Origin of the sequence: Enterococcus sp. JM9B (genome assembly GCF_009933265.1) — a bacterium.
GTDB classification, from domain to species: domain Bacteria; phylum Bacillota; class Bacilli; order Lactobacillales; family Enterococcaceae; genus Enterococcus_C; species Enterococcus_C songbeiensis.
In genome coordinates this window covers 1-57671 of record NZ_MAEK01000024.1, presented here as the reverse complement: position 1 = coordinate 57671, position 57671 = coordinate 1, and the positions used below count along the sequence as shown (strand labels likewise).

General features: G+C 41.0%; 56 protein-coding genes (1 of these 56 running past the window's edge). 5 read left to right on the top strand and 51 right to left on the bottom strand.

All coding sequences use genetic code 11. From position 1 onward, the window contains the following. From BAU16_RS06840 to BAU16_RS06740, 21 genes are all read right to left on the bottom strand, one after another. Positions 1-182, bottom strand: partial view of a phosphodiester glycosidase family protein gene (locus tag BAU16_RS06840; protein ID WP_137605212.1) — the 5' portion only. The gene continues 739 nt to the left of window position 1, outside the view; the window shows 182 of its 921 coding nt (coding positions 1-182); the start codon lies at positions 180-182; the stop codon falls past the left edge of the window. Continuing rightward, the gene (locus BAU16_RS06835; RefSeq protein WP_137605211.1) at positions 179-1225 is read right to left on the bottom strand and encodes a bifunctional glycosyltransferase family 2/GtrA family protein; all 1047 of its coding nucleotides are present in this window, start codon (positions 1223-1225) and stop codon (positions 179-181) included. Before BAU16_RS06835 ends, BAU16_RS06840 begins: the two co-directional genes overlap by 4 nt. A 116-nt stretch (positions 1226-1341) precedes the next feature. Then, entirely contained in the window at positions 1342-2529 is a 1188-nt protein-coding gene (gene iadA, locus BAU16_RS06830) for a beta-aspartyl-peptidase (protein WP_137605210.1), read from the bottom strand. An 18-nt stretch (positions 2530-2547) separates the two neighbouring features. Continuing rightward, positions 2548-3354, bottom strand: coding sequence for a pyrroline-5-carboxylate reductase (gene proC, locus BAU16_RS06825; protein WP_137605209.1), 807 nt, complete (start codon positions 3352-3354; stop codon positions 2548-2550). A gap of 45 nt (positions 3355-3399) precedes the next feature. After that, positions 3400-3996: a hypothetical protein gene (locus BAU16_RS06820; protein ID WP_137605208.1), complete on the bottom strand. Its 597-nt coding sequence runs from the start codon at positions 3994-3996 to the stop codon at positions 3400-3402. Between the two features lie 58 nt (positions 3997-4054). After that, on the bottom strand, positions 4055-6280 hold the full coding sequence (locus tag BAU16_RS06815) for an AAA family ATPase (protein WP_137605207.1): 2226 nt from the start codon (positions 6278-6280) through the stop codon (positions 4055-4057). Between the two features lie 12 nt (positions 6281-6292). Beyond that, entirely contained in the window at positions 6293-6772 is a 480-nt protein-coding gene (locus BAU16_RS06810; protein ID WP_048605257.1) for a DUF6530 family protein, read from the bottom strand. A 195-nt stretch (positions 6773-6967) separates the two neighbouring features. Further along, complete coding sequence (locus BAU16_RS06805; RefSeq protein ID WP_137605206.1) at positions 6968-7816, bottom strand: DegV family protein; 849 nt, start codon at positions 7814-7816, stop codon at positions 6968-6970. A gap of 82 nt (positions 7817-7898) precedes the next feature. Further along, on the bottom strand, positions 7899-9032 hold the full coding sequence (locus BAU16_RS06800) for an LCP family protein (protein WP_137605205.1): 1134 nt from the start codon (positions 9030-9032) through the stop codon (positions 7899-7901). A gap of 103 nt (positions 9033-9135) precedes the next feature. Beyond that, positions 9136-9966, bottom strand: coding sequence for a prephenate dehydratase (gene pheA / locus BAU16_RS06795; RefSeq protein ID WP_137605204.1), 831 nt, complete (start codon positions 9964-9966; stop codon positions 9136-9138). Further along, a complete protein-coding gene (locus tag BAU16_RS06790) occupies positions 9963-10472 on the bottom strand; it encodes a shikimate kinase (RefSeq protein ID WP_137605203.1) in 510 nt (169 codons plus the stop codon). The genes pheA and BAU16_RS06790 overlap by 4 nt, the downstream gene beginning before the upstream one ends. Before the next feature lies 1 nt (position 10473). After that, positions 10474-11760, bottom strand: coding sequence for a 3-phosphoshikimate 1-carboxyvinyltransferase (aroA, locus tag BAU16_RS06785; protein WP_137605202.1), 1287 nt, complete (start codon positions 11758-11760; stop codon positions 10474-10476). Positions 11761-11775: 15 nt separating this feature from the next. Continuing rightward, positions 11776-12867: a prephenate dehydrogenase gene (locus BAU16_RS06780; RefSeq protein WP_161526777.1), complete on the bottom strand. Its 1092-nt coding sequence runs from the start codon at positions 12865-12867 to the stop codon at positions 11776-11778. Positions 12868-12879: 12 nt separating this feature from the next. After that, a complete protein-coding gene (aroC, locus tag BAU16_RS06775; protein WP_161526776.1) occupies positions 12880-14046 on the bottom strand; it encodes a chorismate synthase in 1167 nt (388 codons plus the stop codon). Between the two features lies 1 nt (position 14047). Beyond that, on the bottom strand, positions 14048-15112 hold the full coding sequence (aroB, locus tag BAU16_RS06770; protein WP_161526775.1) for a 3-dehydroquinate synthase: 1065 nt from the start codon (positions 15110-15112) through the stop codon (positions 14048-14050). Positions 15113-15140: 28 nt separating this feature from the next. Then, entirely contained in the window at positions 15141-16166 is a 1026-nt protein-coding gene (aroF, locus tag BAU16_RS06765; RefSeq protein WP_137605200.1) for a 3-deoxy-7-phosphoheptulonate synthase, read from the bottom strand. 19 nt (positions 16167-16185) lie between these two features. Then, complete coding sequence (locus tag BAU16_RS06760) at positions 16186-17055, bottom strand: shikimate dehydrogenase (protein ID WP_202621256.1); 870 nt, start codon at positions 17053-17055, stop codon at positions 16186-16188. Positions 17056-17430: 375 nt separating this feature from the next. Then, positions 17431-18195, bottom strand: coding sequence for an ABC transporter ATP-binding protein (locus BAU16_RS06755; RefSeq protein ID WP_161526773.1), 765 nt, complete (start codon positions 18193-18195; stop codon positions 17431-17433). Further along, positions 18192-19079: an ABC transporter permease gene (locus tag BAU16_RS06750; protein ID WP_137605197.1), complete on the bottom strand. Its 888-nt coding sequence runs from the start codon at positions 19077-19079 to the stop codon at positions 18192-18194. The genes BAU16_RS06755 and BAU16_RS06750 overlap by 4 nt, the downstream gene beginning before the upstream one ends. Further along, positions 19080-20093, bottom strand: coding sequence for a tryptophan ABC transporter substrate-binding protein (trpX, locus tag BAU16_RS06745; protein ID WP_161526780.1), 1014 nt, complete (start codon positions 20091-20093; stop codon positions 19080-19082). It abuts the gene before it with no gap. A 335-nt stretch (positions 20094-20428) separates the two neighbouring features. Continuing rightward, positions 20429-21004, bottom strand: coding sequence for a hypothetical protein (locus BAU16_RS06740; protein WP_161526772.1), 576 nt, complete (start codon positions 21002-21004; stop codon positions 20429-20431). 217 nt (positions 21005-21221) lie between these two features. On the opposite strand from BAU16_RS06740, the gene BAU16_RS06735 reads away from it, so the two are divergent. Beyond that, positions 21222-21620 carry a DUF1622 domain-containing protein gene (locus tag BAU16_RS06735; RefSeq protein WP_048605244.1) on the top strand — a complete coding sequence of 133 codons (399 nt, stop codon included), beginning with the start codon at positions 21222-21224 and terminating at the stop codon, positions 21618-21620. Between the two features lie 48 nt (positions 21621-21668). After that, entirely contained in the window at positions 21669-23378 is a 1710-nt protein-coding gene (gene efbA / locus BAU16_RS06730; protein WP_161526771.1) for a fibronectin-binding protein EfbA, read from the top strand. Here the strand turns inward: efbA and BAU16_RS06725 are convergent. From BAU16_RS06725 to BAU16_RS06635, 19 genes are all read right to left on the bottom strand, one after another. Then, a complete protein-coding gene (locus BAU16_RS06725; protein WP_161526770.1) occupies positions 23375-24283 on the bottom strand; it encodes a LysR family transcriptional regulator in 909 nt (302 codons plus the stop codon). The genes efbA and BAU16_RS06725 overlap by 4 nt on opposite strands. Positions 24284-24289: 6 nt before the next feature. Beyond that, complete coding sequence (locus BAU16_RS06720; RefSeq protein WP_237579221.1) at positions 24290-24976, bottom strand: carbonic anhydrase family protein; 687 nt, start codon at positions 24974-24976, stop codon at positions 24290-24292. A gap of 17 nt (positions 24977-24993) precedes the next feature. Next, positions 24994-25626 (bottom strand): YfbR-like 5'-deoxynucleotidase, encoded by a 633-nt coding sequence (locus tag BAU16_RS06715; protein WP_161526769.1) that lies wholly within the window; start codon positions 25624-25626, stop codon positions 24994-24996. 100 nt (positions 25627-25726) lie between these two features. Next, complete coding sequence (pyrE, locus tag BAU16_RS06710; protein ID WP_161526768.1) at positions 25727-26356, bottom strand: orotate phosphoribosyltransferase; 630 nt, start codon at positions 26354-26356, stop codon at positions 25727-25729. Continuing rightward, complete coding sequence (pyrF, locus tag BAU16_RS06705) at positions 26353-27072, bottom strand: orotidine-5'-phosphate decarboxylase (protein ID WP_048605238.1); 720 nt, start codon at positions 27070-27072, stop codon at positions 26353-26355. The genes pyrE and pyrF overlap by 4 nt, the downstream gene beginning before the upstream one ends. After that, positions 27069-27989, bottom strand: coding sequence for a dihydroorotate dehydrogenase (locus BAU16_RS06700; protein ID WP_161526767.1), 921 nt, complete (start codon positions 27987-27989; stop codon positions 27069-27071). Before BAU16_RS06700 ends, pyrF begins: the two co-directional genes overlap by 4 nt. Next, positions 27989-28768 (bottom strand): dihydroorotate dehydrogenase electron transfer subunit, encoded by a 780-nt coding sequence (locus tag BAU16_RS06695; protein WP_161526766.1) that lies wholly within the window; start codon positions 28766-28768, stop codon positions 27989-27991. Before BAU16_RS06695 ends, BAU16_RS06700 begins: the two co-directional genes overlap by 1 nt. Positions 28769-28855: 87 nt before the next feature. After that, complete coding sequence (gene carB / locus BAU16_RS06690) at positions 28856-32008, bottom strand: carbamoyl-phosphate synthase large subunit (RefSeq protein WP_442896820.1); 3153 nt, start codon at positions 32006-32008, stop codon at positions 28856-28858. An 8-nt stretch (positions 32009-32016) separates the two neighbouring features. After that, the gene (locus BAU16_RS06685; RefSeq protein WP_161526764.1) at positions 32017-33114 is read right to left on the bottom strand and encodes a carbamoyl phosphate synthase small subunit; all 1098 of its coding nucleotides are present in this window, start codon (positions 33112-33114) and stop codon (positions 32017-32019) included. Next, positions 33111-34394, bottom strand: a complete 1284-nt coding sequence (locus BAU16_RS06680) for a dihydroorotase (RefSeq protein WP_161526763.1) — start codon at positions 34392-34394, stop codon at positions 33111-33113. The genes BAU16_RS06685 and BAU16_RS06680 overlap by 4 nt, the downstream gene beginning before the upstream one ends. 19 nt (positions 34395-34413) lie before the next feature. Further along, positions 34414-35340: an aspartate carbamoyltransferase catalytic subunit gene (locus BAU16_RS06675; protein ID WP_048605232.1), complete on the bottom strand. Its 927-nt coding sequence runs from the start codon at positions 35338-35340 to the stop codon at positions 34414-34416. Next, positions 35291-36625 (bottom strand): uracil permease, encoded by a 1335-nt coding sequence (uraA, locus tag BAU16_RS06670; protein ID WP_161526762.1) that lies wholly within the window; start codon positions 36623-36625, stop codon positions 35291-35293. Before uraA ends, BAU16_RS06675 begins: the two co-directional genes overlap by 50 nt. Positions 36626-36637: 12 nt before the next feature. After that, on the bottom strand, positions 36638-37177 hold the full coding sequence (gene pyrR, locus BAU16_RS06665) for a bifunctional pyr operon transcriptional regulator/uracil phosphoribosyltransferase PyrR (RefSeq protein WP_161526761.1): 540 nt from the start codon (positions 37175-37177) through the stop codon (positions 36638-36640). A 249-nt stretch (positions 37178-37426) separates the two neighbouring features. Continuing rightward, positions 37427-38344 (bottom strand): RluA family pseudouridine synthase, encoded by a 918-nt coding sequence (locus tag BAU16_RS06660; protein ID WP_048605229.1) that lies wholly within the window; start codon positions 38342-38344, stop codon positions 37427-37429. Next, positions 38337-38804 (bottom strand): signal peptidase II, encoded by a 468-nt coding sequence (gene lspA / locus BAU16_RS06655; RefSeq protein WP_048605228.1) that lies wholly within the window; start codon positions 38802-38804, stop codon positions 38337-38339. Before lspA ends, BAU16_RS06660 begins: the two co-directional genes overlap by 8 nt. 26 nt (positions 38805-38830) lie before the next feature. Then, positions 38831-39511 (bottom strand): CBS domain-containing protein, encoded by a 681-nt coding sequence (locus BAU16_RS06650; RefSeq protein WP_048605227.1) that lies wholly within the window; start codon positions 39509-39511, stop codon positions 38831-38833. Beyond that, the gene (locus tag BAU16_RS06645; RefSeq protein WP_048605226.1) at positions 39495-39917 is read right to left on the bottom strand and encodes a hypothetical protein; all 423 of its coding nucleotides are present in this window, start codon (positions 39915-39917) and stop codon (positions 39495-39497) included. Before BAU16_RS06645 ends, BAU16_RS06650 begins: the two co-directional genes overlap by 17 nt. A gap of 217 nt (positions 39918-40134) precedes the next feature. Next, positions 40135-41805 carry a formate--tetrahydrofolate ligase gene (locus BAU16_RS06640; protein WP_161526760.1) on the bottom strand — a complete coding sequence of 557 codons (1671 nt, stop codon included), beginning with the start codon at positions 41803-41805 and terminating at the stop codon, positions 40135-40137. A gap of 158 nt (positions 41806-41963) precedes the next feature. Next, on the bottom strand, positions 41964-42386 hold the full coding sequence (locus BAU16_RS06635; RefSeq protein WP_137605185.1) for an EbsA family protein: 423 nt from the start codon (positions 42384-42386) through the stop codon (positions 41964-41966). A gap of 63 nt (positions 42387-42449) precedes the next feature. Here BAU16_RS06635 and BAU16_RS06630 point away from each other — a divergent pair, with 63 nt between their 5' ends. Beyond that, positions 42450-42866 (top strand): ribonuclease HI family protein, encoded by a 417-nt coding sequence (locus tag BAU16_RS06630; protein ID WP_048605223.1) that lies wholly within the window; start codon positions 42450-42452, stop codon positions 42864-42866. Here the strand turns inward: BAU16_RS06630 and cls are convergent. From cls to BAU16_RS06610, 4 genes are all read right to left on the bottom strand, one after another. Then, positions 42846-44309, bottom strand: coding sequence for a cardiolipin synthase (gene cls / locus BAU16_RS06625; protein ID WP_048605222.1), 1464 nt, complete (start codon positions 44307-44309; stop codon positions 42846-42848). The genes BAU16_RS06630 and cls overlap by 21 nt on opposite strands. A gap of 20 nt (positions 44310-44329) precedes the next feature. Then, on the bottom strand, positions 44330-45478 hold the full coding sequence (locus BAU16_RS06620; RefSeq protein WP_137605184.1) for a cation diffusion facilitator family transporter: 1149 nt from the start codon (positions 45476-45478) through the stop codon (positions 44330-44332). A gap of 190 nt (positions 45479-45668) precedes the next feature. Further along, positions 45669-48308: an alanine--tRNA ligase gene (alaS, locus tag BAU16_RS06615; RefSeq protein WP_048605220.1), complete on the bottom strand. Its 2640-nt coding sequence runs from the start codon at positions 48306-48308 to the stop codon at positions 45669-45671. 310 nt (positions 48309-48618) lie between these two features. Next, positions 48619-49671, bottom strand: coding sequence for a DUF7278 family profilin-like fold-containing protein (locus BAU16_RS06610; protein WP_048605219.1), 1053 nt, complete (start codon positions 49669-49671; stop codon positions 48619-48621). 67 nt (positions 49672-49738) lie between these two features. Between BAU16_RS06610 and BAU16_RS06605 the strand changes: the two genes are divergently transcribed. Next, positions 49739-50167 carry a GNAT family N-acetyltransferase gene (locus BAU16_RS06605; protein WP_161526759.1) on the top strand — a complete coding sequence of 143 codons (429 nt, stop codon included), beginning with the start codon at positions 49739-49741 and terminating at the stop codon, positions 50165-50167. Positions 50168-50241: 74 nt separating this feature from the next. On the opposite strand, the gene BAU16_RS06600 is transcribed toward BAU16_RS06605, so the two are convergent. After that, positions 50242-51585: a DEAD/DEAH box helicase gene (locus BAU16_RS06600; protein WP_048605353.1), complete on the bottom strand. Its 1344-nt coding sequence runs from the start codon at positions 51583-51585 to the stop codon at positions 50242-50244. 60 nt (positions 51586-51645) lie between these two features. Beyond that, entirely contained in the window at positions 51646-52794 is a 1149-nt protein-coding gene (locus tag BAU16_RS06595) for a VanZ family protein (RefSeq protein ID WP_161526758.1), read from the bottom strand. 116 nt (positions 52795-52910) lie between these two features. Here BAU16_RS06595 and BAU16_RS06590 point away from each other — a divergent pair, with 116 nt between their 5' ends. Continuing rightward, positions 52911-53231 carry a hypothetical protein gene (locus BAU16_RS06590; protein ID WP_137605181.1) on the top strand — a complete coding sequence of 107 codons (321 nt, stop codon included), beginning with the start codon at positions 52911-52913 and terminating at the stop codon, positions 53229-53231. A gap of 65 nt (positions 53232-53296) precedes the next feature. On the opposite strand, the gene BAU16_RS06585 is transcribed toward BAU16_RS06590, so the two are convergent. The 5 genes from BAU16_RS06585 to BAU16_RS06565 all read right to left on the bottom strand — a co-directional run bounded on the left by BAU16_RS06585 (position 53297) and on the right by BAU16_RS06565 (position 57357). Beyond that, entirely contained in the window at positions 53297-53509 is a 213-nt protein-coding gene (locus tag BAU16_RS06585) for a hypothetical protein (protein ID WP_048605215.1), read from the bottom strand. A gap of 11 nt (positions 53510-53520) precedes the next feature. Then, a complete protein-coding gene (locus BAU16_RS06580; RefSeq protein WP_048605214.1) occupies positions 53521-53880 on the bottom strand; it encodes a hypothetical protein in 360 nt (119 codons plus the stop codon). 124 nt (positions 53881-54004) lie between these two features. Next, positions 54005-54643 (bottom strand): HD domain-containing protein, encoded by a 639-nt coding sequence (locus tag BAU16_RS06575; RefSeq protein ID WP_202621255.1) that lies wholly within the window; start codon positions 54641-54643, stop codon positions 54005-54007. A 33-nt stretch (positions 54644-54676) separates the two neighbouring features. Beyond that, a complete protein-coding gene (locus BAU16_RS06570; protein WP_137605178.1) occupies positions 54677-56176 on the bottom strand; it encodes a carboxypeptidase M32 in 1500 nt (499 codons plus the stop codon). Positions 56177-56181: 5 nt separating this feature from the next. Then, on the bottom strand, positions 56182-57357 hold the full coding sequence (locus tag BAU16_RS06565; protein ID WP_048605211.1) for a THUMP domain-containing class I SAM-dependent RNA methyltransferase: 1176 nt from the start codon (positions 57355-57357) through the stop codon (positions 56182-56184). Between the last annotated feature and the right edge of the window lie 314 nt (positions 57358-57671).

The following is a 57671-nucleotide window of genomic DNA, read 5'->3' as shown; positions in this document are numbered from 1 at the left end:
CGACTGGAGTCCGTTGTGCTTTCTGTGTTACTGGTGCTAGTACGGGAACTTTCAGTTGTGACGGTCACCGCAATGACTTCCGGTAAGACGAAAGTTTTTAATAAAATATAGGCGGCACTGCCGGAAAGAAGTAAGCCATAGATACTCGCCCACAAAAATGGTTTTTTGAAAAAATGCTTCATTCTCTCTCCCCTCCTTTAAAAACTAAGCGGCGTTGAATAGCAAAACTGGCAAAAAACAGGGTGATATCGACGATTAATTTGCAAAATAAAATTGATCCAATAAAAATCGACAAGGTGGATACCCCTAACCAGCTAAAAAAGAGCTGTGCGGTAAATAAAATTCCATATTTAAAGAAGGAATGCGTGTCTTTTTGTTTTTGGAAAACGAATTGTCGATTAATCCGATAGTTATACAGTCCTGATAATAAGCGGGCAATCAAGGTTGCAACTAACAGCGTTTGCGGATTCTCACTGCCAAACAGTAACACTAATCCGTAAAAGAGACTTAGGTCAACAAAAGATGACGTAACAGATGAAAAAAGAAACCTCAGTAAAGGTTGATAAACGAGAAACGAATCCTGCAACGGACGAAAATGAGATTGCTTGTTCTTGTCTTCATAAATCGTTTCGATGGACAGTGTTTTAATTTGGTAGTTTTCCATAGGTAATTCCAAAAGTTGGTTAATCTCATATTCAAACCGTTCACCGGAAATTCTTACGAGATCCGGAATACTGGCAAAAGAAAAGCCTCGTAAACCAGTTTGAGTGTCCTGCAGACGAATTCCGGATGCAAGAAAATAAAAGCCGCTGGTCAGCCGATTGCTGAAAAAACTACGAAAAGGTGTTTCCTTATATGAAAAATTGCGAACGCCCAATAAAATTTCGCGGGGTCTCAATTGAGGTACTTCTTTCAATAGGCGCTGAATGTCGGCAATACTGTGCTGTCCGTCTCCATCCGCTGTAACGATACCAACAGCCTCTGGAAAGGAATCAAAAATATAGCGTAAGCCGGTTTTAAGGGCGTGTCCTTTGCCCTTGTTGTAAGGATAACTGATAAAATGAATCCGCGGGTGACGCATTTGATCAAAAACCATCCTATATGCCCCGCCGCTACCATCGTCAACAATGACCAGCTCACTGGAAATTTCTCGAATCAATTCGTTGATAAAAAGGACGGTTTTTTTCGTCGGTTCATAGATTGGTATTAATAGAATCGGTTTCATGGTTCTTCACCTGCGCTTTTCTTAGATTGTCTTTTATTTTACGCAGCAACCTTAAGAAGCCCTTAAAAGCAAAAAAAGCCGCGGATTATTTCACCCGCGACCTTTTTGCTTTTTGTTTATCCAATCGTTTGTTCAAAGGTTCCCCAAACTTTGACCGTTTGGTTTTCTACCATTACTTGTCCTTTAGCGATAACCGTTTCAACGACTAATGTTTCTTCGTCCAACAGACAAATATCTCCGTCAAATCCTTCTTGAAGCTGTCCTTTATCAGTCAATTTCAATAGTTTTGCCGGATTGATGGTAATTGCTCTCAGTGCGGTTTCCAACGGAATATTTTCCACTTGCACCGCTTCTTTTATTCCTACCATAAGCGCCTTCGAACTGCCAATTCCCAAGCCAATCAATTCATTTTTTTCATTGAAATATGGCAAGCTTCCTTGACCGTCAGAGGTCATTGTAAAGTTGTCTAAAGAAATTCCTTCTGCCAGTAACCGTTTCAGACCTTTACTAAAACGAATCTCACCATCGGTTTTCTCCCAGAAATCAGGATCTTCACTGGCGGTAAAATCAATCACGCCACCTTTTTTGGCGAATTGCAGACAAGCTTCAAAGAGTTCCTCCGTCCGATTCGCATGGGTGGGTAAAAATTGAGTAATGGGAATTTCTGTTTCCGCAATTGTGCGTTCGATCAATTCCAATTTTCGTTTACCGCCTCCTAGATGAACATTGATGATTCCGGCTTTTCCTGATAACATGCCACCTACTCGGGCGTCCGCCACAGCACGGGTGAATTCCTCAAAGGAAGGTTGTGAGGAACGATGATCAGAAATGGCGATTTCACCAATCCCGATGACTTTATCAATAGTCAAAAAGTCACGAATGAGAGAATTACTGACAGTTTTGACCGGCAAACGATAGGAGCCTTCATAGACGAAGGTTGTGATACCTTCTGCTTCCAAGCCTCTTGCTTTACTGATCAAGGCTACCATGTCACGTCCTTCTCCATCGGTGCCTAAACACCCAACGACTGTCGTCACGCCGGCTGTTGTCAATTGACTGAGGGTAACTTCCGGTGTTCGGTTTTGAAAACCGCCTTCTCCGCCCCCGCCAAGAATATGGAAATGACAATCGATAAATCCGGGAACAGCGGCTTTTCCTCTTCCGTCGATTTCCGTGACAGCAAATTCTGATAAATCCGTTGTGATCTGGTCTGCAATTTTGATGATTTTTTGATTGCTGACCAAAAGATCTTTTTTACCGATAAAATCTGGGGTGTAAACATTTGCCTGACGTATTAATAACATATTTGACCTCCGTCTTAATTAATGATTGCTTAGCTCACGATCTTTTGCTGCGGCAATATGAACCGCATTGATGACTGCTGAACGCAGTTGTTTATCTTCTAATTCCTTGACCGCAGCAATCGTTGTTCCACCGGGAGAAGTAACCATATCTTTAAGTTCTCCAGGATGCTTGCGGGTATCCAGCAACATCTTTGCCGCCCCAAAAACTGCCTGTGCTGCTAATTCGTAGGCAACCGATCGAGGCAAGCCTTCTAGCACACCGCCGTCTGCCAAAGCCTCGATAAACATGTAGGTATAGGCTGGTGAAGAACCACTGACACCGATAACTGCTGGAATCAAAGATTCATCCAGTAATTCTGCGCGCCCAAAACTAGAAAATAGTGTCAAAACTGCCTGTGCATCTTGTTCTGTGACCAAACCGTTGACTGAAACGGAGGACATACCTGCTCCAACTAAAGCAGGTGTATTTGGCATGACCCGTACGATTTTTTGTTCCTTGCCGAGTACATCTTCCATTTGTTTAATGGTCACACCCGCCGCAATCGAAACAATAATTTTTTCTGCGACCTCTTTTTTGATGGCAGTTAATTGTTCCAAAATCAAATGTGGCTTAACTGCTAGTACTATGATTTCTGCCTGTTTTGCTAAATCTTCCCGCTGTTTTATCGGGGTAATTTGTAAATCTGTTACTAGCTTGGCTAAAGTCGGTTCATAGCGATGGTTATAGACTAAAATTTCATTTGCAGAATAAAGCTTCGCCTGAATCAAGCCTTCGATGATTGCTCGTGCCATATTTCCGGCGCCAATAAAACCGATTTTTTTCATAATGATCCACTCCTCTTCTCTATTAAAAGCCTACCATAAAATTTTCTACTTAATAATCAATGTCTGCGTCTTTTTTGATGGAAAAAACTGCATTTTTACTTCTCCGGTAAGTTCAGCCAAACCAACGGCAGCTAAAAGCAGCCAATCTGGAAAATTATTGAGGGGATAAGCCAGCACCGCATCTTTTAAATTGGTCAAATTTCCCAGATTGGTTAAGAATCGTTGCGTCAGAAGTTGTGCTAGAAAAATTGCCAATCCACCCAGCAACAATGAACGGATAAAAATAAAAAACAAGGAAAGATAGGGGAATTTTTGACTAACCTCGAAGAATTCCAGTCGTTGTTGCTGACGGAATAGGACGCGGTATCCTTCAAAAAACAAAATTCCAAGAAAAAAGGCAAACAATAAAATATATGCTCCTCCCCGCAGCAAATCAACAAAGAGCAAATAGGATGCTGCCCCAGTTTGGTTGGGACTAAATAAACCCAGCGTTTCTTCCAACCCTTGCCAAGTAGTGAGAAAGCCGGCACTGCGACGGAACAAAAACAACATAAGATACAAAAAACCAAGAGTTAGATCTCGTGTAAACCAAGTTTGTTCCAAAGAAAGCAGTTGTTTTACATCTACGAGAATCTTTTTCACAGGATTCAGCCTTTCTTAATTAGTAAACACGTTTTTAGTTTACATAAAATAAATATCGTTAAATATATCGAGCAATCAATTGAATCAACTGTTCAGGAAAAGACTTAAGATCAGAAATATCTAGGAAACGATGTTCACCATAAATTTCTTTGATTTTTTCTTTGTCTTCGCCGATTGCCGCTGCAAGATATCGGATTCCCTGCCGCTCATACTCTTTGACGACGTTTTGGATATCAAGAATTGCTTTTTTACCGGTATAATCCGGCAGAGCTTTGGGCTGCCCATCGCTGATGGAAATGACCAACTTGGTTGTCGCTGTTTGTTGGACCAGCTTGTCGCTCAACAATTTTAGTGGTACACCATCGCGATTGTTCTGGCGAGCCTTCATGCTAACTAATTTTCCTGCAACGCCATCAAAGGAATCCTCAAATTCTTTATAAGAATATATGGACGTTTTTTCTCGTGCAGAAAGATCCGCCGTATCACCATAAATCATTAATGGAAGGTTCAACTGCCGTGCGAATTCTGTTACTGCAATTGCAGCGGTCAGTGCAGTGGTTATTCGATCTTCGCGAATCATAGAACCGGACTCGTCAATACGCAGAGCTAAAGCTAATGAGGGAACCTCATGAGGGGGTTGCTTTTTGTCGAATGTCCGATAATCACCATAAGCAACACGGCTTGCATCAAACCGGGTACCCATATATTTCCCCTTTTGGTAAGTTGTAGTTTCTTCATTTTCCAGTATTTCTTGAATTTGTTTTACAAGGGGCTCTACAATCGACAACACGCTGCCGGTTAATTGGCGGGCTTTTTCTTGATTGTGGATTGAACTTTTAGGACGATGGATGATTAACCCTTCTTTTCCGTGGCTCGTTTCTTTTAAAAGACTCCGAGCTTCCTTGTTCAGTGTTTTTTGAAATTGCTTTTCATCAATTTTATCCACGGAACTGGTACTTTCGGAAAATGATTCTTCGCTACTTTCGCTTCCTGACTCACTTTTTCCATCGGTATCTGTTCGCTTCGTATCATCAGAAAGATTCGGTTGTTTTTCCGGAGTCGACAAAATTTTTTCGTCTTCTGTTTCTGTCAAAGGTGTTGAAGTAAGTTGAGACGCTGCTTCAGTTTCTTCAGATTCTGGAATATTTCGTTGATCGGCTTCTTCTTGAGAAATTTTCCGTCCCCGAACGGCTTCTTTTTTATACTTTATTAACGGTTGACTCGTGAGTAATTGTCTTAGCTGATCCAATAATTCGCTTTCTGCTAATGCATTTTGCAAAAGAGTCAACTCATTTGGGTCTGTCGTTACTTTATACAGTACTTTCGGATAAATGGTTTGTAAGGGATCTTGGTCTTGAACAAGGGTATGCACCCAGTAAAAATAAGAACGCATTCCGGCCACCCCTTTGATGGCATTCGCTTTTGCTGTCGTATCTAATAATCGGATGATTTCTGCCATTTTAGTTAATATCGCTTCATCTCCATATCCGGTTTTTGCTTTGCCGCGTTGAACCATAACCTCGATTGCTGGTAAATCCATTTTTTCAGCGTGCTGCATCCGATCTCGCAAAGATTCATTCAAAGGTCGATTTCCCTGATAATTGCGATTTGTAGTAATCACGATAACACAATCCCCATGGCGACGAACCATACCTGTTGGCAGATTCAGCATACCGTGGTGTTCCAATGCGGAATTTAAAGCGACCAAAACCGAAGCATCACGAATCACAGTCGGTTCTTGAATTTCCAGCAAATAGCCTTTTTCTAGGGCACGCACAATTTCTGAAGGATAGAATTTATAGTGAACCACTTCTTGGCTGTCTTGCTTATCTATTCGTTCAATCAATGCAGCCAACTTTTCTCGTGCAGCGCTGGGAGTTAATTGATAATAGGTTTGAATCAGCTGCAATAAATCTTCCAGACGTTCCGTTTGATAAATTGCTTCCAACAGTTCACCATCTAACGCATCATCTGTCGCCACAATCGGCAGTAAAGCCCCAAAAACATCGGATTTATCCATATCCGCAAAACAAGTGACCTTGGTATAGGGAAGTTGTAAATCAAAAGACAGAGCCTTTGCTAGTTGGGTTTTTCCAGAACCGGCATCGCCTTCCAACAATACGTTGAAAATTTTCATTTCGGGATCGTGCCAATTTTCTTTGATTTCAGAAGCAATCCGTAATTCCTCTTCGCTATCCTGATGACTTTCAGGTTTCTGCCAAATCATTTGTTTTTCTAACTTTGAAAAGAGCCGGTCCGCTGTTACTTCGTAGGGACTATTCATTTTTTTCACCCCTTAATAACCTAAATCATCTAATAACCGTTTTAAAATTTTGAAACGCTCACCGATTAATTCGCCGTCTTTTTGTAAAGTATCATAATATAAAAGAATATCTTCATCAATCATTGGATTGTCAGTATCCACCTCGACTGTCATTCGGTTGCCTTGCAGACCGATGATATCAATCAGTGGATTTTCGGGATCGTAAAATTTTTCATGACGATACGCATCTTGAAAATAAAGACTTGCTTGACTGACTAAAATCGCTAAATCCAGAATTCGCGTGATAGGCAATTCTTCGGATTGTCGCGACCATTTTTCACCGGTATGACGCCAAACTTTTCCAGAAATTTCGACCTTTCCTCTATCATTCCATTGTGCCAAGCCAAGAGAAAGACCTTTTGCATCGGTATTTAGGGCATTTTTTCCATCTACCTTATCGTAGTCTTCCACCACGATCACGGGTTTATGTTTTAAATTTGTTGGTATTTTCATTTTTTTCACTCCTTCTATCCTTCCACTAATTTTTTTGAAAACGAAGAAAGGACAGTTTTTAGTAATTTACTAAATTACTGCTTTACTAGAGTATAAAAGAAGCCTGTCCACCTTACAACTAATCTGTTCAAAAAAACAGCACCCCTCATTACGAGGCGGTGCTGCCGGTTACTTTCACTTCATAAATTAAAAAAATTATTGCGCAGAAATTGCGATTCCAATCGCTTTTTCACCTAGATGGGTGCCGATGACCGGACCAAAATGACCGATTTCAATCGTAGCTTCTGGATATTTTTCCTGTAGCCGTTTTTTCTCTTCTTCGGCAACCGTTAAATTGTTGGCATGAATCACGTAAAATTTAGTGGTGGCAGTGATTTCCTGATCTCGTTGTCCAATAATTTCTTCTGCCCGATTAAAAGCTTTTTTACTAGAACGGATTTTTTCAAACAAGACGATTTTTCCTTGATCAAAGGTCAGGACTGGTTTGATTTTTAAGAGTCCACCGATTAATGCCGCTCCGTTGGTTAAACGTCCCCCGCGAACGAGATTATTTAAATCATCAACGATCATGTAGGCATAGGTATTGTCACGAATCAAATCCAAATGCGCGACGATTTCTTCTAATGATTTTTCTTCCTCATTCATCTGCAAGGCAGATTCTACCATGTGACCCATCGGCATACTGGTAATTTTTGAATCATAAGGAAGGATCGTGACCCCTTCAATGTCTTCTTTGATTCCATGAAGAGTAGAAACAAAACCTGAGATTCCACCGGACAAATGAATACTTAAAATCGTATCATAGCCCTTGTTTTTCAGGGATTCATACAAACCCATCACCTCACCTAAAGCTGGCTGAGAGGTAGTGGGAAATTCTTTGCTGTTTTTCAATAAATCATAATAAGCATCTGCTTCAATATCGATTCCTTCGTTATAAATCTTACCATCGATGATTACGGGAATCGGAATGATGTACAGGTCTTGGTGACTACGGACCGGCTCAGGCAGATAGGCTGAGCTGTCAGTTACAATTGCTAACTTCATCTAACTTCCTCGTTTCAAGAATTTTCAAGCGACATAATAAATATAGCATAAATGAAAGTTCATTCAAACTAGAAATCGGTACTTATTTCGCTAAAAATTCTGTGATTGCTTTTTTATTCATGTCTTGGTCGATAACTAAGACACTGCCGGCTTCCCAAGTATTACCATAACTCCAAGAATCATCAACAGGAACGGTCAAACGATCGATCCCTCCGGCTCCTTTTGCCATGGATAACGTATTTTTTAGTAAAAAGCTCATCGGCAGATCAGTTGCCGCATACCCCATAACTTTTCCTGCGGCGTAAGGCAGTTTTGCAATCGCCAAAGGATTTTTCAATTCACTAAAGATGCCGTTCATCACCTGTTGTTGTCTGCGAACACGACCGAAATCTCCTTCTTCATCCATTCGGAAACGTGCGTATTGCAGCAAGGTCAGACCATCCATTTTTTGAGGTCCTTTTTTGATGGCAACTTCGATATTTTTGCTCATATCTTTTTCTGCATCGATTTGAACACCGCTAGGAAATAACGTATCGATTACTTTTTCAAAGGTTTTGAAATCGACCATCGTGTAATATTTACAGTCAATTCCAAAATTTTGAGAAAGTGTTTTACGCACGAGCTCTGCCCCGCCATAGGCATAGGCGGCATTCAATTTATTCTGCCCAACGCCGGGAATATCGACATAGGTATCCCGCATAAAGGAAAGGAGTTTTGGTTTTTTGCTGGGACCATCCAATTGCAGTACCATGATGGAGTCCGAACGAGCGTTTTCCCCCTCTCGGCTATCACTACCTAGCAGTAAAATATTATTTGATCCGTCAGAAGAAGCAAAACCGTTAAAGGTCTCGGTTTCTTGTGTAACAGAATCGTCATTGCTGGCAACCATCTTCCCCGCAGCAAAAGCAACCCCTGAATAAATGGCTAGAATTAAAATAAGTTTCAATAAAAAACTAAGAATGGGGTGCTTGCGCTTGCGTTTTGGTTTTTTACCCTGTTTTGGTGCTTTGGGTAATTTGGTTTTCTTTTTGTTTTTGTCTTTAGCAAAGGAAGGCTGGGTTTGAGGTCTTTCTTGGTAAACCGGCTCCTCCCATTCCTCTTGTTCAGGGGGGAATGCCTGCTCCGTTTCCTGATGATGAATCTCTTTTCGGGCAAAAATATTTTTCTTTTCTTCTGATTCTTCATGAATATGCTTGTAGCGGTCCATTCGACTCATAAACGATCCTCCAAATTTCTTCACTCTCGTTTTAAGGATACCTTAGCATAAAAATAAAGAAAGAACTTCCTAAAAAATTTAAGAAGTTCTTAGCCTTTTTAGCCTAATCAAAATATTTTACGGGATAGCCGCCCAGATTTTGGACTTTGCCCCCTAACAATTCGATTTCGGTGATGGCGTTGTCGATCAGTTCATAGGGGCGATCCAACAGTAAATCAATCACGAAGAAATATTCTCCCAAACTGGTTTTTAATGGTCGGGATTCGATTTTACTTAAATTGATTTCCCGCCAGCCGAAAGCCGCCAACATTTTATGGAGCATTCCCGGCTGATTCGCAGGCAAGGTTAAGATTAAACTCATTTTTGAAGGTGTTTCTTCTAAAAAGTGAGTGGTTGGTTTTCCCAACAGCCAAAATCGCGTTTGATTGAGATCGTTGTCTTGGATATTTCCATAAAGAATCTTCAAGTTAAAATAAGCGGCCGTTTCTTCCGAGGCGATTGCCGCAACGCTTTCTTTGGGATGATTTGCTACATATTCTGCTGCAGCCGTAGTGGAAGGCATGGGAACCAACTCAACCTCCGGATAGTTCTCTTCTAAAAAAAGTTGTGACTGAGCTAACGCTTGAGGATGAGACAAGATTTTTTTGATTTCTTTGCCATCAAGAAAAGGATGAATCAGAAATTGCTGCTTGATTGGCAAAACGACTTCATTTTTCACTTGCAGCTCTGGTTCATGGGAAAGCAGATCAATCGTATGATGGACCGAACCTTCCAAAGAATTTTCGATAGGAACAATGGCTAAATCTACTTCATCCTTCAACAAGGCCTTCAAACAAGCAGGAATTGAGGCATAGGCAAATAAATTCGTTGAAAATTGTTTTCTTGCGGCTTGATGTGTAAAGGAGCTTTCTGGTCCTAAATAACCGACTTTCATAGGTCACCCAGCCTTTCAATAATTTCTGAAACGATTTCCTCTGGTGTCTTATTTGTCGTATCTAGAATATGCCTGGCACTTTCTTCGTAAAAAGCAATCCGCTGGTCTAAAATTGCCGCGATTTCTGCAGGTTGTTTATTTTCTGCTAACGGTCGAATATTTTCTGTATCTTGTTGGATTCTTTCAATCAAGACCTGCGTGTCGGCGGTCAAGTAAATGACAGCGGGCTGCTGTTTTAGGAGTGTGCGATTTTCTGGACGTAAAACAATTCCGCCGCCGGTTGCTAAAATTCCATCTTTTGTGGCTAGCTCTGCTAAAATAGCAGTTTCCTGTTCTCGAAAGGCTGCTTCGCCAAATTGATCGAAATAATCTGCGATGGGCATGTGGATGGCTTCCACGATTTGCGCATCAAGATCAATCAATTCCTTTGATAGACGCCGAGCCAACTGCCGACCAATTGTTGATTTTCCCGCACCCATGAAGCCAATTAAAATAATACTAGACAATTTATTTCCCTCCTGTCACCAAGTCGGCTACATCTTGGAAAAATTGTGGATAAGAAATGGCTACCGCTTCTGCGTCTTCCAATTCACAAGGTTCATCTACTAATAACGCCGCAATCTGCAACATCATCCCGATTCGATGATCTCCGCGACTGGAAACACTGGCAGCGTGTAAAGGCGTGGGTCCATGGATAATCAAGCCGTCTTCTGTTGGCTGGATATCAGCACCCATTTTTTTCAATTCCTCGGCAGTTGCATCGATTCGGTTGGTTTCTTTGACCTTCAATTCTTCCGCATCCTTAATGATTGTGGTTCCTTTTGCCTGAGTAGCTAGTAATGCAATAATTGGTAATTCGTCAATCAATCTAGGAATAATCTCTCCTTCAATCGTTGTGGCAGTTAAAGAGCTGAAACGAACTGTTAAATCTGCTGCTTGATTGTGGGAATCTTCGTTGGTTTGTTCGATCACCGCACCCATTGCCTGTAAAACATCCAAAATTCCTGTTCGCGTGGGATTGATGCCAACATTTTTCAAAAGCAGCTGACTGTTTGGTACCAAAACACCAGCAGCCAAAAAGAAAGCGGCGGAAGAAATGTCACCTGGGACAGTGAGCGCTTGACCGGTAAACTGTTGTGGTCCGGTAATCATAATTTCTTTTCCTCTAACGGAGATGGAACCGCCAAATTGACGAATCATTTCTTCTGTATGGTTGCGGGAAAGTTCTTTTTCGAGAATCGTTGAGGTTCCTTTTGTCTGCATTGCTGCAAAAAGAATCGCTGATTTGACCTGAGCGCTGGCAACCGGCATTTCGTAATGAATCGGAGTCAAATCTACCACACCATCAATCGTAATGGGAGGAAATTCTGTTTCTTCATCCCCATGAAGGCGCCCACCCATTTCGCGCAAAGGAAGCATCACCCGATTCATTGGCCGTTTGTTTAAAGAACTATCCCCATAAAGCTGGGTCTTGAAAGGTTGACCGGCTAAAATCCCCATCATCAATCGGATCGTTGTGCCGGAATTTCCGATATTAATTGGCGCATCTGCAGCTTTTAATCCAGAAAAACCCTGTCCATGAACGGTGATGATTTCACCATCATCTTCGATTTCTACACCTAGTTGTCGAAAGGCATGGAGGGTGCTTAAACAGTCCTCCCCCCGCAAAAAATTTCTGATCGTTGTTGTTCCGTTTGCTAAAGCACCAAACATAATACTGCGGTGAGAGATTGACTTATCCGCCGGAATCGTCAACGTTCCTTTTAGACCGTGATTATTTTCCACTAATTTCATTTTTTTCCTCCCCGATTATTTGGTCCAACAATGATAATCCGTGTTGGTTTCGATACACTTTTGTGCAGCAAGCAAATCTTTTTGATTTTTAAAACTGATTTGCAATACACCGATAATATCTTCTCTTGTTTCCTGAATTTTCAGATTAATCAAGGACAACTTCGCAGCTCCCAAAAGTCCGGTAACCTCTGCGATGACTCCCGGCACATCCGGTACATCAATCAACAAGTCATAAAATGCCGGGATTGCTCCATGCTGATGAACGGGTAATTGATCCCGAGTATCCTTTGCCCGATTAAAAAAAGCAAAAATTTCTTGTTGATTATCTTCTTTGAGCCATCCCGCAATTTGTTCCATCTCCTGCTGCCATTGTGTCAGGCCTTCCAGCAAAAATTTCTTGTTGCTTAGAAGAATATCTGTCCACATGACTGGATCAGAAGAAGCAATTCGGGTAATATCCCGAAAACCGCCGGCAGCCAATTGTTTTGCCCGTGGATGTTCCTGATTAAAAAGATCTGCTTGATTCACTAAACCGGCGGCAATGATATGGGGCAGGTGACTCAACATTCCTGTAATGCGGTCGTGTTCTTCTGCTGAAAGCACTACATATTTTGCCCTTGTTCCTTGAAAAAGTTCCTGCAACAAAGCGACATCTGAGCTTTGTTCTTTGACCGGGGTAAAAATATAATAGGCATTTTCAAAAAGATCACTGTCTGCCGCCTGCACACCGGATTTGTGGGAACCTGCCATCGGATGTCCTCCGACAAACCGAAATTTTTTCGTTTGGGCAGCATGAACGATTTGTTGCTTGGTACTGCTGACATCGGTTACCAGCAAATTTTCTTTTACCGGTAATTGCTCCAATTGATCAAGAAAATTTCTAGCCGCATTGACGGGTACCGCAAGCAGAATAAGATCTGCCTGCGTGGCCCCCTCAGCGAAATCGGCTGGAATCAAATCCACGATTTTTTTTTCTTTTGCAATGTTGCGAGTAGTTTCAAGTTTGTCCCACCCTATCAGTACCGTTTGCGGATGTTGCTTCTTGATACATAATGACATCGAAGCGCCAATCAATCCCAGACCAACGATCAATATTCGTTGTTTCATTCTCAGCGCCTCCTAGTAATTTTTCAAGTACTCCCGATATTCTGCAACACTGGTTTTTAGTTCGGCGAAGGAATCGCTTGGAAATTTTTGTAAGAGTTCATTTGCCACGACAGTAGCGACGACGCTTTCAGCAACCACACTGGCAGCCGGAACAGCCGTACTATCAGATCGTTCAACACTTGCTTTATAGGGTTCTTTTGTATCGATATCGACACTTTGCAAGGGTTTATACAAAGTTGGGATTGGTTTCATCACTCCTCGAACAACGATCGGTTCTCCGTTTGTCATGCCCCCTTCAAATCCACCAAGGTTATTACTCCGGCGAGTGTAGCCATCTTGCTCATCCCAAAGAATCTCATCCATGACTTGTGATCCGGGCAATGAGCCGGCTTCAAAACCAACACCAAATTCCACACCTTTAAACGCGTTGATACTTACTACGGCTTGTGCGATTTTAGCATCTAATTTAGTATCCCATTGCACATAACTGCCCAATCCAGCGGGAACACCGCCGACAAGGACTTCGACGATGCCGCCGATTGTATCCCCTTTTTTCTTCGTTTCATCAATGAGATCCTTCATTTCTTGCTCTACATCGGGATCGATTACTCGAACATCAGAAGCATTGGAGATTTTTTGTATTTCTTGAATACTCAAGTTTTCCGGTAATTTCGCATGGATACCGCCAAGGCAAGTAACATGACCCGCAACGATGATTCCAAGTTCTGAAAGAATCTTTTTGGCGACAGCCCCGATTGCTACCCGCATCGTGGTTTCTCGTGCAGAGGAGCGTTCCAAAACATTCCGTAAATCGTCGTGATGGTATTTCATGCCACCGACAAGATCGGCATGACCGGGACGTGGGCGGGCAACTCTTCGTAATTTTTTATCTTTTTCAGGGACTTCTGCCACGGACATTACCGTTGTCCAGTTTTTCCAATCGTTGTTTTCAACAACCAGAGTAACTGGCGAGCCCAGCGTTTTTCCGTGACGAATGCCAGAGGTGATCCGTACTTGATCTTTTTCAATTTTCATTCGTCCACCGCGACCATAACCGGTTTGTCTTCTAGCAAGTTCAAGATTAATATCTTCTTCTGTCAAAGGTAGTCCGGCAGGTAAGCCTTCAATAATTGCAGTTAACTCAGGACCGTGTGATTCACCAGCTGTTATATAGCGCATATTAATTTCCTCCTAAATATTCCTTGATGTCGGCGATGGGAATCGGGTGAATCTTAGCTTCCCCGATTTTTTCTAATAAAATAATTTTTAATTGGTTCCCACGAGCTTTTTTATCATGAGTGATCGCATGATACAGGTGATCTGTCTGCCAGTTATCATAATGGATTGGCAAATGAAATTTTTGAATCATTGTTATTAGTTGTTGTGTACTTCCGCTAGGAGATAAACCGATTGCTTCGGCATGACGATTGATAGCAACCATTCCAATAGCTACCCCTTCTCCATGACTCACGATACCATAGCCGGCGGTTTTTTCGATGGCGTGACCGATTGTGTGCCCAAAATTTAGAATCAAGCGATTGCCTTGATCAAATTCATCTTCTTCCACCACTTTACGCTTGATTTTCAAGGTTGCGGTAATAATGGCTTCAGCGTGAGCCAATAAATCTGCTTCATCTTTCAAGGAAGAAAGCAGTTGCCATAAATCGATATCGGCGATTGCGGCGGATTTGATGATTTCTGCGATGCCTTCCCGAACACGGCGAGGTTCTAAGGTTTTTAACACCAATGGATCAATCAAAACAGCATCCGGCTGACTGAAAGTTCCCACCAGATTTTTTGCGTTCGCTGTGTTGACGGCTGTTTTTCCACCAATGCTAGAATCCACCTGTGCCAAAAGAGTCGTGGGAATTTGTACAAAATGAATGCCCCGCATAAAAGTTGAAGCAACAAATGCTGCCAAATCACCAACAACACCTCCTCCTAAAGCTAAAACACCATCACTGCGGGTAAAACCATTCTCTGCTAAAAAATCGTAAAGCAACGCTGCTTGATCAAGGGATTTGCTTTTTTCACCGGCAGGAACCACGGTCAAAACTGGTTGAAATCCGCTTTTCTCTACTTGTTGCATAACTGTTTCTGCATAAAGAGGAGCGACATTGCTATCGGTAATAACCGCAACTTTCTGAGGTTTCCAGATTGTTTTCAGCCATTTTCCTGTTTGTTGTAGTGCTCCTTGATTGATAAGAATATCGTATTGATGATTTGCTAAATGAACCGTAAGCATAGCTTCCACTTCTTTCCTAAATTAGAAATTATTTTGATAAAGCTTTGATTTCCTGCATGGCTTTTTCCATGATTCCCACTTCTTTCATCATGCGCAGGTAAGTTTTTTCATTTAAGGATTGGGGACCGTCTGACCAAGCATTAGCAGGATCAGGGTGGATTTCAACGATCATACCATCTGCTCCGCTGGCAACTCCTGCACGAGCCATAGGTGGTACTAAATCCCAAATGCCTGTTCCATGACTTGGATCGACGATAATCGGAAAGTGACTAAGTTTTTTGATTAACGGAACAGCACTTAAATCAAACGTATTTCGGGTAGCTGTTTCGTAAGTACGAATCCCACGCTCGATGAAAATCACTGGCGATTTGTCCTCTACTGCAACGTATTCTGCTGCATTCAACCATTCATCAATTGTTCCTGAAATTCCTCGTTTTAAGCCGATTGGTTTACCTGTTTTCCCCACAGCAGATAATAATTTAAAGTTTTGCATGTTGCGGGCACCAATTTGTAAAATGTCACTGTATTCGGCAATCATATCGATATGCCCTTCATCCATGACTTCCGTAATTACTTTCATGCCAAACTCATCGGCAGCTTGACGAATGTATTTCAAACCTTCTTCTTCTAATCCTTGAAACGCATAAGGAGAGGTGCGAGGTTTAAATGCCCCCCCACGTAAAATTTTTGCTCCGCCGGCTTTTGCCATTCGGGCACATTCTCTGATTTGATCCAGTCCTTCAATCGAGCAAGGTCCAGCCATTGTAACAAAACTGCCGTCACCGATTTTTACTCCGTCAACATCAACGACGGTATCGCCGGGATGAAATTCGCGAGAAGTTAATTTGTAAGTTTTAGAAATTTTAACGGTATTCTCTACACCTTCAAAACTATTGAATGCCACGTCCTGCATACCGCGAGTATCACCTTTTAATCCAATGACGATGTGTTCTGTTCCTTGATCAATGTTCACTTCTAAGCCTTCTTTTTTGATACGGTTCACCACGGACTCAACCTGTTCTTTGGTGGCATCTTTCTTCATAATCACGATCATTCTTTTTTCCTACTCTCTTTTAATTATTTTCAACGATTGGTTTAATTTTTTCTACCGGCATCTTTTGTCCGGTCCATAATTCAAATGAAGCAGCACCTTGATACAACAGCATGCCCAAACCGTTTACGGTTTTTAATCCTTTTTCTCTTGCAAGTCGAAGCAATTTTGTTTCTCGTGGTTCGTAGATGACATCATAGACTGCTAATTCAGCGTGTAAAAAGGAAACATCCGGTAATGCCATTGCACCATCATTTGGTTTCATTCCTACCCGTGTTGCATTAACCAAGAGAACACTGGTTGCGATAGCCTGCTGTAATGCTGAATGATCTTCAAGGTCTGCTAAATGAATCTCACAGTTGGTGTGACGACTGATTTGTGCTAATTTTACGGCAATCTGATCATAAAAGGCATCTTTTCGATTAAAGACGTGAATTTTTTTGACTCCGTCTAAAGCCGCTTGAGAAATAATCGCTGTCGCTGCGCCGCCTGCCCCCATCAGGGTAATTTCTTTGCCGATAATCGAGATACCAGCATCGGTTAAACTGGCCATAAAGCCAATTCCGTCTGTATTGTGACCAATCAACTTTCCTTCATGGTGGACGATTGTGTTGATGGCACCAATCAATTGTGCGGCTTCGCTTAATTCGTCCATCAAAGGAACAGCCGCCATTTTATGAGGCATAGATAAATTGACACCCAATAACTGCAATGTCCGAATCGCTTCAACGCTGGTTTTAAGATCCTCAGGTTCTACATCAAATGCAAGATATCTGGCATCGATTCCTTTTTCAATAAAGGCTGCGTTGTGCATCATTGGTGAGATACTGTGGCGAGCAGGCTTGGCATATAACCCGGCCAAATGGGTGTGTCCTGTGATTTCCATTTTTATTCCTCCTATTTTTTACAGCAAAACCAACAAAAAAAGATGTTGACTGTAGTAAATCATCCCTCTACAGTGAACATCTTCTAAGGAGCCTGAAAAGCTCGGTAAAATTAAAATAGCCACTATAGATTTCTTATCTACGTGGCTGTAAGTCGTGTCAAAAATCTCTAGCCATCATAGATACAAACTTGGTCTGTTTGCACCCATGAAATCATGAATACAAACCTATCTAAAATAGCTAAAGTAATAATTATTCAGTTGTGCGTGTTGTACTAATTTCATTAGAATCGCTCCAAGCTGATGTAAGATTGTTCTTAGTATAGACATAAAAAAAGTAGCTGTCAATTATTTTTTGAAAATTTTTTCAATTTTTCTGAGAGCTTACAACTCTTCTTCAAAAAATAAAAGCAAATCGTGTAAGGTCAGTTTCGCTTTTTCTGCAGCATTCAGGTCTTTGACGATTTTTCCTTTTTGCAAAAGAATCAGACGATTTCCATAATGCAAAGCATCTTCCATTCGGTGAGTAATCATCATGCAGGTCAATTGCTGCTCGGCTACTCGTTGTGCTGTGAGGGCCATCAATTGTTTGGAAGTTTTGGGATCAAGGGCTGCTGTATGTTCATCCAACAAAAGCAACTGTGGCGGGCGAATGGTTGCCATTAGTAAGCTCAATGCCTGCCGTTGTCCCCCGGAAAGATTACCGGTCGGAACATCCAGATGATTTTCCAATCCATTGCCGACTTGTTGACAGAGATCAAAATAACCAGCTTTTTTCTCATTGATTTTTCGTGAAACCAAGCGTCGTTGAACACCTCGTTTTTCTGCCAGCAAAAGATTTTCCGCCACCGTCATCCGAGGAGCCGTCCCCATTTTCGGATCTTGAAAAACTCGTGAAATATACGTTGCCCGTTTTTCTTCGGAAGCTTTGGTCACATCGACACCGTCAATGGTGATGCTGCCGGTGGTTACAGGCAATGTTCCAGAAACTATATTAAACAAGGTACTTTTTCCGGCACCATTTCCCCCTAGAACCGTAACAAAATCTCCCGCTTGTAAGGTTAGATCAATCTGATCCAAAAGTATTTTTTGTTCATTGACGCCATTTTTGATTACTTTTGAAACGTTTTTGATTTCTAAAACACTCATTTGGACGCCTCCTTTTCCAACCCGGTTTTCAAATTCAGGGCTTGTCTGAAACGAGGAACCATCAGACAAATAGCTAGAATTCCAGAAGAAATAATTTTTAGATAAGTTGTATCAAAGCCAGCCCAGATGATGACAAAAATCAATAATTGATAAATGATACTGCCAATCACCACTGCTGCCAATCGTTCAGCAAAACTTAGTTCTCCAAACAATACTTCACCAATAATAATTGAAGCCAAACCGATGACGATGACCCCGATTCCTTTTGAAACATCCGCATAGCCGTCATTTTGAGAAATCAAGGCACCGGATAAAGCAATCACACCGTTTGACAAGGTCAATCCAAGAATCTTCATGCGATCGGTCTTGATTCCTAATGAACGAGCCATTTCTTCATTATCACCGGTGGCAATATACGCTTGTCCAAGTTCTGTGTAAAAAAACAATAGCAATAAACCAATTGTCACCAATACCGCAACAACTCCCAGCAGCACGATATCAAAATAGTTTGGTAAATGTAGCCCTTGAAAAATATCTTGAATACGGGGAAATTTCATCAAGCCTTTATTGGGGCTTTGCATAACGAATAAAATCACGGAATTTAAACCAGACATAACAAGAATACCGGCTAAAATCACTGGAATTTTGCCCTTAGTGAAAAGCAGACCGGTCACTAAACCAGCTGCCATTCCCGCCAAAACACCCAACAATGTTGCCAAAATTGGATGAATTCCACTGGTGATTGCAGTCACACAGACCGCCCCTCCCAATGGGAAAGAACCTTCTGTGGTCATATCAGGAAAATTTAAAATACGATAGGTCATAAAAATTCCCAGTCCCAGCAACGACCAAAGTAGTCCCTGCCCAATTGTTGAAACAATCATTTATTCTTCTCCTCCCGTCGTGACAAGGGTTGCTGTGTCTGCTTTATCGCCAAGATCGATATTAAACCGTTTTGCTTGATCCGTATTGATGATAGTATCCCCATCGGTAAAAGTGTAAACGGGGGTGGTCGCTGGTTCTGCTTCGCCTTTTAGGATTGCCGCAGCCATTTTTCCGGTTTGGATACCTAATTCTTTTTGATTGATACCGACAGTTGCTAATCCTCCTTGCTGAACCATAGTGTCAACAGAGGGAATGATCGGTACATTATTTTTATCTGCTTCGGAAACCACTGTCTCCATTGCACTTGCAACCGTATTATCTAATGGAATATAAATGAAATCAACGGATTGAGCCAAAACTTGAACCGCTTGAGCAATTTCATTTGTAGAAGAAACAGCTTTTTTTTCTGCCGTCAAACCCAGATTAGTGACTGCTGCTTCTGCCTGTGCTACTTGGAATTTTGAATTAGCTTCCAACGAAGAATACAAGATGCCGACTTTTTTTGCTTCTGGTAATAATTCATGGGCCAATTTGATTTGAGCAGCAACGGGTGGTTGATCCGAAACACCGGTGATATTTCCACCAGGTTTTTCATTGCTCTTTACTAAACCGGCACCTAAGGGATCGGTAACTGCACCAAGCAGAATCGGTAGTTTATCTGTTGTGTTGGCCAATGCTTGGGCCGCAGGTGTTGCTACCCCAATCAGAACATCGGATTTGTCCTGCACTAACTGTTGACTCATTGTGTCTAATTTACTTTGATCGGCTTGCCCGTTTTGGAAGTTTATTTTTAGGTTTTTTCCTTCTTCAAAGCCTTCTTTTTTCAATCCTTCTTTGATTCCTTCAGTGATTTGATCCAATGCCGGATGACTGACGAACTGTAAAATACCTACAGATTTAACGGTTTCTGCGGTCTTTTTTTCCGGTTCTTTGTTCATTCCTTCAAAAATAGCAAAACCTGCCAAAATAATTACTAATCCAATAACTGTTGCGATTAACCCTTTGTTTTTTATCATTTTCTTTATCCTCCTAATAAGTAAAAAGACTAGCCATCTCCCTGCGGAAATTGCTAGTCGCAACTAAAAAACCGCATAGAACGTTTCTATGCGGCAATAATTTCAAAATTATTTGGCATAGACACAACATTAGAATGTTCTCTAAAAAGTTGTATCTATGGATTTTTTTCCATCAATACAACTATCTACGCCAGTTTTGCCAACTCTTCAATTGTCCTTGAGTTTGTAATGTAAATAGTTTCATGATGGTCACCCCTTCGTTTGTGTTGAAAATAGAATACCTGATTGTTTTTTATTCGTCAATAGAAAAATGACTGTTTTCTGAATTTTTTCTATTTTTCCTCAATTTCTTTGATGCTCCACATTGGTAGCCGATTCAACTCAGGAATAAATTCTTCTCCAAAATCAGTCAATTGCTCTACGACAAACCGATTTTTTTCTTTTCCTTTTTCAAAAAAGACAATTGTCACCTGATCGGGATTGACGCCGTACTTTTCTTGAATCCCCGCTGTATTATAGACAATCGGATAATAGAAAACCTGCCGATTAAATTCTTGCGCTTTTTCACTACCCAAAAGATCAAGGACCTGTTGATAGGTTTTTCCCTGCGGTTTGCTGAACATAACAGAAATCGCCTGTGACTTGCTGATTTGATGATCTCCACTTTGATAGCTCAAAGGCTGGATTTTTTTTGACGGAAGCGCGGAAAAAACCAGATTTTCGTATTCTGATTGGCGAATATGCCGTTGCGACCAAAGCATGCCGCCGGTAAAGAGTAACGAACAGGCAAGCAGACTGGCTCCCGTGAGCATTGCTCGTTTTGGTTCTCTGTCTACCCAGTCAGCCAGCTGATCCCAATGATCAAGAACCTGTGTTTTTATAGTTTCAAGCCATTTTTTTACCTCCAACTTTTTTCCCCCTTTCCGTCACTTCTGCATGGTTTATATCTATTATCCCATACTAGCAATTAATCACTATTAACGTCAAGAATCTTTCCATCTTTTCAAATCTTTTGTATGATAGAGGAAACGACTTTTAATAAAAAGCTTTCCCTGTTTTTTTCTTTTACTTAGTTGATGGACTTGAGTCAGAATCAGCAAAAAAACAGGACACAGGAGGAACCCGATGATTCATTTAAGTGACAATATTATGGAGATTTTAACCCCGATTTTTGAAATTATGATCCTTTGTTTAAATTTTCTCTCCATCATCGTTTTAGTTTGGGGTGTCATTATCTCCGGATATGATTTCATCCGATCAGAATCGACCCATATCGATCACGTTCGTGCCGCCCGCAACAACAATTTCATCAAAAACTTTTTAGGCAGTTACATCCTGCTCAGTCTGGAAATTTTGATTGCTGCAGATATCATCGAATCAATCATCAATCCTACGACCGAGGATATTTTGCGTTTGGCTGCTGTCGTCGTCATTCGCACGGTGATCTCCTTCTTCTTGCATCGAGAATTGCAAGATGCATTGGATGATGAGGAAGAAAATAAAATCAAAAAAATCAAACGCTAGTGTTATAATAAGCATTTAACAGGTAATTTATGAAAAGAGGAAAAAAAGATGTCATTTGACGGCGTATTTACTCATTTAATGATTGAAGAACTTTCGAAAGAATTAGTGCGGGGACGCATTTCAAAAATCCATCAGCCTTATACAAACGAAATCATATTGGTGATCCGTAACCAAGGAAAGAATAAAAAACTGCTCTTGTCCGCCCACCCCAGTTATGCCCGGGTGCAACTGACCAACATCGCATATGCCAATCCAGATACACCGCCGAATTTTATTATGATGCTGCGAAAGTATCTGGATGGCGCAATTTTGGAACGAATACATCAGATTAACAATGACCGGGTAATTCATTTCACTTTTAGTCGTCGAGATGAATTGGGAGACTTGCAAAATATTGTATTGATCGTCGAATTGATGGGACGTCACAGCACGATTTTATTGATGAATCAAGAAACTGGAAAAATTTTAGATGCCATCAAACATATCGGTGTATCGCAAAATACGTATCGTTCCCTTTTACCGGGAGTCGATTATGTTGAACCGCCAAAACAGGACCTTTTGAATCCTTTTACTGCAAGTGATCCGGTGATTTTCGACCGACTTTCAAAAGCCCCAGAACTGACAAAAAACTATTTGCAACAACAATTTCAGGGATTGGGGGCCGATACTGCAACAGAACTTGCTTTTCGCTTGAACCAAGCACCAAATGAAAAATTGCGTGTCTGGCATGATTTCTTCCAAACCCTAGAGGAAAAGCTTTCCCCCACGCTCGTCTTACAAGAAAAAAAAGATTTCTTCACACCTGTTCCCTATCAAACGCTGATTGAAGATGCAGAAATACAAACCACCGAAACCCTCAGTCAGCTTTTAGATCTTTACTATCATGACAAAGCGGAACGGGATCGAGTTAAGCAGCAAGGCAGTGAATTGTTACGAAAAATGGAAAACGAGCTGACTCGGAATAAGAAGAAATTGATGAAGCGTGAAAAAACACTGGCTGATTCAGAAAACGCAGAAGAATTTCGACAAAAAGGCGAATTGTTGACTACCTTCATGACTCAGGTACCAAGAGGCGCAACCTCCGTCGAGTTGCCCAATTATTATGAAGAGGACCGTCTGATGACAATCGCCTTGAATCCGGCATGGTCACCCAATCAAAATGCTCAAAAATATTTTCAACGGTATCAAAAATTACGGAATGCGGTCAAACTGATTGGTGAACAAATTCGAGAAACCAAAGAAGAAATCGCTTATCTTGAATCTGTGCTGGCGCAATTGGAAATCGCTGGACCGATGGATGTAGAGATTATTCGGGAGGAACTCCAAGATCAAGGCTATTTGAAGAAACCGGCAAAGCGTCAGAAAAAAAATAAAAAATCACAACCAGAAATTTTTTACGCAACTGATGGGACAGAGATTCTGGTTGGTAAAAACAATTTGCAAAATGACCAACTAACCTTGCGTACTGCCCGCAAAACGGATTTTTGGCTTCATGCCAAAAACATTCCCGGTTCTCATGTCATTATCCGCTCCAATACGCCTTCAGAAGAAACCATTTTGGAGGCTGCTGAACTGGCTGCTTATTTTTCAAAATACCGTTATTCTGCACAAGTTCCGGTGGATTTGGTACAGGTCAAATACATCCACAAGCCAAATGGGGCAAAACCTGGCTACGTGATTTACGAGAATCAAAAAACCTATTTTATCACGCCAGAAGAAGAAGCCATTCAGGAACGTACAAAAAAACCAACTGCCTAAGCGGTTGGTTTTTTGCTGTTGATGATGAAGGTCCGCACATCGAAAAAAAATTCTTCTGCGATCTCCGAAAGTTTTGTTTGTTTTGGATAAATACCATAAAGATGATTCAGGGGTTCTTCTGCTAATGGGATCAAGCGGATTTGTTCTTTCGTTCCCCGATCGACGATGCCAGAGCCGGATGCATACGCATCACTGGTTCGTAAAATATTGGTTAAGGTTCCCCGATCATTGGTAACGATACAGCTTTTTGTTTGATTTTTCAGAGGATCTTCCTCAAAATAATCAAAATCCCCCCCCTCTTGATTAAAACGAACTTGAGAATAGTCTTTCAACTGTGTCGTTGCGATTTCTTTTTGCTCGGCTAACGGATGCTGTTTACCGACAAAAATATGCGTGCGAAAAGTACCGAGATCAACTTTTGCCAAACCTGCCTGTTCTAAATAACGTTCCAACCCTTTTTGATTTTTTTCATTCATATACAACAAGCCGATTTCGCTATGGCCTTCAGCTACTTCTTCAATTACCTTAGCAGTCGTTGTCTCCATGATCCGGTACTCTTCGTACTGAGGAAAACGCTGGATCAGACCGCCGATAATCGAGCCCAAAAAATCATAATGCTGGGAAGCAATAGAAAAACGTTCGGTGGGTTCTTTTTTTTGATAACGCGTCTCCAAACGATCCATTTGTACCAGAATTTTTTCTGCCCGCGCCAAAAAATCCTTTCCGTCGGCTGTCAAGACAGCACCTTGGTTGGTACGGACAAAAAGGCTCAATCCTAGTTCTTTTTCTAATTCTTTGATGCCGTTTGACAGGCTCGGCTGAGTGATAAACATTTTCCGAGCAGCTTCGCGAAAACTGCCATTATTCGCGACTGCTACCACATAACGCAACTGTTGAAGATTCATTTGTTCCTACTCCTCAAAATAGAAAATTCCCCGATCCAATTTTTCTTGTAGTGGACGATTGTTATTTTCTAAAACTTCTTCTCTAAATTCTTCAATAAAACGTCGGGACATTTTCCCCACTTCATCAAAAACGAACCAATTGATTGGTCCCTTCGTAGGTGGTGTGGTCAATGAACCGACATAATGAAAGTGACTTCTTCGACGTGGTAAAAAAATCGTTGGATCAAAAATCTCCAGATGATTGTCAAAATCCCACGAATCGCCTGCTTTAAAAGGCATTTCTTGTTCACACAATTGAAATAAAACGCCAACGACCAGGTTGTTTCCTGCTTTATCCATATGGACCAAATGAAATTCGATTTCCTTTTGTTCTCCATCAAGCCAATGTTCACTAGGCATGTGGTAATGAATATCTGTCAGCAGATATTTTTTTTCTTCAAAAAGGACATAGCTGGTGCAATCATAGGGAACGAAATGAATCGTATTTTTAAATTCTTTTTCCGTAAAACGTTCTTTTTGATAGTGAAAACTGATTGGCTTAATTCCTTTTTGTTGCGTCTCTGATCGAACCAATGAAATTGGTGATTGAAAAGGAAATTCTGCTCCTTCCTGATACCAATCACATAGGGTGTGCCAATATTCTGGTCCATTTTCTCCTTGATAACTCCAAGGAACATCCATGTTTCGCTTCAACCTGTTACCTCCTAAGTTTAAGAAATAAGGATTTCATTGATTTCTTCTAAAAATTTCTGATCACCGTAAAAGCGCTCATCCAGTAATTCTGGAAAAATGTTTTTAAAGAAATATTCGACACTTGGACGATGTTGAAACTGCTTAATCGTCTGTACCGATTCTAAAAACATTTCTTCGAATACCTTTTCCGGATTATTTTTATTGATTTCTTCAAAGGATTCATACAAAAGATCTACCTTATCGGCGATCGCCAAAATTTCCCCTTCCACCGTTTCATCTTTTCCTTCCGACAAGCGGCGTCGGTAGATTGCTTGAAACTCAGAGGGAATTTCTTGGTGAATAAATTCATCCGTCATTTTTTCTTCCACATGTTGCAACATTGCCCGCAATTCAGGACTGGCGTATTTGACGGGTGTTTTGATGTCACCGATAAAACGCTCTGTATAATCATGATTCAACGCTTTTTCATAAAGGGATTTCCAGTCGATTGCGACACCGTTCATCTCCTCAATATCCCCTAAAACTTGTGCAATAGAAGCGACGCGATAGGAGTGTGCCGCAACACTGTGTTCGGTAAATTTAAAAAAACCTGGTGCTCGGTAAATTTTTTCCAGATTGTTCAATCCTAGCAAATATTCATTCAATCCCATAACGTTCCCCGCTTTCCTATTGAGTTGTTTCCATCCTACCAAAAAAATTTCTGAAAATAAACAAAAAGAGACTAAAAATTGTTTAGTCTCAAAAAATCCATCACTGCAACCAATTCTCTGGATTTTCTTTCCATTTTTCCAATAATATAAGATCTTTTTGGTCGATATAGTTGGTTTCCAGGGCAGTTGCGACCAAGGCGCTATAATTTGTCAGAGTTACCAAAGGCATTGCTGCTTTTTCAAAATTTTCTTTTCCTTTTGGTAGTTCATAAGTAAAAATTGCGGCTACGCCTAAGACATCTGCACCTTCTTTTTTTGCTGCTTCGCAGGCTTCCAGTACACTGCCGCCGGTGGAAATCAAATCTTCAATAACTACCATTTTTTGATTTTTAGTGATCCGACCTTCAATCTGGTTGCCTTTTCCATGATCTTTCGCCTTACTGCGGATATAAACCATTGGCAACTCAAGAATTTCTGCCACCCAAGCGGCATGAGGAATACCAGCAGTTGCCGTTCCGGCAATGACTTCTACTTCTGGGTAAAAGTCTTTGATTTTTTCTGCCAAACCTCTGGCGATTTGCTTGCGAACAGCAGGATAACTCATCGTGATTCGATTGTCACAATAAATCGGACTTTTGATGCCGCTCGCCCAAGTAAAAGGTGCACTAGGACTCAAAAAAACCGCTTCAATCTCCAATAAATCTTTTGCAATGGTCATTTCTAAGGTCATTGATTTTCTCCGTTCCATTCATTTTTGATTTTCAAATACGCCTCATATGGGTCGGCTGCTTGGGTAATAGGACGACCGACAACGATGTAACTTGCCCCATTTTTGCGGGCATCTCCGGGAGTAACCACTCGTTTTTGATCTCCAATTTCACTGCCTGTCGGACGAATACCGGGCGTGAGACAAACAAAATCAGAAGCAGTTGACTGTTTGATTTTTTCAACCTCCAATGCTGACGAAACAACACCGTCCAAACCAGCCTGTTGGGCACATTGGGCGTAATGAATGACACTTTCTTCCAGAGATACATTAATCCATTGATCTTCTTGCATTTGTTTTTCTGTCGTGGAGGTCAACTGAGTAATTGCCAATAACTTAGGACGTTGTTTTCCCATGGGCGTTCCTTCTTCCAGTCCCCGTAAAGCAGCTTCCATCATTTTGACGCCGCCTGCCGCATGGACACATGTGATGTCGACGCCTAAGTCGGCCAATCCCCGCATGGCTTTTTCGACGGTATTTGGGATATCATGCAATTTCAAATCCAAGAAAACATCATGACCATTGCGCTTTAACCAGCGAACGGTTTCTGGTCCTTCTTGATAAAACAGCTCCATACCAATTTTGACAAACAGCGGTTCATTTTTCGGGAATTTTTTAAAGAAAAGTTCGACTTCGCCGCGACTGGAAAAATCCAGGGCGATAATTGGTCGTTGATTCATTTGCGTTCCTCCACTTCTTGAATAAGTTGTTGGATTGATTCAATCCCCAGCTCTGCCATCCGTAGTGGCAATCCCTCGATAAGTTTGGGACAAATATAGGGATCAGTAAAATTTGCAGTTCCGACAGCTACCGCACTGGCACCGGCCATAATCATTTCCAGTACATCATCCACCGTCATGACGCCGCCCATACCGATGATTGGCAAATCCGACACGGCTGCGACTTGGTGAATCAATCGGATTGCGACAGGCTTGATTGCCGGTCCGGATAATCCCCCTGTTTGATTGGCTAAAATCGGTTTGCGGGTTTTTAAATCGATTCGCATACCTAACAGAGTATTAATCATGGTGAAGCCATCTGCGCCGCCCTTTTCAATTGCTTGTGCAATAGGAACGATGTCGGTGACATTAGGAGATAATTTAACGTAGATCGGAACCGTTGCCACTTTTTTAACAGCCTTCGTCAGTTCATAAGCAACTTTGGGATCTGTACCAAAAGCAATACCCCCATGTTTCACATTCGGACAGGAAATATTTAACTCAATAGCACGAATATTTGGTGCATCTCCAATTCGTTCACAAACAGCAACGTAATCTTCTTCACAAGCACCGGCAACATTTGCAATGATTGGTAGTTCCGGATATTTTTGTTGCAATTCCGGCAAATAGTCTTCCATCACGACATTCATTCCAGGATTTTGCAATCCGATGGCGTTCAACATTCCACTAGGGGTCTCAGCCACACGAGGAGTTTCGTTGCCAAATCGAGGTTGAGGAGTCGTTGCTTTGATCATAATACTTCCTAATTGATTCAAATCATAATATTCCCCGTATTCTTTGCCAAAACCGAAACAGCCGCTTGCCGGCATGATCGGGTTCTTCAAGGTTAAACCGGGAAGTTTTACTGAAAGATCCATTATAAAACCACCTTTCCAACGGAGAAAATGGGGCCCTCATCACAAACCTTCACGCTTTTTTCTCCTGTTTCATCCTCTTGCAAATGACAAACACAGGCATAACAAGCACCAATGCCACAAGCCATTCGTGATTCTAAAGAAAGCTGCGTGTTGGGATGTTGCTGGTAGAGTTGTTCGACTGTTTTCAATAAGCCATTGCTTCCACAGGCAAAAACAGCAGCCGGCGGAGCTGAGGAATCGGCTAACAAAAGATTGCCGACGTTGCCGTGAACACCGTAGCTGCCATCATCTGTGGCAATTCGGGTCTCACCCAATGCACAAAATTCTTTTTCGTAATATAAAACTTCTTTTGACGCAAATCCCAAAAAATGAACGGGGGTGACGCCTCGCTTCACCAATTGGCGGGACAGTTCATATAAAGGGGGAATACCAATTCCTCCCCCGATGATATATGCCTGATCTCCTGTTGCCAACTGACTTAAATCAAACCCATTTCCCAACGGTCCCAAAACATCTAGAAAATCACCAGCTTTTAATTCAGAAAAGACTCTGGTTCCATCTCCTTCGACTCGATAAATGATGCGACAGGTATTTTGAGAAAGATCGATTTGATTTAGACTGATGGGTCTGCGTAACGGCAAATCTTGTCTTGGAACGCGAATATGCAAGAATTGTCCCGGAGTCTTCATTTCTTGAACTAGTTTTCCCGAAAGCGTCATTTCATAAATTTTCGGAGCCAAATTTTTCTGAGAGACAATAGTCATTAATTCCTGTTTCATGAGTTCCTCCTGCATCCTTTGCTTTCAAAAAAAGCATGTAGATTTCTTGCTTGTCCATAATGATTTTGTTCAGTAAAAACAGCCGTGTTAGATTGCCGAGGTAGTAAAGGCACGAGCTTCCATCACCTTCAAAATTGCTCCCGCAGTATCTAATGATGTACATAATGGTACACCATGTTCGACAGCCTCCCGCCGAATTAAAAAGCCGTTTTGTGAGCTTCCTTGGCGATTTTTATCCATCGTGTTGACTACCAACTGCGCTTTTCCTCTTAGATAAGCGAGAGCGTTTGGCTCTTTGTCACTATTAGAAAGTTTGCCTACTGCCTTGACACGAATACCAAGATTTTCAAAATAGGCCGCAGTTCCTTCTGTTGCAACGATGCTAAAGCCGATTTCTGAAAAACGCTGCGCTAATTCTGCTGCCTCTTCCTTCGTATCATCAGCGATGGTAAACAGGACTGTTCCAAATTCAGGAATATGCAGCCCAGCTGCTTCAAATGCTTTATAAAGTGCTTTTTCCAAAGTCTTGTCCGATCCCATCACTTCGCCGGTAGATTTCATTTCTGGTCCCAGATGGGTTTCCACCTTTTGCAGTTTTGTAAAGGAAAAGACTGGTGCTTTTACGTGAACCGTGGTGCTTTCTGGATAAAGACCATTTTGATAACCCAATGTGGTTAATTTTGTTCCTAAAATTGCTTTAGTCGCCAGCTGTGCCATCGGAATGCCAGTTACTTTGCTTAAGAAAGGAACCGTTCGGCTTGCCCGTGGATTAACTTCGATCACATAGACCTGATTTTCATGAATCACAAATTGGATGTTCATCATTCCGATACAATTCAGACCCAAAGCTAATTTAATGGTGTAGTCGGTAATGGTTTGTTTGATTTCTTCTGATAATTTTTGTGGTGGATAGACCGCCATTGAATCACCGGAATGAACACCGGCTCGTTCGATATGTTCCATGATCCCCGGTATCAGAACTGTTTCTCCGTCACAAATTGCATCTACCTCGCACTCGCTGCCGATGAGATAGCTATCTACTAAAACTGGATGTTCCGGAGATGCTTTGACTGCGTGTTCCATGTAATCTTCTAAATCTGCTTGATTTTCAACGATTTCCATTGCTCGTCCGCCTAATACATAGCTGGGACGAACTAGAACCGGATAACCGATTCGTTGAGCAATTGCGACTGCTTCTTGTTTATTCGTTGCGGTATCCCCTGGCGGTTGCGGAATATTCAATTCTTTTAATGCCTGTTCAAATAAATCACGGCTTTCCGCCCGATCCAAATCTTCAATGCTGGTTCCAAGAATTTTCACACCGGCTTTTTCCAACGGCTCTGCCAAGTTGATCGCTGTTTGTCCGCCAAATTGAACGATCACGCCCATTGGCTGTTCCAAGTCGATCACATTTTGAACATCTTCCAGTGTCAACGGTTCAAAATAAAGTTTGTCCGAGATTGAAAAATCAGTTGAAACTGTTTCGGGATTACTATTAATAATAATTGCTTCATAACCAGCGGCTTGAATGGCTTGGACCGAATGGACGGTGGCGTAATCAAACTCCACTCCTTGTCCGATTCGAATGGGACCTGATCCCAAGACCAAGACAGAATCTTTATCGGATTTCATGCTTTCATTTTCAAATTCATAGGTGCTGTAAAAATAAGGTGTTGTGGACTCAAACTCTGCTGCACAGGTATCCACCATTTTATATACCGGTAAAATTTGTGCATCTTTACGTGTTTGCCGAATGATTTCTGTTTCACTTCCCCAAAGCTCAGCAATTTTACGATCTGCAAAGCCACGTTGTTTCGCCTTTTTCAAAAGAGGGAGAGCAAATGGTTGTTCCCTTAATTGGTCTTCGATTTCTGTGATGTGCAAAAGTTTATCCAAAAAGAATAAATCAATTTTCGTCATTTCGGCAATATCCTGGATTGTATACCCCCGACGAATAGCTTCAGCAACGTAAAACAATCGATCATCTTGCGCTTTGACTATTTTTGTGGTCACATCATTATCAGAAAGAGTTTTTAAGATGGGCAACTCCACGTGATAGGTACCTATTTCCAGAGAACGAACGGCTTTTAACAAAGACTCCTCAATATTTCGCCCAATCGCCATCACTTCCCCAGTGGCTTTCATCTGGGTTCCTAGAGTTCTTTCCCCATGTTCAAATTTATCAAAAGGCCAGCGAGGGATTTTGGTTACGACATAATCTAAAGCTGGTTCAAACTCAGCATAGGTCGTTCCGGTTACCGGATTTTTCATTTCATCCAGCGTTAAGCCTACTGCGATTTTTGCTGCTAATTTTGCAATCGGATAACCGGTTGCTTTACTTGCTAAAGCGGAAGAACGAGAAACCCTCGGATTGACCTCGATAACATAATAATTGAAGCTGTGGGGATCAAGCGCCAATTGAACGTTACAGCCTCCTTCGATTTTCAAGGCGCGGATGATTTTAAGGGATGCATCCCGCAACAACTGGTATTCATGATCGGCTAAAGTTTGACTTGGAGCAAAAACAATTGAGTCGCCAGTATGAATTCCAACAGGATCAAAATTTTCCATGTTGCAGACGACAATTGCATTATCTGCAGAATCCCGCATCACTTCATATTCAATTTCTTTAAAACCAGCGATACTGCGTTCAATCAAACATTGGGTTGCCGGTGATAACTTCAATCCGTTTTCAGCAATCTGCCGTAGTTCTTCTTCGTCGTCACACATTCCGCCGCCGGTACCCCCAAGGGTGAAGGCCGGACGAACAATGACTGGATAGCCGATGGTTTTGGCAAACACGACCGCTTCTTCTACCGTAGTAATGATTGCTGATTCAGGAATCGGCTGTTCTAATTCTTCCATCAATTTTTTAAATAAATCCCGATCTTCCGCTTGATCGATGGCAGCTAATTTAGTGCCTAATAATTCGATACCTAATTCATCAAGGATTCCTGAATTGGCTAATTCAATCGCCATATTTAATCCAGTTTGCCCACCTAATGTTGGCAGCAAAGCATCTGGATGTTCCTTTCGCAAAATTCGCGAAACGAATTCAAACGTAATTGGTTCAATGTAGACTTGATCAGCAATATCTTTATCTGTCATAATTGTCGCCGGATTAGAATTGACTAGCACGACTTCATAGCCTTCTTCTTTCAATGCAAGGCAGGCTTGTGTCCCGGCATAATCAAATTCAGCTGCTTGACCAATCACGATAGGTCCAGAGCCAATCACCATGATTTTTTTTATATCTGTCCGTTTTGCCATTGATGCTGCCCCTTCCATGTATCCATCATTTCTATAAATTCATCAAATAAATGCAAGGCATCATGTGGTCCCGGAGCCGCATCCGGGTGAAATTGCACACTGAATGCCGGATAATTTTTGTGACGAATCCCTTCGATCGTTCCATCATTGACCTCGGTATGGGTAACCATTAGGACCTCTGGATTAATAGATGCTTCGGCAACAGCATAGCCATGATTCTGTGAAGTAAAATCAATTCTGCCGGTAGCAATTTCGCGAACCGGATGATTTAATCCCCGGTGTCCAAAGGGCATTTTATAAGTATCTGCACCATTGGCTAAAGCAAAAAGCTGATGCCCTAAACAAATCCCAAAAATCGGTACCTTTCCTTGAATGTTTCGAATCATTTCAATGGCTTCCGGTACATCTTTGGGATCTCCCGGTCCATTGGTCAGCATTACGCCATCCGGTGATAATTCTAAAATCGTTTTTGCAAGAGTATTGTAAGGTAAAACCGTAAGATTACATTGACGATTAGAAAGTTCGCGTAAAATACTGTGTTTCAGCCCAAAATCGATCACCACGACATTATGGCCGATTCCAGGACTAGGATAAGGTTTTGAAGTAGAAACCTGTGCCACTTGATTTGTTGGCAGTACAGCTGCCTTCAATTGGTCGTAAGCATGAGTGAAATTTTCCTCTGTAACGATACTGGCCTTCATGGTTCCGTACTTACGCAATTTTTTTGTTAATGCCCGGGTGTCGATACCAGAAATTCCAGGGATGCCTTTTTGTTTCAAAAATTCTGCTAAAGTCCATTGATTCCGCCAATTACTGGCTAAACGGGCGTGTTCCTTGACTACAACCGCCTTGCAGGTTGGGGCAATTGATTCATAATCATCTCGATTGATTCCATAATTTCCAATCATCGGATAGGTAAAAGCAATGATCTGTCCATTAAAACTTTGATCCGTGATCGTTTCTTGATAACCGGTCATACTTGTTGTAAACACAATTTCACCGAATACATTCGTTTCTGCGCCGAATCCTTCACCTTCAAAATAAGTGCCATCTTCTAAAATCAACCAACGCTTCATTTTTCTTCACCTTTTTTCCAAACAAGTTGTCCATTTACGAAAGTATAAAGGGTATCACCATATACCTCCCATTGATCAAAAGGCGTGTTGACTGCCTTTGATTCAAACTGATCTGCTGCAATGCGATGCGCATGTTGAAGATCAAAAACTGCCAAATCAGCTTTTCCGCCAATCGTCAATCGACCAGTCTCCAAACCGAATATTCCTGCCGGTTTAACGGCCATCCATTCAATGACCTGCGCTAATGTAAAGCGGCCGGTTTTTACAAAATGGGTATAAATCAACTGAAATGCGTATTCCGAACCCACAATACCAAATGGTGCTTTTAAAAAACTTTGATTTTTTTCTTCAAATCCATGAGGGGCGTGATCCGTGGCGATGCAATCAATTGTTCCATCTAAAAGACCTTCAATCAGCGCTTCTTGATCTTCTTTTCCTCGTAATGGTGGGTTCATTTTCCAATAACCAAAATCATCCGGAATATCGTTTTCGTTAAGAATTAAATGATGAGGGGAAACTTCTGCGGTAACGTGAATTCCGGCTTTTTTCGCATCTCGGATCACTCGTACACTTTCTTTTGTTGAAACGTGGCAGACATGGTAATGGCATCCAGTTTCTTCCGCCAGTAGTAAGTCACGAGCAATCTGAGATGATTCCGTAGCGCTGAGAATACCCGGTAAATCTAATTCTTTTGCTTTATTTCCCGCGTGCATCACACCACCGAAGAGTAAGGACTCATCTTCCGTATGGGCAACCAGAGCCATATTGTTTGCGGCAGCGGCTTTCATTGCCAGATACATCGTTCCAGCAGTTTGAACGCCGACACCGTCATTGGTAAAAGCAAAGGCTCCCGCTTTTTTTAGAGCTTTTTGATCCGTCAAAACTTCACTACGAAGTTTTTCAGTGATGGGTGCATATTGTAAAATATTGACAACGGCATCTTTTTTGATAATTTCATATACGGCAGTCAATTTTTCTGCTGTATCTGGAACCGGATCAAGATTTGGCATCGCACAAACCGTGGTAAATCCTCCTCGAGCCGCAGCCTTACTGCCGGTTTTAATCGTTTCCTTATAAGTGTAGCCGGGTTCTCTTAAATGGACGTGAACGTCGACTAATCCTTGGGTAATCAATTGTCCTTGGGCATCGAATTCCTCATCAAAAACGGTATCAAACGCCGTTCCGATTGCCTTGATTTTTCCCTCTTCGATCCAAATTTCTACAGGGATCAACTGATTGTCGTGGGAAATGATCTTCCCATTTTTAATGAGTGTTTTCATCTGCAACTTCCTCCAATTTTTAGGCTTTTCCTGCTAGAACAGCTTCTAATATCGCCATTCGGACAAAAACACCGTTTGTCATTTGTTCAATAATTCGTGATTGCAGTCCTTCCACTAAGGAATCTGCTAACTCGACATCTCGATTCACTGGTGCCGGGTGCATGATGATTGCTTTTGGACGCATTTTTTTCGCCCGTTCTATGGTTAAACCATAAGCTTCGTGATACTCTTCTTTTGAAAAACTTTCTTCTTCTCCGTGGCGTTCATGCTGTACCCGTAGCATCATCATAACGTCCACTTCAGAAACAAGTTCGTCAAGAGGGAGAAAATGACCGTAAACTTCAAATTCAGGGTCGTACCATTCCTCTGGTCCGGAGAAAAAGACTTTTGCGCCTAAACGTTTCAACATCTGCATATTTGATTTTGCTACACGAGAATGGGTGATGTCTCCTACGATGGCTACTTTTAGTCCATCGAAATGCCCGAACTCTTCGTAAATTGTCATCAAATCTAGTAAGCATTGCGTTGGATGTTGGCCACTGCCATCTCCACCGTTAATAATCGAACATTGGATGGTTTTACTTTGGATCAATTCATCGTAGTAGTTCTCATCTCCATGACGAATGACAGCCACATCTACTCCCAATGCCGACATCGTCAAAACGGTGTCATAAAGCGTTTCGCCCTTTTGAACTGAACTGGTAGATGCTTCAAATTCAATGACTTCCAGCCCTAATTTTTTTTCTGCTACATCAAAACTTTTATGAGTCCGAGTGCTATTTTCAAAAAATAGGTTTGTCGCAAAATACTGCTGCTTTTCTGGTGTCCATTTTGCACCGGCTTTAAATTCTTGCCCGCGTCGGATCAATCCCATAACTTCCTGATCGGTCAATGCCTCAACGGTTAATAGATGTTTCAAACTGATTCTCTCTGACTGAATGATCATGTTTTATTTCCTCCTGTTCGCTTCTGGATGTTTCCGGTAAGATCAGATTTAAGATGATGCCTAAGACAGTTGCTAAAGCCATTGCTGAAAGTGTGAAGGTTCCAAATTCGAAGATCAATCCGCCGATACCGATGACCAAGATCACCGAAGCAATTAAAAGATTTTTCTTTTTATCAAAGTTGATTTTATTTTCAATCAGTATTTTCAATCCGCTTGCTGCAATAACCCCGAAGAGGATAAAGCTGATACCTGCAATAACTGGACCAGGAACGCTCAGGATCAAGGCACTAAGTTTACCGACAAATCCCAAGACAACCGCAAAAGCTGCGGCTCCTCCGATAACGAAAACGCTGTGTACCCGTGTAATTGCCAGCACACCGATATTTTCTCCGTAACTGGTTACCGGAGGTCCACCGACGAAACCGGCTACGATTTGAGCCAAGCCGTCCCCCATCAAGGTTTTATGCAAGCCCGGTTCTTCGAAAAAGTTTCGCTTAGTCAATTTATTTAAAACCATTAAATGACCAATGTGTTCCGTCATGGTAACGAAGGCAATGGGTGCCATCGTCGTGATTGCATTGATATGAAGTTTTGGTGTGTACTGTAGAAAAGGAACTTCGAAGTTTGGCATGGCAAACCAAGGAGCGTCAATAATTGGTTGTGTATCAACGATTCCAACCAGCAATGCGATCAAATAGCCGCTGACGATGCCCAGAAGAATCGGAATCAATCCCAAGAATCCTTTTAGCCACATGTTGAAGAATATTGTTAATCCTAGTGTCAGTAAAGCGACTAAAACATATTTGAAATCATAGTGATCGCCATTGTACATGGCATTGTTGGCGGCATTTGCTGCTAGTCCCAACCCAATTACCATGACTACCGGTCCAACGACGATTGGCGGTAGGATTCTATCCAACCAAGCAGAACCGATTTTTCTAACAATCAGAGAAACAAGGAGATAAACCAGCCCCGTGGTGATGGCTCCTTGCGCGATTGCCGGATAGCCATCTGATTTCATTAAAAGCTGCATTGCAGCGATAAAAGCGAAACTGCTTCCTAAGTAAGCGGGAATTTTTCCTTTTGTTGTTGTGAGATAGACCAAGGTTCCAAGTCCAGAGCTGACAAGTGCAATTCCCGGATCGATACCCACTAGAATAGGTACTAAAACTGTTGCGCCAAACATCGTGAATAAATGTTGCAGGCTGAGCCCCACCCAGTGAAGCGGCTTTGGTTTATCATGAATATCCAGTACAGCATCTTCATTGCGAAATTCTTTTGCCAATCAAATCATCTCCTAGTCATTTTCTTTATTAATTAAAATTCGGTCTTGTCCATCTACTTCTTCCATTTCAACGATGATTTCCTCAGTTAATGACGTAGGAATGTTTTTTCCGACATAATCAGCACGGATTGGCAGTTCCCGGTGTCCTCGGTCAACCAGCACCGCCAATGAAATTTTTCGTGGACGGCCAAAATCCATGATTGCGTCCAGTGCTGCACGAATTGTTCGACCGGTAAATAATACATCGTCGATAACCATGACTTCCTTGCCTTCTAATGCAATGGGAATCGATGAAGAATGGACTTCTGGATCTTCATTTGTTATTTTATGATCATCCCGGTAAAGGGTAATATCTAATTCTCCAACCGGTACCTCGATTTCTTCTAATTGTTTCAAACGTTCTGCAATTCGTTGTGCAAGATAAATGCCCCGCGTTTTGATTCCTACCAGCACCAAATCCTCGATTCCATGGTTTCTTTCGATAATTTCGTAGGTGATTCGAGTCAACGCCCGTTTCATAGTAACTGCATCCACGACTTCTTTTCTTGACATATTTATTCCCTCCTAATTTTTGACACAAAAAAACTCCTACCCGTTTATCAGGTAGGAGGTATGTTTTCAGAGCAACCACTGTATGTCCTTAGGCAGATTATTCTGTCTCCAAGGGTATACGGATGTCATCCAGCAAGGTGTGACAGTAGCGCACTACTCACACGTCTCACTCATCTCCTTCCTAGCCTCACAGGACTACATTAAAGGATAACTATTAAATTTTTTGTTAAGACAACGATACACTTTTTGTTATGAAAAAGCAATGCCTTCTCGTAATTTTTTTAAAGTTTTTTCAAAAATCTCTGGTAGAGGTGCTTCAAAAACCATTTTTTCACCGGTTCGAGGGTGAGTAAAGCCTAACAATTTTGCATGGAGAAATTGTCCATTGCCCTTCAATGTTTTACGAGGGCCATAGATAGGGTCCCCAGCAACTGGATAGCCAATATATTGCATATGAACTCGAATTTGATGAGTTCTCCCCGTCTCCAATTGTAATTCCACCAAAGTGAAGCCTTCAAATCGTTCCAAAACAGTGAAGTGAGTAGTTGCCGGTTTTCCCTCTTCCGTGACCGCCTGTGTTTTACGATCAACTTTTGAACGGCCAATAGGTGCTTCAATCGTGCCTTTTTCATGTGAAATCACACCATGAACTAATGCGACATACTTGCGCAAAGAAGTTTTTTCTTTTAATTGTTTGGCAAGCGCTTCATGTGCAAAATCATTTTTTGCAATCATCAACAAACCGGAAGTATCTTTATCGATTCGATGGACGATTCCTGGACGAACAACGTCATTGATGGTTGAAAGATCTTTTAACTGATAAAGCAGTCCATTTACCAACGTGCCATGGGAATGCCCTGCTGCTGGATGCACCACCATTCCTTGAGGCTTATTTACTACTGCAACATCCTCGTCCTGATAAACGATGTCAAGATGCAAATTTTCAGGAATCAGATCCAAGGTCTCTGGATCGGGAATCGTAATGAGGTATTTTTCACCCGCTTTGACTTTTGCATTGGCTTTGACCGGTACACCCTCTAATGAAACTGCCTGACTTTTCAGCCATTGTTGGATTTGGGAACGACTATAATCTGGCAAGCGTTCAGCCAAAATCTTGTCCAAACGCCCTTTTTCCTCTTGAATCGTGACGCTAATTTGTTTAGGCATGGGATTTCTCCTTCGTTTTTTCATCCCAAATGCTATAGATGAAAATCATGATTACTCCGATAACTAGCGACATATCCGCAACATTGAAAATCGGGAAATTGATAAAATCGGTTTGGAACATATCGACAACGTAACCTAAACGAACCCGATCAATAAAATTGCCTAATGCACCAGCAATAATCAAGGTCAGCCCAAAGGTAAAAAATTTGTTGCCGTGACGATTTTTAACTAACAAATAGCCACATACGCTGACAGCAATGATGGTTACGACAGCAAAAAAAACAATTTGCCCTTCCATCATGCTCCAAGCCGCACCAGTATTACGAATATGAGTTAAAGAAAAAATATTTGGAATGACGGTTTGACTTTCACCCAGCGCAAAATTCGCCACCGTCCACCATTTGACAATTTGATCCAGAATCAGAATCAACAAACAGGTAAGTAAATAAATGATTAACAAAAAATTCAACTCTTTTCTAAAGGGGTCTATAAATCACGAGGTCGAATGATACCTAAAAGGTTGCCATTCGGATCCCCATCTTTGGTAATTAAAATAGCTTCAATTAGTCCGTCACCATGAAACAATGTCTCGATTTCAGCAACCGTTGTTTCGGCGGAAACAAACCGGTAGTTCGTTTTTTTGCCGTCAGAAATAATCAAATCACGAGCAGTTCGCCCATTTAATTTGATTTCCCCCTTCAAGCTTTCTCGGGCAAACCAGTAACCCAACGCCCGTAAAGTAATCAAGCCTTCAAAACGCCCCTTCGTATATAAAGGAAACTGGGAATATTTCTCCTCCGCAATAGTCGCTAAAATATCTGTAATGGGCATTGAAATCTCAAATCCAGTCACATTTTTCCTGAAACGAGGCAAAACTTTTTCCGGTTGCAACAGTTCCTGTTCGATTTGTTTGATTTTATCAACTGCCCATTGATTCGGCTCAGCAATGATAAAATCTTCGTCAATTCGATCATGAACGATGGCGTTTCTAAGCTGAGCCATCTGCAAAAGATCTTCTGCATGATTGCCCACTGGCAAATTTCGCTGCTTGGATAAACGGCGCACCATTTCGCTAAATCCCATATTTCGGGGATTACCTAAAATATCTCGCAACCACTTTTCAATTCGATTAAAACTTATTAAAAACGCATCAGCTTGTTTGGCCATTTTTATTCTCCTCACCTATATTATTGTTACGAACTTCTTTTATCACGTAGGCTTTTTGCAGAAAACGCCATAAAAAGAGAAAAAAGAAAAGGATTAAAATCAAACTTAGGATCAGACTTCTAAACATCAACGGTAAAAACAGCATCAGAATAAAAAACGCAAGATAAATCTGCACCATCTGAGGATTCATTTCGATAATTAGGTCCAATACCTCTTTTTGAGAATGAAAATGATACACTTTGCTTTTCAGGAGATAAAAAGAAACTTGGATTGAACAGCTGGCTGTCGGAATATCTTGTTCTTTGGTTTGATCATGATTGATAAAAAAAGCATTTTTATTCAAAAGAACTTTCAACGGACTGCCCATTCCATAAAATCCAGTTTTTCGAGTGACACGAACTTTCATGCTTAACCTCCTTATTATCCGGTACATACTGAAAAATTACAATAGAAAAATCAATCCTTGTTCTCTAAATGCCTGCATTTTGTTCATTTTATTACTACTACTCTTAGTTTAGTAGAGACAAGCAAAAAAAGCAAAAAGTCTGCGAAAGTCCCAAAACAACAGAAAAAAATCTGGTCAATTAAGTCCAGATTTTTTATCTTTACTATCCATTTATTCTTTAGAACAATCCAATTGCGTGTCCGTCTTCATCAACGTCCATATTCAAGGCGGCTGGTTTTTTCGGCAAGCCCGGCATGGTCATAACGTTGCCCGTCAGAGCAACAATGAAACCTGCACCTAGTTTAGGAATGAATTCCCGAATCGTCAAGGTGAAGTCCACTGGTGCACCCAATTTCGTAGAATCATCAGAAAATGAGTACTGCGTTTTCGCCATACAAAGTGGTAGTTTGTCCCATCCTTCCTTTGTGAATTCAAGCAGCTGTTTCCTTGCTTTAGGTGTGAATTGAACATCTGACCCACCATAAATCTCAGTAACAATCTTGCGGGCTTTTTCCTCAAGGGATAGTTGATTACCATACAAAGGCTGAAAATCGGTTGGTTGTACAGCAATCCCGGCAATCACTGCCTCTGCAAGTTCTGTGCCACCCGCACCGCCTTTTTCCCAAACTGCGGTTCGCTTAACTGTAACACCTAATTTTTTACAAGCTTCTTCGATCAATGTCATTTCGGCATCGGTATCCGTAAGGAACTCATTGATCGCAACAACAACTGGAATACCATAGCGTTGCATATTTTTAATATGTCGCTCTAAATTAACAAATCCACGGTCAACCGCTTCGACATTTTCTTGTTGTAACTCATCCTTCGCAATACCACCATGAAGCTTCAATGCACGAATAGTAGCAACGACGACAATCGCATCCGGTGCCTTTTTTAAATTAGGAACTTTGATGTCTAAAAATTTCTCTGCCCCTAAATCTGCCCCAAAGCCTGCTTCAGTAACGGTGTATTCCCCCAACCGCAACGCAAGTTTTGTCGCCATCACGCTATTACACCCGTGAGCGATATTTGCAAAAGGACCGCCATGGACAAATGCCGGGGTTCCCTCGATGGTTTGAACCAGATTAGGTTTTAGTGCATCCTTCAGTAATAAAGTTAAAGCTCCCTCAACATTTAAGTCGGATACAAAAACCGGTTTTTTTTCAAAAGTATAACCAATCACGATTTTACTTAATCGGTGTTTTAAGTTTTGCAAATCAGTTGCTAAGCATAAAATCGCCATGATCTCACTGGCAACGGTGATATCAAAACCATCTTCTCGAGGAACCCCTTGAATTGGACCACCCAGACCTACAATGACCTGGCGCAAGGCACGGTCATTCAAATCTACTACCCGTTTCCAGATCACTCGCCGGGCATCGAGCCCCAATTCATTTCCCTGTTGGATATGATTGTCGATCAACGCCGCTAATGCATTGTTTGCAGTCGTGATAGCGTGCATATCGCCGGTAAAATGAAGATTGATGTCTTCCATCGGCAATACTTGCGCCTGTCCGCCACCGGTCGCTCCGCCTTTAATTCCCATTACAGGGCCAAGAGAAGGTTCCCGCAAGGCAATCACGGTTTTTTTATTCAATTTATTTAAGGCATCTGCTAAACCGATTGTTACGGTAGATTTCCCTTCACCGGCTGCGGTTGGATTGATGGAAGTGACTAGAATCAGTTTTCCTTCCGGTTGTTGTTCTAAGCGTTGAATAGCCGGCCAATCGATTTTTGCTTTGTATTTGCCGTATAACTCCAAATCATCTTCTGTCAAGCCAATTTTTTCAGCGATTTTTCTGATTGGCTGTAAGGCTGCTGCTTGTGCGATCTCAATATCTGTTTTCATGAAGGAACCCCTTTTTTACGAACTATTTTCATTTTATCACTACTATTTGTTCAGTTATTTACTATTATAACGAAAAATAAATAAAAATACAGCAGAAATTTATGTATTTTATCAAAAAATCCCGCTCGTCACTGATGACAAGCGGGTCAAAGAAGGAATTAATCCTCGGATGGAGCAGACTGCTGTGAAAAAAGATCCGCTGAGACATGTTTTTCAAGTTCTTTCAGCAGATTGTCTCGCGTTTTTTTTCTCATCAAAAAATGATGAGTTTTATTCTTATAGGTCAGTTCTATTCCGTTTGGCAGTGAACAAATTTTCTGAATACCTTGGTAATAAAATCTGTCTCGCTTCCAAAAACGGGAATAATAAACTAACAGATAGGTCTCTTTAACAAAGAACCAGCGCAAAAAACCGATAATCGCCATAAAAAAGAAAAATAGCAACACCAGATTGCTTTTCCAATAAGGACGTGTATTTTCTAGCGAAAGTGTTAAACTATAAAAAAGAATCATCAGTGTAACTGACCAATAAATAATTGAAATGGATAATTCTGGTTGCCAATGGTATTTTTTTGCTTTCATTTACAATTCCTTTCAATCAACTTACACTATTTATTCTAACACAAAACAAGAAAAGGTGGTCAAATGATCAAAGCGTATATCGATGCCGCAACAAAAGGTGATCCTGGATTGAGCGGCGGCGGAATCTTATTGGTGGGTACAGAATTGCATCAGCAACATGCCCTACCATTACCAATTTTAACCAATCATCAGGCAGAATTCACGATTTTTCTGGAATTGTTGCAGTTGCTGCTTGAAAAGCAATGGCAGGATCAAACGATTATGGTCTACTCCGACAGTAAGGTTCTTGTTCAGACTGTAGATAAAAATTATACCGGAAATCCTGCTTTTCAGCCGATTTTTGAACAGATTCAACAACAATTGCCGAAATTTTCTTTGCTGATTTTACAATGGATTCCGGAAAATCAAAACAAAGGTGCCGACCGTCTTGCCCGACAAGGATTGCAAAAGGCTGTAAAATTACAAAATCGGCGACAATAATCGGGAAAAATTTTGTTTAAATCGCAGCCACCAGGATTGATTTTCAATGATTTCATCTGTCAAAAGGGTACAGTTCATCCGATCTTTTTCAAAGATTTCCTGCATTTGCTTGGTTATTTCTTCGTCATACACAAAGGCGCTGACTTCAAAATTAAGCGAATAGCTGCGAATATCTTGATTGGTGGAACCAAAAGAAGAAATCAAATCATCCATGAGAATCGTTTTTGCATGTAAAAAGCCATTATTGTAGGAATAAATTTTTACCCCTCGCTTGTGGAGATAGTTGGCATAGTGCTGTGTTGCTCGGAAGATAAAGGCATGGTCTGGCATATCAGGAATCATAATACGAACATCTACTCCTGAACGAACCGCCACTAAAAGCGCGTTGATCATCGTATCATCGGGAATCAGATAAGGTGTTTGAATCCAAATTTTTTCTTCTGCTGCAAGGATCATTTTTACAAAGCCGCTTTTTAGAATTTCCTCTTCCGTTTCCGGGCCATCCGACACGATTTGCATGCTGACATTGCCTTCTGTTTCCGGCAATACGAAATAACGATCTTCATATTCTAATTGATCGTCATCCTCTTGAACCGAGGCATTCCAGTCCTTAATAAAAATTTCCTGTAAGCTAAAACTGGCTGTTCCCACGATTCTGCCATGGGTATCCCGCCAGTAACCGAATTTTTCACTGCGACTTAAATATTGGTCACCAACATTAAAGCCCCCTGTCCAAGCAATCCTACCATCAATTACCACAATTTTTCGATGCAGGTGATAATTTAAGCGGGTCTTTCGAATTAAATCCCGTGAGGTAATAAAAGGTGTCACTTTTCCTCCGGCGGCTACTAAAGGATCAAAGAATTTTGGACTGGAACCTTTTGCTCCCCACGGATCAAAGATTACCCGAACTTCTACCCCTTCTTTCGCTTTTTCCACCAATAGATTTAAAAAGTCATTTCCAATCTGGTCATCAAAAAAAGCATAATATTCAACATGCACATTGTCTTTCGCCTGCTTAATATCCGCAAATAATGCTGCAAATTTTTCTTTCCCATCGGTGTAAAACGACAAATCATTTCCCTTCGCCAGAGGGGACTCCTCCACGTTGCGTAAATACCGTTCCAATAATTCAGAACCCGAAGTTTTAACGGTACGATGGTATTTTTTATTGTTTTGATGAATCAATTGATTGATTTCCTTGATTCGGCTCCGATGTTCTTGATTAAATCGATACACCGTTTCTCCGTCAATTCCTCGTCCGCAAAATAAATAGACCAAAAAGCCGATGACTGGAAAAAAGACCAACGTCAGCAACCATGCTAAGACACTGGTAATCGATCTCGGTTTGCGAAAAACTGTAACGATAGCCCCTAACGTATTGACAAGCAACAGCCCGGCAATCACCCAATTAATGATGGACATATCCATTTCAATAGTCATTTTTTTCTCCTACTTTTCATTTATAAAAGATAATTGTGATCAAACGTGATATCTAATTTGAATTTCCCAATGGAATGATTGATTGTTTTCTCCAACGTTTCACGAATCTCGTCATCAGAAAGACTGATTTTTTGAGGAACAACAACATCAAAGGACAGTGTACCGGCTTCAATGCGAAAATCATGGACCCGCAAATCAGGATCAATGCGAAACAGCAATTCTTTTAAGATCAGTAAATTACTTTGGTATTCTTCATCATGAATCGCCACTGGATCTAAATGACACACCAATGCTACATGTAAATGCGTCCAAAAGTCTTTTTCAATTGCGTCGATAATATCATGGGCATGGTTTAAACTCCAAGTTTCATCTACTTCGATATGGACAGAGGCAAAGCGTTTCTCAGGACCGTAGCTGTGAACCAACAGATCATGATAGCCTAAAATCGTCTGATAATTATCCAATCGCCGCTCCATTTCTTTGATTTCATTATCTGTGGGACGATTGCCCATTAGTTCATTGACAAATTCCCTAACCATCGACAACCCGCTGTACAAAATATACAGCGCAATCAACAGACCCACATATCCATCTACACGCCAACCAGTCAGCCCTTCAACCCCCGCCGAAACTAAAACCGCTACCGTGGTAATTACATCATTTAAACTGTCTTGAGAAGTCGCCTTCAAGGTTGTCGATTGAATTTTGTCACTGATTTTAAGGTACATTCGACTTTGCCAAAACTTGATTAAGATCGAAATCAGCAACACCAAAAAAAGCCATGGAGAGAGATTAAGATGGACCGGTTGGATGATTTTTTTGATCGCACTTGTTAAAAATTGAAATCCAACAACTGTAATGATGATCGAGATCACAAAGCCGCTGATATATTCAAACCGTTCATGACCATAGGGATGTTCACTGTCCGCTGGTTTAGCAGCCACTTGAAAACCGAATAAAGTTACAACAGAGGAAGCTGCATCGGACAAATTGTTGATGGCATCTGCCATAATTGAAACACTACGAGCAGAAAGCCCGATAAAAAATTTCATCAAAAATAAAAGCAGATTTGAAGCCAAGCCAAGACTGCCGGATAAAACACCATAATTTTTCCGTAACTTCTTGTCAGATGATTTTTTTTCAATGAGGTGTAAGAGTAAATTTAACATAGCTGTTCCTTCTAACTGATTTAAAGACTTCTTCTTATTGTACACTTTTGGCTGGTGAACCGACAAGTCGCAGCTCTAAAAATTATATAAAGATCCGTTTTATTGACAAAAATTAGGACAGCAATCCTAACAGTCGCTGTCTTCGAAAGACGTGTCGCTTCTGCTGAATTTACTGTCCCAAATAAATCAATTAATTTGCCAGCCAGTGTTGAACTTCAGCTAATGCCTCCGCAATACCCTCTGGATTTTTCCCGCCAGCTTGGGCCATATCCGGACGACCGCCGCCGCCACCGCCAACTTTTGGTGCAATGGCTTTGATCAAGTCGCCAGCCTTCAATCCTTTTTGATTGGCACTTGCACTCATTGCCGCCAAAAGACTGACTTTTCCTTCATTGGCTGTTGCTAAAACAAGTACCTCTGAAGTTGCCTTTTGTTTCCATTGATCTGCTAATTGCCGCAATTGGTTCATGTCTTTGACCTTGACCTGTGCAGCAATATATGTGATACCATTGCTTTCTTTTACGTCTTGGAAAATATCTGCGGCTTGCTGATTGGCTAATTTGCTTGCCAGTGCTTCGTTTTCTTTTTGCAGTTCCCGCAATTGTTGTTGCAGTTGTTCTGTTTTCGAAACAACTTCTTTGATTTGCGGTGATTTCACAATAGCAGCGATTTCTTTTAGCTGTTGTTCTTCACTATGCAACAATTCAAAGGCTTCTTTGCTGGTCACAGCTTCGATCCGACGAACACCAGCACCGATTCCTGACTCAGAAACGATTTTGAAAATGCCGATATCTTCCGTGTTTGACACGTGAGTACCACCGCAAAGTTCAATAGACCAGTCCGCAACGTTAACTACCCGAACGTCATGACCGTATTTTTCACCAAAAAGAGCCATAGCGCCCATGCCTTTAGCTGTATCGATATCAGTTTCAATCGTTACAACTGGCAGTGCTTCCCAAATTTTTTGGTTGACAATTGCTTCCATTTCTTGCAATTCTTCGGTAGTAACTTGTCCAAAATGAGTAAAATCAAAACGTAAATGACCCGGTGCTACCAAGGAACCTGCTTGATTGGCGTGATTGCCCAATACTTCTTTTAACGCTTTGTGCAGTAAATGAGTCGCTGTATGATTTTTGATGATTCGATTGCGACGGGCAACATTGACTTGTAAGAAATAGCGTTGGCCTTCTGCAAGTGGGCTGTTAACGGTCACTTTGTGTAAAAATTGACCATTTGGTGCCTTTTGTACGTCATGTACCGTGGCAACTAAATTGCCGTTTTCATCCGCAATGATTCCTTCGTCTGCAACCTGTCCACCCATTTCAGCATAAAATGGTGTTTCCGCAAAAATAAGTTGTGCTTCACCGGAAGAGATTGAGTCAATCAGATTTTCTTCTTGAATAATCACCAGCAGTTCGCTTTCTGCTTCATGGTGTTCATAGCCGACAAAGCGACTGGTTACTTTGATATCTGTCAATAGTGCTGACTGAACCCCCATCGAATGTTCGGTGCTGCGGGCAGCTCTTGCTCGATCACGCTGCGCCTGCATTTCTTTTTCAAAACCGGCGTGATCGACTTTCAGTCCTTCATCTTCAGCAACTTCTTCCGTTAATTCAACTGGGAAGCCATAGGTATCGTAGAGTTTAAAAATATCGGCACCGTCTAAAGTATCTGCTTTTTGTTTTTTGACTTGTGAAATAAGCTGAGTCAAAATTTCCAGTCCTTCATTGATGGTTTCGTGGAAACGTTCTTCTTCATTACGAACAACTTTTTCAATAAAAGCTTGTTGAGCCACTACTTCTGGGTAGTAGCTTTCCATAATTTTTCCGACAACCGGCACTAATTTATACAAGAAAGCCTCATCGATACCCAGTTTTTTTCCATGCATAACCGCCCGACGTAACAAGCGGCGAAGAACATAACCACGCCCTTCGTTAGATGGCAACGCTCCATCACCGATGGCAAAAGATAAAGCTCGGATGTGGTCGGCGATCACTTTAAAGGAAATATCGGTTTGAGCCGTTTCACCGTACTTAAATTTTCCGCTTAAGCGTTCAGTTTCGTGAATAATTGGTAAAAACAGATCAGTTTCAAAATTCGTTGGTGCATTTTGAACGATGGAAACCATCCGTTCAAGTCCCATGCCCGTATCAATGTTTTTATGTGGCAGTGGTTCATAAGTATCGTCCGCTTTATGATTAAACTCAGAAAAGACCAAGTTCCAGATTTCTAAATAGCGTTCGTTTTCGCCACCAGGATAGTTTTCAGGATCATCTTCTGCGACATCGTTGTATTCTGGTCCACGATCGTAAAAGATTTCGGTATCGGGACCACTTGGACCAGCACCGATATCCCAGAAATTGTCTTCGATTTCAACAATATGCGCTAAAGGCAGGCCAACTTCTTCGTGCCAAATCCGTTTTGCTTCGGTATCTTTAGGATAAACCGTCACATAAAGTTTCTCCGGATCAAATGCCATCCATTTGTCATCTGTTAAAAATTCCCATGCCCAATGAATAGCTTCTTCTTTAAAATAATCACCAATTGAAAAATTCCCCAACATTTCAAACATCGTATGATGGCGAGCAGTTTTACCAACATTCTCAATATCATTGGTTCGAATGGATTTTTGTGCGTTAGTGATTCGAGGGTTTTCGGGAACGACAGAACCGTCAAAATATTTTTTTAAGGTTGCAACACCTGAGTTGATCCATAGCAAAGTAGGATCGTTGACAGGAACAAGCGAAGCACTTGGTTCAATCGTATGTCCCTTTGATTTAAAGAAATCCAAAAACAACTGCCGAACTTGTGCACTGGTTAATTCTTTCATTTTATTTCCTTCTTTCCTTTTCTAATTGAAGATATAAACAAAAAAAGACATCCTTGCAACCCAAGGACGTGAACACGCGGTACCACCTTGATTGCAATGATGTCGAATCATTACCTCTTCAGCTCGTTAACGCAGAGACGCGTTGATATTTCTATCAAGAAGCATAAGGGAGCAATAAAAGCGTTTCTTGTTCTTCTCTCAGCAATGAAGAACTTTCTGTAAAGAGTGACACTTGTTACCATGTCCTTATTCTTTTAAAAGTATAGGGCATCACCAAATGATTGTCAACGGCTTGCCAAAGATTCCTTTCCTATTTTTTAATCAGAATCGTTTTGCGATATAAAAATTCTGTCGGAGAAATCTCTTCTTCAACAGTGAGTTCACGGGAAGAACGGTAATACGTGGCAAAAGGCAACAAATCCAGTAAAGGAATACCGGAGTTTTCCCACTGTTCCATTTTTAATTTGTTCCCGTCGGTCACCTCGTACCGATTCAGATGAGGAGAAAAAACTAATCCAAACATATTTTCTCCCTTGATATGTTTTTTCACCTGATTGCCCCAATAAGAATCATCTGCATCCAGATCATTGCCCCAGCGAAATAGTCGGCGTGTGCCGCCACCTACCGCGTATTCCCACTGCTCTTCTGTCAATAAATCGAAGCCGTTACGGCGAACCCGCTTGCGTAATTGTTCTTGGGTACAACTGGTATGTTCAAATACATAGTAATCGTCACTATTTTCCCCAAGTTCAAGATAATAGTGATCTTTTTTTAAATCTGTTTTTGGCAAAGACCAGGTCAAACTTTCTTCAAATGACTGTGGTGGAATAAATGTGGCTCGTATCGCTTCTTCCATTTTTTCAAATCGATCCACCTCACCGGTAAATTCTCCCGTGATTGTATTTAGGTTTCCTAAATAGGTTGTTCCAGCCGGTAAAGGAAACTTTTGAACCAACATGGGAGGAATCACTGCTTTGCGAAGGTCAGAGGTTGAATGATTGACGAAGGCTTGCCAATCCTCACTGGTTTCCAGCTGATAACGTTTAATAAGCGCATTCATTTTCTCAGATTGCTTCTCTGGACGGGGGTGATTCCATGCGGGCGTTGGTAAGCCTTGGATGCCTAAATCCCAACCCAAGATTGCTTCTTGATTTCCCGGTACAAAAACAAAATGTTCATTATCAATTAAAATTTCAAAGGTACGGCACTTGATTCCCGCCAATTCAAAATCAACCAGTTTTACTTCGTTGATTTTTCGTAAAGGACTGACAAAATACATCAAGACTTGGCGAAACATCTGATTCTTCACTTCATCACTCAGGTTTTTCCAGTTGCTCCATTCTAACGATTCAAAAAAATCCATGACGACTCCTCTTTTCCAACTTACTATCTCTTGTTAGAATAAGTATAGCATGAAAAGGAGAAAAACAATGACCCAAATTCATTTCGGTAACACCCCTTGGCTACAAGCAACAGCCTTTTATTTACGCTATTCAGTATTTGTATTGGAGCAAAATATTTTACCAATAGATGAGTTCGATCAGTTGGATCAATCCGATCGAAATTATTTCATCGCAATGACAAAAGGAAAACCTTCCGGTACGATTCGCTATCAAAGAAAAGGAAAACAGCTGCAACCGGATCGTTTCTGTATTCTCAACGAGTTTCGTCACCAAGGAATTGGTACCCAACTGATTCGAGCTTGTGAAAACAGAGGAAAAAGTGAAGGGTGCAGCATTTCTCGCTTGTCTGCAGAAACAAGTGCAGAATCTTTTTATAAAAAATTGGGGTATCAGCGAGTGTCATCGCCTTTTTTTGAAGATGGTATCCTTTGTGTGACAATGGAAAAAAAGCTTTAAACAAAAAAACGGAGTTCGCTCAAGAAGGAAAGCCTAAAGAGAACCTTCCTTTTTAAGAGCAAACTCCGACTCAATTATTTACTGGAATCTTTTTTATTTTTGCGAATGGCGCGACCTTGCTGCCGGCGTTCGACTTTTCGTTTCTGTTTATTGCTTTTATCAACTGCCCATTGAATTTTTTTCTTGTAGCCGGGCTTGATTTTTTTCTTCTTCTTTTTCACCAAACCAATCAACGTTGGGTCCAACTCATCTCGAGATTTTTCCCGCTTTTGTCGCCGATTTCGATCATAACCGTCAACGATTTCATCATTCTTGATTTCTTTTGGTTTAAAAACGACTCCGGTTCCTTCAATATCGCTGATAGCTTTTTCATCAGCCGGGTCGTATAACGTAATAGCTGTTCCGGGCAGATTGTTTCGTCCTGTTCTTCCAACTCGATGGATGAAGAAATCCAAATCAGCCGGAATTTCTGCATTAATTACATGAGAAACACCTTCAATGTCGATTCCTCTTGCGGCTAAATCAGTCGCAACTACATATTGATATTCCAAATTTTGGACTTGCCGCATAACCCGTTTCCGTTCTCTTGGAGGAACATCTCCGTGAATTTTGGCTACCCGCAGTCCCTTTTCTTTTAAGTAATCGGTGATTTCATCTACTCGCTGTTTTGTATTTGCAAAAACAATCGCCATATATGGATGACCCACTGTCAATAATTGATAGATCAATCGATTTTTATTTTTTCCTTTAGTCGAAATCAACCAATTATCAATCGTTTCGGAAATGACTGCTTTGGGCTTGATTTCTTCAATTAATGGATTTTGCATGTATTTTTTCAAAAAAGGACGCAATTTTTCTGGAATTGTTGCGGAAAATACTAGCATTTGCAATTTTTCAGGCAAACGTCCGGCGATTTGATCTACCTCAGCTAAAAAGCCCATGTCTAATGTCATGTCTGCTTCATCGACAACAAATGCTTTTGCTGTATGAACAGAAAGCGCCTGTTCATTCATCATGTCTAAAATTCTTCCTGGTGTTCCAATCACTACTTGTGGTTGTTGGTGCTTCAAGCGATCTAATTGTCGCTGTTTATCTGTACCACCAACAAAATTTGTGACCCGAATTTCAGGATCAGAAAATTGTGCAATCTGTTTGGCTGCTTGATAAATCTGGCTGGCTAACTCACGACTTGGTGCCGTGATCACCACCTGAACTTCCTCCCGTGAATCAATCAAATCAAAAAGTGGAAGCAAAAAGGTATGGGTCTTTCCACTACCGGTTTGAGACTGTCCTACGACACTCCGTCCTTTTTGAATAACGGGAATCAATTTTTTCTGTACTTCGGTCGGCTCGCTAAAGCCTTTATCTGCTAATGCAGTCATAATAAATGGTTGGAAATTAAATTCTTCAAAACTCATCTGAGCACCTTCTTTCATTAGATATTCCTTGGGCATTATAGCACAATTTTTAGCGTTCACCTATTTTTCTTTAGTAGAAATCGTACTGATCGTATAGGTATGGCTGCTTCGTTCATAAAATAATTGACGTCGTTTTTTCAAAAATGACCATAGAATCGTAATCAGAAAGACAAGCTGTAAAGCGACACCGGTCAGCGTTATAAGAATAGAAATCACCATCAAAAAATGATTTTTGCTTTGAACAAAAGGAGCAAGTAAGGCAGTGAAACGACCGATTCCTCCGTAAAAGAAGTACAAAATGCCGTAACGTTTTACCAAGGAACTGAAACGGATTCGTTTGTCTCCCTCCACCACTTGGATACGAACAATTTTTTTCCCGATAGTTTGTCCATTGCAAAGATAAGCAAAGCAGACGAAATAAAGAAAGACTTCAGCAAAATACCAGCCTAAAGAATTGGTGAAATCGATGGAATAGTCCTTGGAAAACCAACGATACATAATCAGAATTATTAAAGAAAGAATCCGTAGAAATCCCCAATCCAGCGCAAATGCTACCAATCGACGGAACAAGGTTACTTCTTTGCCCTTTGCATACGCAAGCTGATCGATTTCTTTTCGACTTGGCAGCACAAAAGTCAGCAAAGGTTCAATGACAAAACCTATCAGTCCACCTAATGTATTGTGAAGCAGATCGTTCACATCTGCCAATCGATACGGCCGCGGATAAATAAAATATAATCCGGTATATTGCGTCACTTCAAAGAAGAGAGATAACAAGAAACTTAGTAGAATTGTTTTGATCAAAGAAAATTTGAAGTAATACCGCAAATAAACCCCAAAGGGCACCACCAGTAAAATATTAAATACTGGTTCTAAAAACACATTTTGCTTCATTGCCGGCAAGTAAGTAGAGGGATCACCGAGAGATAAAACGGTCTGCTGCAAAAAATGTTCAAAGCTTGCACCAAGATGCCACTCTACCGTAGGAGTGGTATACTGTGCCACCTCACTGATCGGCGGTAGTGGCAGAATAACCAGGAAAAAAGCACACAAGAGATAAAAAATAAACGAATATAAGATAATTGCGCGGGATAATACGAAAGTTCCATATTTACGGTATTCATGAATAAGAAAAAAAGCAGAAAGGAATAACGCTAAAAATGGAAAAATTACGATTGCCCATTTAATTGGTACGATATAGGCAGACATTGGTTCCCTCCTTTGATAAAATTAATAGGATTTTTTTGCTGATTTTTTCACTCCTCAAACGCCTCTATTTCCCAAAATCTTTCCTTTGAAGTATGATAGAAATAGGAGGTGGTTTGATGTTAAATGTATATTTTGCTTTAGGTGTCCCTGTTTTTTTACTCCTTCTCTATTTAGGTATCGCCCTTTTTCGCAGAAAAAAAAGGATTCCCTATTTAGGATTTGCTCTTTTTATTATTGCCGGATTTCTAACGGCTTTCAGCTTTCAAGTAATCCAATTTGCGTTCCATCAGTTACGAACGATTTCAAAACTAAATCTTGAAGCACAAATTGGTTATCCAATCGTTTTACTAGGATTTCCCCTTGTTCTTGGCATTATTTTAGTAGTTCTTAATATTTATCGCGGCTATCTTCGAGTAAAGGGTACACAACACAAGTAAGGGTCATCCTCTAAATGAATGGGTCGAAAAAAGGCTGGAACAAGCGCTGTTCCGGCCTTTTTGAACTACTCTGCTTCCGTTGTTTCTGAAACAAACTGCTCTTTTTCTTCCTCATCGAGTTTACTGATTAAATAATCAAAATCCGCAAGCGAAATTACCATGGCATCCACGTCATTGTTTTCATCAATCAATTCCAGTGCAGCATACTCATCACCGACATTTTGTAAAAGATCAATAAAATTCCGATCGCTAAAGCTTATATATTCCGTTCGTTTCATTTTATCACTTCCTAATCAACAAATTCATAATATTGTATCTCCAAAGTAGCAGAAGTTTCTGCCAATTTGGACAGTGTTGCTAAATCCAGCAGAACGAACCCTTCATCTACGACAAAATAAAAATTGTCTTCCATCGCTTCTTCAATGTAAGGCAAAATTTGATTTTCATCCCCTTGATGGGCTGACTTCATAGCAGCCGCTCGTGAGTATAGACGATCATCCGTCAGCAAAAAAAATTCTTTTTCATACTTATAGACCGCTGCTTTGTAAAAACGATCTGAGAGCTGACCTTCGATCACAAAAAAGCACTCTCCGACATGGGGCAAAACACTCAATAATTCTTTTGGCTTCAACGCCTGCTGATAAAACATCCTAAATCCTCTCCTATAGCTTGATTATAGGGGAAGTTTCAAGAAAAATAAAATAATTGAGGTTCTTCATTAAGAAATAATTAAACAAACAGCAAAGAGGAAAAAAATTCTCTTTTGTCTTCAATTAATCCGCCCATTCTTGATAAAATTCTGCCAAAAAATCTGTCATGAATTTCTTTCGTCGCATGGCTTCTTCTTTACCTAATCTTGTATTCATTGAATCAGCCAAAAGAAATAGTTTTTCATAGAAATGATTGATAACAGTCGATCCTTTGCGATAGGTCGCTTTATCTTGATAATTTTCCGGTTTAATCTCAGGATCATAAATAGGATGTCCGTGAGAACCGCCAAAATAGGCAGTGCGCATAATCCCCAGTGCCCCCAATGCATCCAACCGATCCGCATCTTGAACGATTTGTCCTTCTATCGATAAAACGGCTTTTCCTTTTTCCAACTCTCGAGAAAAAGATAAGTGGGTGATGATATACAAGATTTCAGTGACTTGTTCTTGCGTCAGCGTAAGAGAGTGCAGAAAAGCCTCAACCTCCTGCAACGCTTTTGCCGAATCAGCCACCACTTTATCATCGATGGTGTCATGTAAAAGTACAGCGCCTTGAATAATCAGCGGGTCACCAGACTGCTCCTCTGTGATTTTCCTAGCCAATCTTGCAACACGTTGGGCATGATCAAATCCATGTCCGGTATGATCCTGCCCTAAACGCATTTTTGCAAATTCTGTGATTTTTTCGATTTGTTTGTCCATGCTAACGCCCCTATGATTTCTATCGGCTATTTCTTAATCTTGTACCTTGTAGACAGAATAGTAGATTTTTTTAAGGTAATCAATCAGATATTGCGGATTCAAAGCTTCACCAGTTGCATCCAATATCAATTGATTTGGTTTACGAGAAGCCCCATATTGATGAATGTTTTGACACAACCAGTTTTTGATTGGTTGATAGTCCTCAGAAGCAAGCACCGCATCAACATCGAGGTCTTTTTTCATTGCATGGTGTAATTGCGCCGCATACATATAGCCTAACGCATAGGATGGGAAGTAACCAAAACTTGCCCCAGACCAATGTACATCTTGCAAAATACCTTCCAAATCATTTTCTGGTCGAATTCCCAAATATTCTTCGTATTTTTGATTCCACAGTTCTGGCAATTGATCAACAGTTGCATCACCATTAAAAATCAATTTTTCTAATTCATAACGAATAATGATATGCAGCGGATAAGTCAGACTATCTGCTTCGATTCGGATTAGGCTTGCTCTTGTCCGTTTCAATGAATCATAAAAAGCATCAAAGGACACATCATCAAAGGTTCCTTCCGCACATTCTTGGAAAAATGGGTATTGTTTTTTCCAAAATGCACGATTGCTGCCGACGATAATTTCATTAAACAAAGATTGTGATTCATGAATCCCCATTGAAGCCCCTTGGTGAACAGGTGTATATTCATACTTTTTATCAATATCTTGTTCATACATACCGTGACCCGCTTCATGAATTACACCAAAAATTCCCATTGAAAAATCGTGTTCATTCCACCGAGTAGTTAAACGGACATCATTATGATTGATGCCTGTGGCAAAGGGATGGATTGTATCATCCAAGCGTCCACGGGAAAAATCGTAACCGAGTTCTGTCACCACTTTTGTAATGAATTTTCGTTGTTGCTCTTTGGTCATCTTCCGTGAAAGAAAAGAAGTATCTGGTTCGGTTCCCTTTTCTGCCAATGTTTTACGAATAGCCATAATCCCATCACGCAGTTGAGCAAAGACTTGATCCAAGATTTCCACCGTCATTTTCGGTTCATACTGATTCAATAAAACATCGTAATTGGTCGCTTCGTCTTTTTTCCAGTAAGGAATCAATTCTTTTGTCAAACGGATATTTTCAGATAATTCTTCTCGAAAATCAGCAAAATCCTTTGTTTTACGGGCTTTTTGCCATGCAGCATGCGCTTTTGATGTGGCCGCTGAATGTTCCACCATTTTTTCTGATGGAACAGCTTGGTTCAAATCATAGTCTTCTTTTGCAACCATGTAGGCAGCTTTTCCAACTTCAGAAAGTTCTTCTTGATGATCAGAAAAATAAGTCAAGGCTTCTTTCATCTTAGGTCCGATCATTTTATCAAAATAAAGTCCATAAAGATAACTGTCCACCTCGCTGCGTTCTTCACTTGCCGCTTCCGGCATTCCTGTTTGAGAATCCCAATCCAAAATAGCGAAGGCCTGCATCAGTAAATTCATTTCTTTTAATTCTTGTAAAAATTCTTGTTCCTTCATTTCTTTCAGCTCCCTACTCTTTCATCCTGTATTTTTTTAGGCGGACGTTGCCCCCAATATTGGAAGAAATCCGTTCGCAAAGCCCCGTTATATAATTTACGTTTTTTGGTGGCTTTTTCCCCATAAAATTCCTCAAAGAGCAAATCACTTGTCAAAATGTACTTACTCCATGTTTTCAAAGGACGAAATACCTCGCCCATCTCGTGATACAATCGGCGGACACTTTCTTCTTCCCCTAAACGTTCTCCATAAGGGGGATTAGCAACGATCACACCGTATTCTTTCTCTGTTTTAAAATCCTTGACAGCTTGTTGCTTAAAAACAATCGAATCACCTAATCCAATTTCTTCCGCATTGGCTTGGGCAATTTCGATCATTTTGCCATTGATATCGGTACCCATGATATCCAATACATAATCGTAATCTGCTTGAGCTTCAGCATCTTCCCGAACTTTTGTAAAAATTTCTTTAGAAAACCAATCCCATGATTCGCAAGCAAAGGCGCGGTTAAATCCAGGAGCGATATTATGACCGATCAAAGCGGCTTCAATACAAAGTGTTCCTGATCCGCAAACTGGATCAACGAAAGGACGGTCTCTACGCCAATTCGTCAACATAACTAAAGCTGCTGCCATATTTTCTTTTAACGGTGCTCCACCTTTTTCTAACCGGTAACCACGTTTAAACAAGCTTGGTCCAGTGGTGTCTAGTGTCACTAACACGTGGTCTTTTAATAGCGCAACTTCCAATTGAAACAAAGCCCCAGTTTCTGCTAAGGGAACGGTCGCTGGACGATGATAAAATTCCCGTAGCCGGTTTACGATTGCTTTTTTTGTGATTGCCTGACAATCCGGTACACTGTAAAGCTTGGATTTGATGGATCTTCCTGCAACAGGAAAAGCGGCATCCAATGGGAGAAAATCTTCCCACGGCAATGCTTTGACACTTTCAAATAATTCATCGAAACTGAAGGCGTCAAATTCACCAACAACAATTTTAACCCGATCCGCTGTTCGCAACCATAAATTTGCTTTGGCAATTGTTTCCATTGTTCCCTTGAACCGCGCCCGACCATTTTCCACCTGACAATCGATTCCTAAATCACGTAATTCTTTCCCTACTAAGGCTTCTAAACCACTTGCAGCTGTCGCAAGCAAATGAAATTCCTGATTATTTTCCATGAGCACTCCTTGTTCGTTTTAATGTATTAAATTTTCCTATAGAAAATTTCGTTTTATTCTCACGCCGTATATCATTCCACTAGACTTCTTGGAATAAGTGGAACTGACATCCTTGTTCGTTTTAATGTATTAAATTTTCTTATAGAAAATTTCGTTTTATTCTCACACCGTATATCATTCCACTAGACTTCTTAGAATAAGTGGAACTGACATCCTTGTTCGTTTTAATGTATTAAATTTTCTTATAGAAAATTTAGTTTTATTCTCACTCCGTATATCATTCCACTAGTCTTCTTAGAATAAGTGTAACTTTT

What these genes read in the sequence shown, in the direction of transcription:
- BAU16_RS06810 (WP_048605257.1), bottom strand. Translation starts at nt 6,772, where the DNA reads ATGAAAATACCAACAAATTTAAAACATAAACCCGTGATCGTGGTGGAA.
- cls (WP_048605222.1), bottom strand. Translation starts at nt 44,309, where the DNA reads ATGACTATTGAAATGGATATGTCCATCATTAATTGGGTGATTGCCGGG.
- BAU16_RS06735 (WP_048605244.1), top strand. Translation starts at nt 21,222, where the DNA reads ATGATTCATTTAAGTGACAATATTATGGAGATTTTAACCCCGATTTTT.
- aroB (WP_161526775.1), bottom strand. Translation starts at nt 15,112, where the DNA reads ATGCTTACGGTTCATTTAGCAAATCATCAATACGATATTCTTATCAAT.
- BAU16_RS06685 (WP_161526764.1), bottom strand. Translation starts at nt 33,114, where the DNA reads ATGAAGCGTTGGTTGATTTTAGAAGATGGCACTTATTTTGAAGGTGAA.
- BAU16_RS06565 (WP_048605211.1), bottom strand. Translation starts at nt 57,357, where the DNA reads ATGGAAAATAATCAGGAATTTCATTTGCTTGCGACAGCTGCAAGTGGT.
- aroA (WP_137605202.1), bottom strand. Translation starts at nt 11,760, where the DNA reads ATGAAATTAGTGGAAAATAATCACGGTCTAAAAGGAACGTTGACGATT.
- BAU16_RS06635 (WP_137605185.1), bottom strand. Translation starts at nt 42,386, where the DNA reads ATGAAAGCAAAAAAATACCATTGGCAACCAGAATTATCCATTTCAATT.
- efbA (WP_161526771.1), top strand. Translation starts at nt 21,669, where the DNA reads ATGTCATTTGACGGCGTATTTACTCATTTAATGATTGAAGAACTTTCG.
- BAU16_RS06605 (WP_161526759.1), top strand. Translation starts at nt 49,739, where the DNA reads ATGACCCAAATTCATTTCGGTAACACCCCTTGGCTACAAGCAACAGCC.
- pyrF (WP_048605238.1), bottom strand. Translation starts at nt 27,072, where the DNA reads ATGAATCAACGACCAATTATCGCCCTGGATTTTTCCAGTCGCGGCGAA.
- BAU16_RS06620 (WP_137605184.1), bottom strand. Translation starts at nt 45,478, where the DNA reads ATGTTAAATTTACTCTTACACCTCATTGAAAAAAAATCATCTGACAAG.
- BAU16_RS06580 (WP_048605214.1), bottom strand. Translation starts at nt 53,880, where the DNA reads ATGTTTTATCAGCAGGCGTTGAAGCCAAAAGAATTATTGAGTGTTTTG.
- BAU16_RS06800 (WP_137605205.1), bottom strand. Translation starts at nt 9,032, where the DNA reads ATGAGTCGAATGGACCGCTACAAGCATATTCATGAAGAATCAGAAGAA.
- aroF (WP_137605200.1), bottom strand. Translation starts at nt 16,166, where the DNA reads ATGATCGTGATTATGAAGAAAGATGCCACCAAAGAACAGGTTGAGTCC.
- pyrR (WP_161526761.1), bottom strand. Translation starts at nt 37,177, where the DNA reads ATGTCAAGAAAAGAAGTCGTGGATGCAGTTACTATGAAACGGGCGTTG.
- BAU16_RS06695 (WP_161526766.1), bottom strand. Translation starts at nt 28,768, where the DNA reads ATGAAACAGGAATTAATGACTATTGTCTCTCAGAAAAATTTGGCTCCG.
- BAU16_RS06595 (WP_161526758.1), bottom strand. Translation starts at nt 52,794, where the DNA reads ATGTCTGCCTATATCGTACCAATTAAATGGGCAATCGTAATTTTTCCA.
- BAU16_RS06675 (WP_048605232.1), bottom strand. Translation starts at nt 35,340, where the DNA reads ATGATCATTCAGTCAGAGAGAATCAGTTTGAAACATCTATTAACCGTT.
- BAU16_RS06630 (WP_048605223.1), top strand. Translation starts at nt 42,450, where the DNA reads ATGATCAAAGCGTATATCGATGCCGCAACAAAAGGTGATCCTGGATTG.
- BAU16_RS06835 (WP_137605211.1), bottom strand. Translation starts at nt 1,225, where the DNA reads ATGAAACCGATTCTATTAATACCAATCTATGAACCGACGAAAAAAACC.
- BAU16_RS06570 (WP_137605178.1), bottom strand. Translation starts at nt 56,176, where the DNA reads ATGAAGGAACAAGAATTTTTACAAGAATTAAAAGAAATGAATTTACTG.
- BAU16_RS06780 (WP_161526777.1), bottom strand. Translation starts at nt 12,867, where the DNA reads ATGAAACAACGAATATTGATCGTTGGTCTGGGATTGATTGGCGCTTCG.
- BAU16_RS06650 (WP_048605227.1), bottom strand. Translation starts at nt 39,511, where the DNA reads ATGGCCAAACAAGCTGATGCGTTTTTAATAAGTTTTAATCGAATTGAA.
- BAU16_RS06725 (WP_161526770.1), bottom strand. Translation starts at nt 24,283, where the DNA reads ATGAATCTTCAACAGTTGCGTTATGTGGTAGCAGTCGCGAATAATGGC.
- BAU16_RS06700 (WP_161526767.1), bottom strand. Translation starts at nt 27,989, where the DNA reads ATGGATCTTTCAGTAAAACTTCCCGGTTTAACCTTGAAGAACCCGATC.
- BAU16_RS06585 (WP_048605215.1), bottom strand. Translation starts at nt 53,509, where the DNA reads ATGAAACGAACGGAATATATAAGCTTTAGCGATCGGAATTTTATTGAT.
- BAU16_RS06575 (WP_202621255.1), bottom strand. Translation starts at nt 54,643, where the DNA reads ATGGACAAACAAATCGAAAAAATCACAGAATTTGCAAAAATGCGTTTA.
- BAU16_RS06755 (WP_161526773.1), bottom strand. Translation starts at nt 18,195, where the DNA reads ATGAGTGTTTTAGAAATCAAAAACGTTTCAAAAGTAATCAAAAATGGC.
- proC (WP_137605209.1), bottom strand. Translation starts at nt 3,354, where the DNA reads ATGAAAAAAATCGGTTTTATTGGCGCCGGAAATATGGCACGAGCAATC.
- BAU16_RS06600 (WP_048605353.1), bottom strand. Translation starts at nt 51,585, where the DNA reads ATGAGTTTTGAAGAATTTAATTTCCAACCATTTATTATGACTGCATTA.
- BAU16_RS06590 (WP_137605181.1), top strand. Translation starts at nt 52,911, where the DNA reads ATGTTAAATGTATATTTTGCTTTAGGTGTCCCTGTTTTTTTACTCCTT.
- BAU16_RS06640 (WP_161526760.1), bottom strand. Translation starts at nt 41,805, where the DNA reads ATGAAAACAGATATTGAGATCGCACAAGCAGCAGCCTTACAGCCAATC.
- iadA (WP_137605210.1), bottom strand. Translation starts at nt 2,529, where the DNA reads ATGTTATTAATACGTCAGGCAAATGTTTACACCCCAGATTTTATCGGT.
- BAU16_RS06680 (WP_161526763.1), bottom strand. Translation starts at nt 34,394, where the DNA reads ATGAAAACACTCATTAAAAATGGGAAGATCATTTCCCACGACAATCAG.
- BAU16_RS06660 (WP_048605229.1), bottom strand. Translation starts at nt 38,344, where the DNA reads ATGCCTAAACAAATTAGCGTCACGATTCAAGAGGAAAAAGGGCGTTTG.
- pheA (WP_137605204.1), bottom strand. Translation starts at nt 9,966, where the DNA reads ATGAAAGTCGGTTATTTAGGACCAGAAAGCTCCTTTACACATCAAGCC.
- BAU16_RS06645 (WP_048605226.1), bottom strand. Translation starts at nt 39,917, where the DNA reads ATGAAAGTTCGTGTCACTCGAAAAACTGGATTTTATGGAATGGGCAGT.
- BAU16_RS06715 (WP_161526769.1), bottom strand. Translation starts at nt 25,626, where the DNA reads ATGGGATTGAATGAATATTTGCTAGGATTGAACAATCTGGAAAAAATT.
- pyrE (WP_161526768.1), bottom strand. Translation starts at nt 26,356, where the DNA reads ATGACCTTAGAAATGACCATTGCAAAAGATTTATTGGAGATTGAAGCG.
- BAU16_RS06750 (WP_137605197.1), bottom strand. Translation starts at nt 19,079, where the DNA reads ATGATTGTTTCAACAATTGGGCAGGGACTACTTTGGTCGTTGCTGGGA.
- BAU16_RS06610 (WP_048605219.1), bottom strand. Translation starts at nt 49,671, where the DNA reads ATGGATTTTTTTGAATCGTTAGAATGGAGCAACTGGAAAAACCTGAGT.
- aroC (WP_161526776.1), bottom strand. Translation starts at nt 14,046, where the DNA reads ATGCGCTATATAACAGCTGGTGAATCACACGGTCCTGAGTTAACTGCA.
- BAU16_RS06815 (WP_137605207.1), bottom strand. Translation starts at nt 6,280, where the DNA reads ATGAATAGTCCCTACGAAGTAACAGCGGACCGGCTCTTTTCAAAGTTA.
- BAU16_RS06805 (WP_137605206.1), bottom strand. Translation starts at nt 7,816, where the DNA reads ATGAAGTTAGCAATTGTAACTGACAGCTCAGCCTATCTGCCTGAGCCG.
- carB (WP_442896820.1), bottom strand. Translation starts at nt 32,008, where the DNA reads ATGGTGATTGGCTCTGGACCTATCGTGATTGGTCAAGCAGCTGAATTT.
- alaS (WP_048605220.1), bottom strand. Translation starts at nt 48,308, where the DNA reads ATGAAAGAATTAACCAGTGCACAAGTTCGGCAGTTGTTTTTGGATTTC.